Annotated in this window: 54 protein-coding genes (1 of these 54 cut by a window edge); 20 read left to right on the top strand and 34 right to left on the bottom strand. The window is 65.1% G+C overall.

Annotated features, from left to right (window positions below; all coding sequences use genetic code 11):
• Both prfB and NQ204_RS10335 read left to right on the top strand, forming a co-directional pair.
• The gene (gene prfB / locus NQ204_RS10340; RefSeq protein WP_116864737.1) for a peptide chain release factor 2 occupies positions 1–635 on the top strand; it begins 491 nt to the left of the window's first position. Within the gene, positions 1–635 belong to an annotated coding region that runs on past the window's edge; the region does not span the whole gene.
• Positions 636–789: 154 nt separating this feature from the next.
• Positions 790–1,572, top strand: a complete 783-nt coding sequence (locus NQ204_RS10335; RefSeq protein WP_116864736.1) for a helix-turn-helix transcriptional regulator — start codon at positions 790–792, stop codon at positions 1,570–1,572.
• A gap of 690 nt (positions 1,573–2,262) precedes the next feature.
• On the opposite strand, the gene NQ204_RS10330 is transcribed toward NQ204_RS10335, so the two are convergent.
• Together NQ204_RS10330 and NQ204_RS10325 are read right to left on the bottom strand one after the other, a co-directional pair.
• On the bottom strand, positions 2,263–3,270 hold the full coding sequence (locus tag NQ204_RS10330; protein WP_256643817.1) for an aminoglycoside phosphotransferase family protein: 1,008 nt from the start codon (positions 3,268–3,270) through the stop codon (positions 2,263–2,265).
• Between the two features lie 129 nt (positions 3,271–3,399).
• Positions 3,400–4,011, bottom strand: a complete 612-nt coding sequence (locus tag NQ204_RS10325; protein ID WP_256643816.1) for a TetR/AcrR family transcriptional regulator — start codon at positions 4,009–4,011, stop codon at positions 3,400–3,402.
• A gap of 104 nt (positions 4,012–4,115) precedes the next feature.
• On the opposite strand from NQ204_RS10325, the gene NQ204_RS10320 reads away from it, so the two are divergent.
• Positions 4,116–5,189 (top strand): MBL fold metallo-hydrolase, encoded by a 1,074-nt coding sequence (locus tag NQ204_RS10320; RefSeq protein WP_256643815.1) that lies wholly within the window; start codon positions 4,116–4,118, stop codon positions 5,187–5,189.
• A gap of 73 nt (positions 5,190–5,262) precedes the next feature.
• On the opposite strand, the gene NQ204_RS10315 is transcribed toward NQ204_RS10320, so the two are convergent.
• Positions 5,263–6,042 (bottom strand): NAD(P)H-dependent oxidoreductase, encoded by a 780-nt coding sequence (locus tag NQ204_RS10315; RefSeq protein WP_256643814.1) that lies wholly within the window; start codon positions 6,040–6,042, stop codon positions 5,263–5,265.
• An 84-nt stretch (positions 6,043–6,126) separates the two neighbouring features.
• Here NQ204_RS10315 and NQ204_RS10310 point away from each other — a divergent pair, with 84 nt between their 5' ends.
• The gene (locus tag NQ204_RS10310) at positions 6,127–7,020 is read left to right on the top strand and encodes a LysR substrate-binding domain-containing protein (protein WP_256643813.1); all 894 of its coding nucleotides are present in this window, start codon (positions 6,127–6,129) and stop codon (positions 7,018–7,020) included.
• Positions 7,021–7,158: 138 nt separating this feature from the next.
• Here the strand turns inward: NQ204_RS10310 and NQ204_RS10305 are convergent, their stop codons facing one another.
• Positions 7,159–7,659 (bottom strand): hypothetical protein, encoded by a 501-nt coding sequence (locus NQ204_RS10305; RefSeq protein WP_116863267.1) that lies wholly within the window; start codon positions 7,657–7,659, stop codon positions 7,159–7,161.
• A gap of 92 nt (positions 7,660–7,751) precedes the next feature.
• The gene (locus NQ204_RS10300; RefSeq protein ID WP_256643812.1) at positions 7,752–8,339 is read right to left on the bottom strand and encodes a TetR/AcrR family transcriptional regulator; all 588 of its coding nucleotides are present in this window, start codon (positions 8,337–8,339) and stop codon (positions 7,752–7,754) included.
• A gap of 161 nt (positions 8,340–8,500) precedes the next feature.
• Here NQ204_RS10300 and NQ204_RS10295 point away from each other — a divergent pair, with 161 nt between their 5' ends.
• Positions 8,501–8,671 (top strand): CsbD family protein, encoded by a 171-nt coding sequence (locus NQ204_RS10295; RefSeq protein ID WP_116863265.1) that lies wholly within the window; start codon positions 8,501–8,503, stop codon positions 8,669–8,671.
• Positions 8,672–8,794: 123 nt separating this feature from the next.
• The gene (locus NQ204_RS10290) at positions 8,795–9,139 is read left to right on the top strand and encodes a response regulator (protein WP_256643829.1); all 345 of its coding nucleotides are present in this window, start codon (positions 8,795–8,797) and stop codon (positions 9,137–9,139) included.
• Here NQ204_RS10290 and NQ204_RS10285 read toward each other — a convergent pair.
• From NQ204_RS10285 to NQ204_RS10270, 4 genes are all read right to left on the bottom strand, one after another.
• A complete protein-coding gene (locus NQ204_RS10285) occupies positions 9,096–11,861 on the bottom strand; it encodes a hybrid sensor histidine kinase/response regulator (RefSeq protein WP_256643811.1) in 2,766 nt (921 codons plus the stop codon). The two genes, NQ204_RS10290 and NQ204_RS10285, sit on opposite strands and share 44 nt — an antisense overlap.
• Positions 11,862–12,300: 439 nt before the next feature.
• Positions 12,301–12,585, bottom strand: a complete 285-nt coding sequence (locus NQ204_RS10280) for a hypothetical protein (RefSeq protein WP_256643810.1) — start codon at positions 12,583–12,585, stop codon at positions 12,301–12,303.
• 62 nt (positions 12,586–12,647) lie between these two features.
• Positions 12,648–13,079, bottom strand: a complete 432-nt coding sequence (locus NQ204_RS10275) for a BLUF domain-containing protein (protein WP_116863262.1) — start codon at positions 13,077–13,079, stop codon at positions 12,648–12,650.
• A gap of 129 nt (positions 13,080–13,208) precedes the next feature.
• Complete coding sequence (locus tag NQ204_RS10270) at positions 13,209–14,150, bottom strand: AraC family transcriptional regulator (protein WP_243402677.1); 942 nt, start codon at positions 14,148–14,150, stop codon at positions 13,209–13,211.
• A 100-nt stretch (positions 14,151–14,250) separates the two neighbouring features.
• Here NQ204_RS10270 and NQ204_RS10265 point away from each other — a divergent pair, with 100 nt between their 5' ends.
• From NQ204_RS10265 to NQ204_RS10250, 4 genes are all read left to right on the top strand, one after another.
• A complete protein-coding gene (locus NQ204_RS10265) occupies positions 14,251–15,084 on the top strand; it encodes an oxidoreductase (RefSeq protein WP_256643809.1) in 834 nt (277 codons plus the stop codon).
• A gap of 200 nt (positions 15,085–15,284) precedes the next feature.
• On the top strand, positions 15,285–16,877 hold the full coding sequence (locus tag NQ204_RS10260) for a diguanylate cyclase (protein WP_256643808.1): 1,593 nt from the start codon (positions 15,285–15,287) through the stop codon (positions 16,875–16,877).
• A 123-nt stretch (positions 16,878–17,000) separates the two neighbouring features.
• Complete coding sequence (locus NQ204_RS10255; protein WP_256643807.1) at positions 17,001–18,767, top strand: putative bifunctional diguanylate cyclase/phosphodiesterase; 1,767 nt, start codon at positions 17,001–17,003, stop codon at positions 18,765–18,767.
• Positions 18,768–18,881: 114 nt separating this feature from the next.
• Positions 18,882–19,328 (top strand): chemotaxis protein CheW, encoded by a 447-nt coding sequence (locus NQ204_RS10250; protein ID WP_256643806.1) that lies wholly within the window; start codon positions 18,882–18,884, stop codon positions 19,326–19,328.
• An 89-nt stretch (positions 19,329–19,417) separates the two neighbouring features.
• Here NQ204_RS10250 and NQ204_RS10245 read toward each other — a convergent pair whose 3' ends face one another.
• The 8 genes from NQ204_RS10245 to NQ204_RS10210 form a co-directional block, all read right to left on the bottom strand.
• Positions 19,418–20,074 carry a hypothetical protein gene (locus tag NQ204_RS10245; protein ID WP_256643805.1) on the bottom strand — a complete coding sequence of 219 codons (657 nt, stop codon included), beginning with the start codon at positions 20,072–20,074 and terminating at the stop codon, positions 19,418–19,420.
• Between the two features lie 111 nt (positions 20,075–20,185).
• Positions 20,186–21,571, bottom strand: coding sequence for an ATP-binding protein (locus tag NQ204_RS10240; RefSeq protein WP_116863257.1), 1,386 nt, complete (start codon positions 21,569–21,571; stop codon positions 20,186–20,188).
• Between the two features lie 17 nt (positions 21,572–21,588).
• Positions 21,589–22,263, bottom strand: a complete 675-nt coding sequence (locus tag NQ204_RS10235) for a response regulator transcription factor (RefSeq protein WP_116863256.1) — start codon at positions 22,261–22,263, stop codon at positions 21,589–21,591.
• 24 nt (positions 22,264–22,287) lie between these two features.
• Positions 22,288–22,926, bottom strand: coding sequence for a hypothetical protein (locus NQ204_RS10230; RefSeq protein ID WP_488192355.1), 639 nt, complete (start codon positions 22,924–22,926; stop codon positions 22,288–22,290).
• A gap of 4 nt (positions 22,927–22,930) precedes the next feature.
• Positions 22,931–23,791: an SDR family oxidoreductase gene (locus tag NQ204_RS10225; protein WP_256643804.1), complete on the bottom strand. Its 861-nt coding sequence runs from the start codon at positions 23,789–23,791 to the stop codon at positions 22,931–22,933.
• Complete coding sequence (locus NQ204_RS10220; RefSeq protein ID WP_116863254.1) at positions 23,791–24,465, bottom strand: iron-containing redox enzyme family protein; 675 nt, start codon at positions 24,463–24,465, stop codon at positions 23,791–23,793. Before NQ204_RS10220 ends, NQ204_RS10225 begins: the two co-directional genes overlap by 1 nt.
• Entirely contained in the window at positions 24,462–25,949 is a 1,488-nt protein-coding gene (locus NQ204_RS10215; RefSeq protein WP_256643803.1) for an AMP-binding protein, read from the bottom strand. The genes NQ204_RS10220 and NQ204_RS10215 overlap by 4 nt, the downstream gene beginning before the upstream one ends.
• Positions 25,946–26,605 (bottom strand): thermostable hemolysin, encoded by a 660-nt coding sequence (locus NQ204_RS10210; RefSeq protein WP_256643802.1) that lies wholly within the window; start codon positions 26,603–26,605, stop codon positions 25,946–25,948. The genes NQ204_RS10215 and NQ204_RS10210 overlap by 4 nt, the downstream gene beginning before the upstream one ends.
• Before the next feature lie 633 nt (positions 26,606–27,238).
• On the opposite strand from NQ204_RS10210, the gene NQ204_RS10205 reads away from it, so the two are divergent.
• Entirely contained in the window at positions 27,239–27,538 is a 300-nt protein-coding gene (locus NQ204_RS10205) for a hypothetical protein (RefSeq protein ID WP_256643801.1), read from the top strand.
• Between the two features lie 22 nt (positions 27,539–27,560).
• On the opposite strand, the gene NQ204_RS10200 is transcribed toward NQ204_RS10205, so the two are convergent.
• Positions 27,561–28,298 (bottom strand): SDR family NAD(P)-dependent oxidoreductase, encoded by a 738-nt coding sequence (locus NQ204_RS10200; RefSeq protein ID WP_256643800.1) that lies wholly within the window; start codon positions 28,296–28,298, stop codon positions 27,561–27,563.
• Positions 28,299–28,394: 96 nt separating this feature from the next.
• On the opposite strand from NQ204_RS10200, the gene NQ204_RS10195 reads away from it, so the two are divergent.
• Entirely contained in the window at positions 28,395–28,790 is a 396-nt protein-coding gene (locus NQ204_RS10195; RefSeq protein ID WP_116863248.1) for a winged helix-turn-helix transcriptional regulator, read from the top strand.
• Positions 28,791–29,298: 508 nt separating this feature from the next.
• A complete protein-coding gene (locus NQ204_RS10190) occupies positions 29,299–29,748 on the top strand; it encodes a hypothetical protein (protein WP_256643799.1) in 450 nt (149 codons plus the stop codon).
• Between the two features lie 107 nt (positions 29,749–29,855).
• On the opposite strand, the gene NQ204_RS10185 is transcribed toward NQ204_RS10190, so the two are convergent.
• The 3 genes from NQ204_RS10185 to NQ204_RS10175 form a co-directional block, all read right to left on the bottom strand.
• Positions 29,856–30,638, bottom strand: coding sequence for a 3-hydroxybutyrate dehydrogenase (locus NQ204_RS10185; protein WP_256643798.1), 783 nt, complete (start codon positions 30,636–30,638; stop codon positions 29,856–29,858).
• Positions 30,639–30,714: 76 nt separating this feature from the next.
• A complete protein-coding gene (locus NQ204_RS10180; protein ID WP_256643797.1) occupies positions 30,715–31,191 on the bottom strand; it encodes a hypothetical protein in 477 nt (158 codons plus the stop codon).
• A gap of 144 nt (positions 31,192–31,335) precedes the next feature.
• On the bottom strand, positions 31,336–32,175 hold the full coding sequence (locus NQ204_RS10175; protein ID WP_256643796.1) for a type 1 glutamine amidotransferase domain-containing protein: 840 nt from the start codon (positions 32,173–32,175) through the stop codon (positions 31,336–31,338).
• A 96-nt stretch (positions 32,176–32,271) separates the two neighbouring features.
• On the opposite strand from NQ204_RS10175, the gene NQ204_RS10170 reads away from it, so the two are divergent.
• The 4 genes from NQ204_RS10170 to NQ204_RS10155 all read left to right on the top strand — a co-directional run bounded on the left by NQ204_RS10170 (position 32,272) and on the right by NQ204_RS10155 (position 36,357).
• Complete coding sequence (locus NQ204_RS10170) at positions 32,272–33,195, top strand: LysR family transcriptional regulator (RefSeq protein ID WP_256643795.1); 924 nt, start codon at positions 32,272–32,274, stop codon at positions 33,193–33,195.
• 555 nt (positions 33,196–33,750) lie between these two features.
• Entirely contained in the window at positions 33,751–34,107 is a 357-nt protein-coding gene (locus tag NQ204_RS10165) for a hypothetical protein (protein WP_256643794.1), read from the top strand.
• Between the two features lie 346 nt (positions 34,108–34,453).
• A complete protein-coding gene (locus NQ204_RS10160; RefSeq protein WP_256643793.1) occupies positions 34,454–34,996 on the top strand; it encodes an SLATT domain-containing protein in 543 nt (180 codons plus the stop codon).
• On the top strand, positions 34,993–36,357 hold the full coding sequence (locus tag NQ204_RS10155) for a reverse transcriptase domain-containing protein (RefSeq protein ID WP_256643792.1): 1,365 nt from the start codon (positions 34,993–34,995) through the stop codon (positions 36,355–36,357). The genes NQ204_RS10160 and NQ204_RS10155 overlap by 4 nt, the downstream gene beginning before the upstream one ends.
• Positions 36,358–36,423: 66 nt before the next feature.
• On the opposite strand, the gene NQ204_RS10150 is transcribed toward NQ204_RS10155, so the two are convergent.
• The 13 genes from NQ204_RS10150 to ndk form a co-directional block, all read right to left on the bottom strand.
• Complete coding sequence (locus NQ204_RS10150) at positions 36,424–37,329, bottom strand: hypothetical protein (RefSeq protein WP_256643791.1); 906 nt, start codon at positions 37,327–37,329, stop codon at positions 36,424–36,426.
• A gap of 236 nt (positions 37,330–37,565) precedes the next feature.
• Positions 37,566–39,131: a glutamine-hydrolyzing GMP synthase gene (guaA, locus tag NQ204_RS10145; protein WP_005409309.1), complete on the bottom strand. Its 1,566-nt coding sequence runs from the start codon at positions 39,129–39,131 to the stop codon at positions 37,566–37,568.
• 111 nt (positions 39,132–39,242) lie between these two features.
• Positions 39,243–40,700, bottom strand: a complete 1,458-nt coding sequence (gene guaB / locus NQ204_RS10140) for an IMP dehydrogenase (RefSeq protein ID WP_256643790.1) — start codon at positions 40,698–40,700, stop codon at positions 39,243–39,245.
• Positions 40,701–41,010: 310 nt separating this feature from the next.
• Positions 41,011–41,889: a bifunctional methylenetetrahydrofolate dehydrogenase/methenyltetrahydrofolate cyclohydrolase FolD gene (gene folD, locus NQ204_RS10135; RefSeq protein WP_256643789.1), complete on the bottom strand. Its 879-nt coding sequence runs from the start codon at positions 41,887–41,889 to the stop codon at positions 41,011–41,013.
• A 175-nt stretch (positions 41,890–42,064) separates the two neighbouring features.
• Positions 42,065–43,897: a monovalent cation:proton antiporter-2 (CPA2) family protein gene (locus NQ204_RS10130; protein ID WP_256643788.1), complete on the bottom strand. Its 1,833-nt coding sequence runs from the start codon at positions 43,895–43,897 to the stop codon at positions 42,065–42,067.
• A gap of 216 nt (positions 43,898–44,113) precedes the next feature.
• On the bottom strand, positions 44,114–45,286 hold the full coding sequence (moeB, locus tag NQ204_RS10125; RefSeq protein ID WP_256643787.1) for a molybdopterin-synthase adenylyltransferase MoeB: 1,173 nt from the start codon (positions 45,284–45,286) through the stop codon (positions 44,114–44,116).
• A 123-nt stretch (positions 45,287–45,409) separates the two neighbouring features.
• Positions 45,410–46,807: a ribosome biogenesis GTPase Der gene (der, locus tag NQ204_RS10120; RefSeq protein ID WP_108768625.1), complete on the bottom strand. Its 1,398-nt coding sequence runs from the start codon at positions 46,805–46,807 to the stop codon at positions 45,410–45,412.
• A gap of 15 nt (positions 46,808–46,822) precedes the next feature.
• Positions 46,823–48,031: an outer membrane protein assembly factor BamB gene (gene bamB, locus NQ204_RS10115; RefSeq protein ID WP_116865295.1), complete on the bottom strand. Its 1,209-nt coding sequence runs from the start codon at positions 48,029–48,031 to the stop codon at positions 46,823–46,825.
• A complete protein-coding gene (locus NQ204_RS10110; RefSeq protein ID WP_256643786.1) occupies positions 48,031–48,669 on the bottom strand; it encodes a YfgM family protein in 639 nt (212 codons plus the stop codon). Before NQ204_RS10110 ends, bamB begins: the two co-directional genes overlap by 1 nt.
• Positions 48,670–48,733: 64 nt before the next feature.
• Positions 48,734–49,600, bottom strand: a complete 867-nt coding sequence (locus NQ204_RS10105; RefSeq protein WP_256643785.1) for a helix-turn-helix domain-containing protein — start codon at positions 49,598–49,600, stop codon at positions 48,734–48,736.
• A gap of 19 nt (positions 49,601–49,619) precedes the next feature.
• Positions 49,620–50,423, bottom strand: coding sequence for a tetratricopeptide repeat protein (locus tag NQ204_RS10100; RefSeq protein ID WP_305888360.1), 804 nt, complete (start codon positions 50,421–50,423; stop codon positions 49,620–49,622).
• Complete coding sequence (gene rlmN, locus NQ204_RS10095) at positions 50,410–51,615, bottom strand: dual-specificity RNA methyltransferase RlmN (protein WP_116865291.1); 1,206 nt, start codon at positions 51,613–51,615, stop codon at positions 50,410–50,412. Before rlmN ends, NQ204_RS10100 begins: the two co-directional genes overlap by 14 nt.
• Before the next feature lie 10 nt (positions 51,616–51,625).
• Entirely contained in the window at positions 51,626–52,051 is a 426-nt protein-coding gene (gene ndk / locus NQ204_RS10090) for a nucleoside-diphosphate kinase (RefSeq protein WP_008265389.1), read from the bottom strand.
• Positions 52,052–52,395: 344 nt separating this feature from the next.
• On the opposite strand from ndk, the gene NQ204_RS10085 reads away from it, so the two are divergent.
• From NQ204_RS10085 to NQ204_RS10075, 3 genes are all read left to right on the top strand, one after another.
• Entirely contained in the window at positions 52,396–53,049 is a 654-nt protein-coding gene (locus tag NQ204_RS10085) for a TetR/AcrR family transcriptional regulator (RefSeq protein ID WP_079221619.1), read from the top strand.
• 53 nt (positions 53,050–53,102) lie between these two features.
• Positions 53,103–55,475: a 3-hydroxyacyl-CoA dehydrogenase/enoyl-CoA hydratase family protein gene (locus tag NQ204_RS10080; protein WP_116865375.1), complete on the top strand. Its 2,373-nt coding sequence runs from the start codon at positions 53,103–53,105 to the stop codon at positions 55,473–55,475.
• A gap of 91 nt (positions 55,476–55,566) precedes the next feature.
• Positions 55,567–56,775, top strand: a complete 1,209-nt coding sequence (locus NQ204_RS10075; RefSeq protein WP_005416236.1) for an acetyl-CoA C-acyltransferase — start codon at positions 55,567–55,569, stop codon at positions 56,773–56,775.
• Positions 56,776–56,944: the final 169 nt, after the last annotated feature.

The following is a 56,944-nucleotide window of genomic DNA, read 5'->3' as shown; positions in this document are numbered from 1 at the left end:
AGCTGATGGAAGTGTCCGGTGGCGACGTGGCCGGCATCAAGTCGGCGACGCTGCGCGTGGAAGGCGATTACGCCTATGGCTGGCTGAAGACCGAGACCGGCGTGCACCGCCTGGTGCGCAAGTCGCCGTTCGATTCGGACAACCGCCGCCACACCAGCTTCACCTCGGTGTTCGTGTCGCCGGAAATCGATGACAACATCGATATCACCATCAACCCGGCCGATCTGCGTACCGACGTGTACCGCTCTTCCGGTGCCGGTGGCCAGCACGTGAACAAGACCGAGTCGGCGGTGCGTATCACCCACATCCCGACCAACATCGTCGTGGCCTGCCAGACCGGCCGCAGCCAGCACCAGAACCGCGACAACGCGATGAAGATGCTGGCCGCCAAGCTGTACGAGCTGGAGATCCAGAAGCGCAACGCCGAGAAGGACGCGGTGGAAGCCACCAAGTCCGACATCGGCTGGGGCAGCCAGATCCGCAACTACGTGCTCGACCAGAGCCGTATCAAGGACCTGCGCACCGGCATCGAGCGTTCGGACACGCAGAAGGTGCTCGACGGCGACCTGGACGAGTTCGTCGAGGCCAGCCTGAAGGCCGGCCTGGCCGTGGGTTCCAAGCGCATCGATGCCTGATCGACGCGCCTGCGCGGATGTCATCGTCCTCGTGCGCAATGCCGAGGGCGGCTGATCACGCTTCCGGTAGAGCCGAGCCCATGCTCGGCTGCTGTTGGCGCAGTAGCAGATCCGTCGAGCTTGGCTCGACGCTACAACACGTGCGGCGGTAGCGATGATGCGCAGCGAGAGTGAACGCAAGGAACTGGGCGGCTTCCTGAAAGCCTGCCGCGCCCGTGTCGACCCCGCCACGCTTGGCCTGCCGGCCGGGCGTCGGCGCACCCCGGGCCTGAAGCGCGAAGAAGTGGCGCTGGCCATCGGGGTCAGTGTCAGCTGGTACACCTGGATCGAGCAGGGCCGCGAAGTGCGCGCCTCGCCCGAGGTGCTCGAGCGCCTGGCCACGGTGCTGCGCCTGAGCGATGACGAGCGCGCGTATGCCTTCGCGCTGTCCGGTTACGGCGCGCCGCTGGAATCGCCGGACGAAAGCGTGACCGACGGCCTGCGCCAGCTGGTGGAGGCGATGCAGCCGATCCCGGCCTACGTGCGCAACACGCGCTTCGACATCCTGGCCTGGAACGCGGCCATCGCCGATCTGTTCGTGGATTACAGCCAGTTTCCGCCGAACCAGCGCAACACGCTCTGGTTGATGTTCCTGTACGCGCCTTACCGCGAGCGCATCCTCAACTGGGAAGAGATGAGCCGTGGCCTGCTGGCCGGGTTCCGCGCGGCGATGGCGCAGGCGCCGGACAAGGCGCCGTTCCTGGCACTGGCCGAGGACATTTCGGCGAAGAGTGAGCCGTTCCGCCTGTGGTGGCCGGAGCATGACGTCCGTCGTTTCGACGAGGGGGCGAAGAAGCTGATGCATCCCACGCGCGGGTTGCTGGACCTGCAGTACGTGGCGCTGGTGCCGGAGAGCCGGCACGATCTTTCGCTGGTGACCTACCTGCCGCGGAAGTAGGGGGTTTGTTCGGCAGGGCTTGCAGCCCTGCACCTGCCGAAGCGGAAGCAAGATCAAGGGCGGCATTCCGTGGGATGGCGGGGCGGTGTGGGTGGTCAGGACACGCCGTAAACCCGTCCATGGGGGCTCGATGGCGCCATCCATGGCGCCAACGGTCCTGCCGACCCACACCGCCCCGCCTCTGACAGTTGGCCGCTGCTGTTGGTGCCAGCTGCTTTTGGTGGGTGCCGACCGTTGGTCGGCACATCTGTCAGATATCGAATGAATTCATCCACGCATGGCGTGGATCTACTGGGGCGCGGCTGTTGGTAGGTGTCGACCTTGGTCGACACATCTGTCAGACATCGATATCCGAGCCCGTGCCGACCAACGGTCGGCACCCACCAGAGCAGAACGCCGTTCCGACAGATCGCGGAGAACTGTCGAAGGCGGGGTGGGTCCGGTTGAGGGGGTGTGAGCGGCATGGGCCCGAGGCATGCCTCGGGCGGGTTGGGCAGGACGCCCAACCCTGGTCTTGCCGTGTGCGCAGGACAGCGCACACGAGCAAGCCGCGACCAAGCCTACATGGACGTATTTACGGCGTCCCCCTCAACCGGACCCACCCCGCCAACCCACGGAAAGCCCGCTTCTGAAGTTGACGTTGACGTTGCTCTGGCTTCGGCACGTGCAGGGCGCAGCCCTGCCGAACCCCTACACCGCGCGGTAAGCCCGTTCTGCCGCGCAGAACACATTTCCCGGTGCGAACAACTCCCCCAGGTGATGCAGCGCCTGCCGACGCTGCTGCGGCGGCCGGTAACCGCCCGCCACGCCCATCAGCATCTGCTGGAACGCCACCAGATCCTCCAGGATGCGCACATGCCGATACCACGCGATCCACTGCGCATCGCCCAGGTCATCGCCATACCCCTCGGCAAAACCCTGCGGGCGTTCGCGCCCCCAACGACCGCCCACCGCTGCCCCGACGAACATCAGGTCGCGTTCGCGCGGTGCCAGTGACAGGCCATCCCAGTCGATCAGGTGCAGCGCCCCGTCGTGACCCATCAGCACGTTCCCCGCGTGCAGATCGGTATGGCAGGGATGCAGCAGCGGCTCACGCTCCGCCAGCGCCTGCTGAAGCGCCAGCGCACGCCGGTGCAGCGCGGTGATGCGCACGCGCTGTCGCACCCACACCGCGTGGAAGGCACGTCCCCAGCGATCCTGCGCGGCGGGCAACGTCGCCGGTTCCTGCAGCCATTGCCCTACCGTACCCAGTGCCTCGCAGGACAACGATTGCCGCGGCAGTCCTTCGGCCAGCGCCTCGGGCAGTTGAGCCGTGTGCAGGCGGCGGAGTATTTCACCCAGACGCTGCCACTGCACCGCGCTCAACGGCGCTTCGAATCCGGATTGCCCTTCGATATACGGGAACAGGGTGAACTGCAGGCCCCAGCGCTGCACCGACGCACCACCGGTCATGGCCGGCCACGGCGCCACGATTTCCTCGATGCCCAGCGTCCCGCGCAGCCAGTGCAGACCGTCCCACACCTGCGGCGCTACCTGGTAACTGCGGCACTTCAGCCACCATTGGCTGCCGCGCGCATCGATGCGGAACACGCTCGCGTTGGCGTCGGCACCCACGACGCGCGGGACCACCGCGGTGGCAGTGATGCCGTAGGACTGCTGCAGTACTTCATTGATCTGCTGCGCCGACGCAAAGGACATGGGGTGGTCTTGCCGTGGAATCCGAACTCAGTGTCGCAGATGGCCAAGTCGGTTCGATGGCGATCCCGTCACAACATTGCATCAGTGGACAGCGATGCGCTGCCATGTCGAAGTCGCTGGTGCGTGGGCTCAGCGTGCGTAGAACTCCAGGAACATCGCCACCGCCGAATCGGCGACCTTGCGCCGTTCGACCGGGCCCAGCGGCGGCTGGCCCATGGTGACCTGCGGCCAGAACGCGAAGCCCTTCACCAGGCCCTGCAGCTGGTGGTCGGCGAATTCCGGATCGACCTCGCGCAGGCGACCATCGGCGATGGCGGCGCGGATCCATGCGCTCACGCCGCCTTCCTTCTCGCTCATGCGGCAGACAATCGCCTGCGCACGCTCGGGCGAATGGATGATCTCGGCCATCGCCACGCGGGCCAGATCGATGAAGTTGGCATCGCCCAGCAGGTCCAGCTTCTGCCCGATCAGCTGCAGCAGCTGCACGTCCAGCGGCTGGTCGGCGCGGTACGGCAGCACGACGGCAGCCATGCTGCTTTCCCACAGCTCTTCGAGGATGTGGCCGAACAGCGCTTCCTTGCTGGGGAAATGGTTGTAGACCGTGCGCTTGGACACGCCGGCCGCCGCCGCGATGCGGTCCATGCTGGTCGCCTCGTAGCCGGCACTGCGGAACTCCTCCACGGCCGCGCGCACGATGGCTTCGCGTTTGCGGTCGGTCAGGCGTTGCTGGGCACGGGACATGGCAGGAACCAGGAAACTGAACAGTTGCGCACATTTTACACCGGCCGGTGTACTTTTCTGAAACCGGAAACTACACTGTTCAGTGTACCCAGCGGACGTCCCCGATGAAGCGCCTGCTCCTCATCCTCCTGATCGGAACCCTTGCCGTGACCGCCTATACCTTCTGCAAGTCGTGGTCCCTGCCCCGCTTCCCGGACTCGCCTCAATTCCGCGACGGCAAGTTCCGCAATGTTCTACCAAAGCCCGCCACGGGCCTGCGTGATGGTCTGGAGATCTGGTGGGCCTTCATGTTCAACAAGCCCAAGGGCACCGTGCCCACCCAGCCGATTCCGGTGCAGGCGCTGGATCGCGCCGCACTGGATGCCGCACCGGATCGCACCCTGTTCCGGCTTGGCCACTCCACGATCCTGCTGAAGCTGCGCGGCCAGTACTGGCTGACCGATCCGGTGTTCTCCGAGCGTGCCTCGCCAGTGCAGTGGATGGGCCCGGCACGCTTCCACGCACCGCCGATCAGCATTGAAGACCTGCCGCCGATCGCCGGCGTGATCCTCTCGCACAACCATTACGACCATCTGGACCATGCCGCGGTGATGCAGCTGGCCGGCAAAACCGCGCGCTTCATCGCGCCGCTGGGCGTGGGCGACCAGTTGATCGCCTGGGGTGTGGATGCCGCCAAGGTCGAGCAGCTGGACTGGTGGCAGTCGACCGAGGCCAATGGCCTGCGCCTGACCGCCACGCCGGGCCAGCATTTCTCCGGCCGCGGCCTGGGTGACAGCGATCGCAGCCTGTGGGCCTCGTGGGTGATCCAGGACGGCGACTTCCGCATCTTCTTCAGCGGCGATACCGGCTACTTCGACGGCTTCAAGGCCATCGGCGAGAAGTACGGCCCGTTCGACCTGACCATGATCGAGACCGGCGCCTACGACAAGCGCTGGGCCTTCGTGCACATGCAGCCCGAACAGACCCTGCAGGCGCACCTGGACCTGCGCGGCAAATGGCTGCTGCCGATCCACAACGGCACCTTCGACCTGGCTCTGCACGCATGGCAGCAGCCATTCGAGCGGATCACCGCACTGGCGGCGGCGAAGAACGTGCCCGTGGCCACGCCGATCATGGGCCAGGCGCTGGACATGCAGGCGCCTGTGGCGGGTACGCGCTGGTGGGAACCCTCACGCTGAACCCAGGTAGCGGCCAACCTTGGTTGGCGCTCTCCGTCGACCAAGGTCGACGGCTACTAGAGTCCCCGGGCGTTCACCCTTCCTGGTGGATGCCGAGACCCGCAGCCCCTTCGGCCAGACCCGGCCGCAGCTCCAGCGAGGGAATCAGGTAGTCCCCTGCATTCTGCCGGCGGTACGGAATCACCGCGTCACTGGCCAGGCCATCCAATCGCCTGCCCAGCCCTTCCAGCACGTCCGCCACGTTCTGCTCGCCCACCTTGCTGCTGCGGTAGATCACGTGGGGCGGCAGCACATCGAAACCGGGATAGAACAGGATCCCGTGCTGGATCGGGAACAGCAGATCATCGATTGGACCGTTGATCCCGCGCGCGGCGTAGTGCGACTCCCAGCCACCGGTGGTCACCACCAGCATCGCGCGCTTGCCGGCCATCGCGCCCTCGCCATAGCGGTCGCCCCAGTGGTGGTCCGAATGCTGACCCACCCCATAAGCGAAGCCATAGGCATAGACCCGGTCGACCCAGCCCTTGAGGATGGCCGGCATCGAGAACCACCACAGCGGGAACTGCAGGATGACCGCGTCGGCCCAGCGGAGTTTTTCCTGTTCGGCGGCGATGTCGTCACTCTGGCGGCCCTTGGCATAGGCCTCGCGCGAATCCAGCGAGGCATGGAAGGGGCGCTGCGGATCGCGTCCCGGATGATCATCGCCATCGATCGGCGCCTTCCAGCGCATGGCATACAGGTCTGATACCTGCACGGTATGGCCCGCCGCCTGCAGGCGCTGCACGGCGAAGTCCTTCAGCGTGCCATTGAGCGAGGTGGGTTCGGGATGGGCGTAGACAAGCAGAACGTTCATGGGTCACCACAGTGGGGAATGCCGATGACGATAGGCAGCATCGCGCTATAGTTGAAATGAATTCCCGCAATTGCACCCATTGCCATGGACAATGTCCTGCGTCGCATCGACCTCAACCTGCTGGTGACCCTGCAGGCGCTGCTGGAAGAACAGAACGTGACCCGCGCGGCCGGACGCCTGCATCTGGCCCAGCCCACCGTCAGCATCCAGCTGGCGCGGCTGCGCGACCTGTTTGATGACCCGCTGCTGCTGCCGGGTTCGCGTGGCATGCGCCGCACGGCCCGCGCCGAGGCGCTGCGCGAGCCACTGGCCGACGCACTGGATGCGATCCGGCGCACCGTCGCGCCCGTGCAGGCGTTCGATCCGGCCAGCGCGCAGCAGACCTGGCGGATCATGGCGTCGGACTTCGGTGAATCCACCGTGGTGCTGCCTGCACTCCCAGGCATCCGCGATGCCGCACCGGGCACACGCTTGGCGGTGGTCAGCCTGGCGCCGGCGCAGATGGTGGCGCAGGGCGAGCGTGGTGAAATCGACCTTGCCATCCACATCGCGTCGGAAGCGCCGCCGTCACTGCACCAGCGTCCGCTGTTCCAGGAACGCTATGTTCTCGCTGGACGGCGCGACCATCCGAAATTGAAGCGGCGACCGACGCTGAAGCAGTTCTGCGCGTTGCAGCACGCCATCGTGTCCCCCGACGGCGGCGGCTTCCATGGCAACACGGACAGCGCGCTGGCACATGTCGGTGCACGGCGCGAGGTCGTGCTGTCGGTGCCGCACTTCCTGTTCCTGCGCAGTGCCCTGCTACGCACCGACCTGGTTGCGATGGTGCCTTCGCGCCTGGTGGAGGCTGACCCTGCGTTGAAGGCGGTGGAGGCACCGATCGACGTGCCGGGATTCGAGATGATGCTGTTCTGGCACGAGCGCGTGCATCGCGACCCCGCGCATCGATGGCTGCGGGAGCGTTTGGCAGCCCTGTAGAGGCCAGCCTTGGTTGGCGCTGCCCGTCAACCAGGATCGACCGCTACAAAGATGCCACGTGATCGATGCCAAGGGCAGCGAAGAATGGATCACCGCGCATCTCCTCGATGCGTTTCACCCAGCCGCAGCCTCATGGCATCAGGCCCGCGCGTGCTTGTTGCGCGCATGGATGCGCCAGCACTGCGCGGCGAAGCCGATCACGAACACCACCGCGCAGCCCAGCAACACCTGCAGCACCACCGGCGCCAGCGGCGCGGCGGCAATGGGGTGGCCCACCGGCAAGCGGGTCAACGTCTCGTTGGTGCCCGGCACCAGCGACAGCAGGAAGCTGAAGGACAGCGCGAAGGTCGTCAGGTAAGGCGCCAAGCGGCCGAGAAAGCGCAACCGCCCCGCCAGCAAGCCGCCGAAGGCGACCAGCAGCACGATCACCCCGAACGCATGGCCGGGGTTCAATCCGCCCGTGCTCGACACAGTGAACGAACTCGCCACCGACAGTACCAGACCCAGCAGATAGAGCTTGCCCGAGCGCGTGGCCGGGTCGATCGCGCGATTGCGGATGAAGCCGTACAGGCCGGCCAGGACCGGGATCAGGCTGACGGCGGTGTGGATCGCGCCGAAGGTGGACAGGGGGTGTGCCATGGGAAATCTCCGATGATTACTGAACCTACTAGTAGGTAGGCATTAAAGGGTAAAAAGAAGGCCTGCGCTGCCGCAGGCCCATCACACAAATCTCAGGCCGCCGCGCTGACCCGCGCGATGGCCAGGCGCGCCAGCGCCGCGAACGTGTCCGCATCACCCAGACCGCGCGCGGCGAGCATCGCGCCGTGCACCGATGACATGAACGCCTTGGCTTCGTCCGCGGCCGAACCCTGCAGCCGCAGCTGGCCTGTCGCAGCACCCTTCTCCAGGGTCAGCGCCAGCCAGCCGCTCAGATCCTCGAAATGGCCGCGCACTTCATCGGCAATCTCAGCCGGAATCATCGGCGCCTCCGCCGCCAGCATCGCGCAGATGCAGAACGAGGACGTGCCGCCGGCAATGCAGCTGGACCAGTAGTCCACGTAGGCGTTGAGCTCCTGCAGCGGGTCGCCCAGCTGCCGCTCGAGCAGTGCGAGGCCCTCGCGCGCCTCGGCCCGGTACAGCACCACCACCGTCCGCACAAGATCCGCCTTGCTGGGGAAGTGGTGATGGATGCTGGCCTTGCTGATGTTCACCCGTGCCGAGACGTCGGCGTAGCTGAAGCCGTTGTAGCCGCCGGCTTCCAGCAGCGAACGGGCGTGGGCGAGGATCTCGTGGGCTTTGGGAGAGAGCGGTTCTTTCATGGAGTCACCCTACTAGTTGGTAGGCTGACTGTCAAATCCGCCAGGCATGGCCTGGCGCTATCATCGTGAGGATGGCGCTCGCGCTTCTTTCACTGACACGCCACCCACGCGCCCGCAGGATCGAAGCCCCCATCCCGGGCTTTCAATAGAGGTGTTCTGCAATGGACAAGAATCGTACCGAAGGTGCCAAGAACCAGGTCAAGGGCACGGTGAAGGAAGTGGCCGGCAAGGTCACCGGCAACAAGACGCAGGAACTTGAAGGCAAAGCACAGAAGGGCGTTGGAAAGGTGCAGAGCGCTGCCGGCAAGGCCAAGGATGACGCGCGCCACTGAGTCACTGAAATACCGCCGCGCCCCACACGCGGCATCCGGGTGCCCTCAATCGAGGGCATCTGCAGCTCCGCTACATGCATCGAGAACTCCCCCGCTGTGACTCCACCGACCACGCAACGCATCCTGCTTGTAGAGGATGACACGGCCATCCGCGAACTTACCGAGGATGTCCTTTCCGAGAGTGGCTACAACCTCACTGCGGTTGGCGATGCCGAAGCGGCGGTTGCTGCACTATGCAGCGCCGGGTCATTCGATCTTTTGATCTCGGATATCCGGCTGCCAGGCATGAACGGTTGCGAGCTCGCGCGCCACGCGATGACCCGCAACCCCGCCCTGCGCGTCCTGCTGATGACCGGCTACGCCGGCCAGCTTGCGGGCGACCCGGAGAGCCTGCCCCGCCACATTCCCGTGCTGCGCAAGCCCTTTACGCTGCGGGAGCTTCTGGAGTCGGTGCACGCCACGATCTGAATTCCCCTGCCAGCAACCGGTCCACACGCCGCTCGAGTTCGACGGCGGAGAAGGGTTTGGTCAGAATCTCCATGCCAGCCTCAAGGTGCTCACCGCCCACCGCCGCAAATGCTGCGTAGCCGGTGATGAACAGGACGGGCATCGCCGGTCGCGACTGCCGACCCGCGTCGGCAACCTGGCGTCCATTCAATGCTCCCGTCAGGCCCACATCCGTCACCAGCAGGTCGAACGAATGGTCAGTTGCCAAGAGCGAAAGCGCCTCGCTGCCATTCGCCGCTTCGGTCACGTGATGCCCCTGCGTACTCAGGACATCGCGCACCAGCGCCCGGATCGACGCTTCATCCTCAACCAGCAGCACTGAGCGGCCCGAGAGCATTGGCATGGTTGAGGCATCGGCCACGGGCTCGGTGCAGGTTGCCGGCGCGGAGCTGAATTGCGGCAGATACAGGCTGATCGTGGTGCCCTGCCCCGGCGTGGATTCGACGTCCACCTGCCCGCCCGACTGCCGGGTAAACCCGTAGATCATCGAAAGGCCGAGCCCGGTGCCCTGGCCGATCGGCTTGGTGGTGAAGAACGGTTCGAAGACCTTCTCCAGCACGCTGGCATCCATACCGGTCCCGGTATCACACACGGAAAGGCGCACGTACGTCGCTGCGGGCAATCCAAGCTGCTCACCGCGTGCGCTTGTCACCGCCTCGATGTCCGAGGCGATGACCAGCGTTCCGCCCTCGGGCATGGCGTCGCGGGCGTTGATGCAGAGATTGAGCAAGGCATTCTCCAGCTGCGGCGCATCCACCAGTACGTCATCACCGCCATCCTGCAGTCGCGTTTCAATGTCGATCGAAGGCCCGATGGAACGACTGAGAATGTCCAGCATGCCGCTTACCAGCGTGGAAACGCGCACGGATGATGGCGCCAGGGTCTGCCGCCGCGAAAACGCGAGCAGACGTTGGGTCAGTGCCGCAGCCCGGTCGGCGCCACCTCGGGCCATCTCGAGGTAACGCTGCAGATCCTCCACGCGCCCCTGCCCCACCCGCAGTTCCAGCAGCTCCAGACCCATCGAAACAGCGGTCAGCATGTTGTTGAAATCGTGCGCAATGCCGCCGGTCAACTGGCCCAGCGACTCCATCTTCTGGCCTTGGCGCAGACGCTCCTCCATGGCCATCAGTTCGGCCGTTCGTGCCTGCACCCGCTCTTCCAGGGTCAGGGTCAGCTGTTGCAGCCGCTGCTGTGCAATACGGCGGTCAGTGATGTCAGCCGCCGCTCCGAACCACTCCCGTACCTGCCCGTCTTCATCCAGCAGTGGCACCGCACGCATCTGCAACCAGCGAACCTCGCCGTCGGGCATCAGGCTGCGGTGTTCCACCTCCAGCGCCGAACCGGTCTCGCGTGCCTGTTCGATGGCGGCATCTACGGCGCCGCGGTCGGCAGGATGGATCAACTGATCGCGCCATGACCCGCCGCCCTCGTGAAGGTCCGCGGCGCCCCCCTGTCGATAGATCAGGTTTACCCGCTGCCAATCGGCAGAAATGGCGTACAGCGACTGCGTCGCTGCAGCAACCAGCGCCCCCAGTCGTCGCTCGCTCTGTACCAGCGCTTCGGAGGCGTATCTCTCAGCCGTGCGGTCGCGGAACACCAGCACATAGCCAACGGCCTCACCTTCCTGGCCACGCAGGACCGTCATCGAGCCATGCGCCCAGAACCGTCCCCCATCGCGGCGGCGCAGCCAGCGCTCACCGCTCAGACCTCCACTCACCAGCGCCTGCTGCATGGTGTAGCGAAAGCGGCCGGCCAGACGGTCGTCGTCGAGGTAAAGCACCTCTCCATGTCGGCCCAGCACTTCAGACTCATGCCAACCGAGTATCTCCTCCGCGCCGCGGTTCCACAGCGTCACCATACCGTCCATGTCGAAGGCGATGATCGCGTAGTCACGGGCACTGTCCATGATCTGCCGGTGCCGCGCCTCGGTCAGCGAAAGGTGCCGCTCAAGCGCCACCTGCGGCGTCAGGTCCAGGCCCTGCACGAAGATGCCGTTGACCTGCCCCGCCTCGTCCTTGCACGGCTGGAACACCACGTCGACGATATGGCGCGGATCGCTGCCGACCCGCGCGATGCCGCTGTCGTAGGCCACCTTGCGCCCAATGTACGGCTCACCTGTGCGGTAGACCTTATCCAGCAGATGCAGATAGCCCTGGTCCAGCACCTCCGGCAGCGCCTCGACAATGGGGCGGCCGATCACCTCGCGGTGCCCGATCAGGCTCGTATAGCCAGGATTGACCAGCTCGATACGGTGCTCCGGCCCCGTCAGGAACGCCATGAACAGCGGAGATTTCTCGAACAGCGCGATCAGCCGCTCGTTCTCGCGCGCCAGCCGATCCTGCGCTACCACCATGCCGGTCACTTCCTTGGTTACGCAGAAGGCGCCCGCGACCTGTCCGTCTTCCCCGTACAGCGGGGAAATCGAGAACGTCCACCACGTATCTTCGGGCGCGCCATAGCGGTTCATCGCCACCGGCACATTCTCGAAGCGCGACCCCTGCCCGGCAAAGGCCTGCTCGATCGGCTCGCGTACCGCAGGCCACGCATCCGCCCACAGGCTGCGCAGCGGTGCGCCCATCGCATGGTCCAGGCGCGGTCCCAGGATCGGTGCATAGGCATCGTTGAACAGGAAAACCAGCTCGTCGCCCCATACCAGGTACATGCTTTCCGGAGAATTGAGCATCAGTTCCACCGCACAGCGCAGCGCTGCGGGCCACTGCGCCGCAGGCCCAAGCGAGGTGGAGGACCAGTCGTGATGACGGACGCGATCCGCCGCAGCACCTGCAGCGCGGGGAAAAACAGGGACAAGGGGTTGCACTTCAGTTCCTGGTCAATAGCGGGAGTCGCAGCACCCCAGGGGCATCCCGCCCGCTGCAGAAAGTGAGACTGTCGACACCAATCTACGGCATATGGCCCGATGTCGTCGTCAAGACAGATTGCGGGCCAAGCTCGCCCACATAAGGCGTGAGCAAACCCTCACGCCTGGCCGCTACCGCCTCCGTATAGTGACGCGCGTCACACACGGAGTGGCCAGCCCTGGCATGGAGCTGCTTGTCTCGCTGCTGCGCCCGCACTTCCCTGCCTTGGGTGGTGCAGCAGCGTGAGCTAGATTGAGCGCGGCGTCAGGCGGCCTCGCGCCGCCCCAGCGAACCCATCGTGAAGATATAGCCCGCCTCCAGCAGGAAGCCACGCATCCGCTGCTCGGCCGTCCGGGGGCAGGTGATCAGCTCCGGGCCATACAGGGCATAGACCCAGTGGTCTTCGCCCAGCTGCTCGCGGCGCACACCCGAACGCGGCGATTGGCAAGCCCAGGTCCACGCCTCGCGCAACCGTTGCGGGCCGATCGATTGCCCATTGCGCAGCCGGAAACTCAGCCAGCGCACCATACCGCCATTCGATTCTTCCATGCCTCCCCCCTTTGTGAGCAGCCACCGTAACGGCTTACCCCGTCATGCCGGAGTGATCACGCTCACGCGTGGGGCCGCTCCCAGAAATCCACCAGTGCACCCAGTCCCGGTACCGCACGGCGATCGTCGCGCACGGCAGGAAACTGCCGCTTCCATTTGCCTGCGGCGATGGCATGCAGGGCCGAAACGTCCACGCTGCGGCAGACCATCGACCAGTTGCAGAAATAGCGCTCGTTCACCGCTTCATCAAACAGCACCCCCACACGCTCATGTCGGGTATCCCGCTCGATGCGGCCGAAAACCTCGTCGATAGCCACGCGCGGCCCTTCCAGATACTGGAAGAACCGATGCCCATCGAACAGCAGCACGCCGGTCACCGACAGCGCCTGGTTGCGGGCCATGGCGGTGATGAGCAGTTCGTCTATCGAATCGGCAGCCAGAGGGCACGACGCGGTGCTCTGGTAGGCCAGCGCGCGCAAAGGCAGGGCGGACATGTGTACTTCCGGAAGTGAGGGTGACGCGGCGCAGCGCGTCACGGCGAAGGAGCAGACGTGTGCGACACGTTAGCCAGCCGCCCGTGCGGATCGTGTGACTATCAGCCGACATCTGCGTCCGGTCAGTCCTCAATGCGACGACACATACACCGCATCCACCGCTGCTGGCGGCAATGCGAAGCTGCGCCGCATCCGCGCCACCTCGGCCGCCGGCGGCAGCGCGAACAGGCGCTTGAACTCACGATTGAACTGCGACGCGCTGGCGTAGCCCACTCCCAGCGCCGCCGCCTCGGCCGTCATGCCCTGGCGCAGCATCAGCAACCGCGCCTGGTGCAGCCGGGTCGACTTCACGTATTGCATCGGCGAGGTACCGGTAATGGCACGGAAGTGATCGTGGAAGGTCGGCACGCTCATCTCCGCCTCCGCCGCCAGCGCGTCCACATCCAGCGCCGTCGCGTAGGCCGCATGGATATGCCGCAGCACCTTGCCGATGCGGCCGAAGCGCCCGCGCATCGCCAGTGCTGCGCGCATCGCGCCGCCCTGTGCACCGGTCAACACGCGGAAATACAGCTCGCGCACCAGCGCCGGGCCAAGCACCGCCGCCTCCAGCGGATCGCCCAGCGCCTCCAGCAGACGCAGCACGGTGGCCTGCATCGCCGCCTCCATCGGGCTGGCCATCATGCTCTGCGCCGGTGCAGGCACAGCATCAGCGTGCGCCTCCAGCTCCAGCATCAGGTCCGCGGCCAGCTGCAGGTCCAGCTGCAGGTAGATCGCCAGCAGCGGCGCGTCGGCGCTCGCCTCGGTTTCCATGGTAAACGGCACCGGCACCGACACCGCCAGGTAGTGCTGCGCGTCGTACTGGTAGACCTTCGCGCCCATGTAGCCGCGCTTCACGCCTTGGCAGACGATCACGATGCCTGGGTCATACAGCACCGGCGTCCGTGCCAGCGGCCGGTCCGAGCGCAGCAGGCGCACGCCCGGCAGGGCCGTCAGCGTGTAGCCCTCCTGCGTGGCCAGCGCATGCAGCAGGCCGACCATGCGCGCCTGCATCGACGGTTCAACAGCGGGCACGGGACCCTCATAGGAATAGGCAAGAATACCCGAATCCTGGGCCTTGGCCGTCTTCCAGGCAAGCACTAACGTGCAAGTCCCGCAACCGAGACCCGGAACCATGGCGACCTCCCGACTCTTCCTCATCACCGGCGTCAGCAGCGGCTTCGGCCGTGCCCTGGCCCAGCAGGCCCTGCAGGCCGGCCATCGCGTGGTCGGCACCGTGCGCAGCGAAACGGCCCGCCACGACTTCGAAGCCCTCGCACCCGGCAAGGCCTTCGCGCGCCTCTTGGACGTCACCGATGCCGACGCCATCGATGCCCTCGTCCGCCATATCGAAACCGACATCGGCGCCATCGACGTACTGGTCAACAACGCTGGCTACGGTCACGAAGGCGTCCTCGAGGAATCCTCGCTCGCTGATCTGCGCCAGCAGTTCGAGGTGAACGTGTTCGGCCCGGCCGCCCTCATCAAGGCCGTACTCCCGCACATGCGCGCGCGCCGCCGCGGGCACATCCTCAACATCACTTCCATGGGCGGCTTCATCACGATGCCGGGCATCGCCTGGTACTGCGGCAGCAAGTTCGCGCTGGAAGGCATCAGCGAAGTACTGGCCAAGGAAGTGGCCGGCTTCGGCATCCACGTCACTGCCGTCGCGCCCGGTTCGTTCCGCACCGATTGGGCCGGGCGCTCGATGGTGCGTTCGCCACGTGCGATCGAGGATTACGACGCCCTCTTCGACCCCATCCGCAGCGCGCGCGAGGCCAAGAGCGGGCAGCAGCTGGGCGATCCCATGAAGGCTGCGCAGGCCATGCTGCAGCTGATCGACAGCCCCACCCCGCCCACCCACCTGCTGCTGGGCAGTGATGCGGTGCAGCTGGTGCGCGGCAAGCTGCAGGATCTGGCCGCCGGTATCGAGGCGTGGGAAACACTGAGCCGTTCCACCGACGGGTGAGCTGGCCTGGGCGCTGCGCTCGCCGGGCTTGGCCCGGCGCTACCGGGGCATGAACCTGTTGGTCGGTGCCAAGTATGGGTGGGTGCCGACCGTTGGTCGGCATGCTGCCGGGTTCGTGAACCGCGTGAAGGCCACGCGCACGGTTCGCCCTCCCCCCGGTTGTAGCCTGAGCGCCTACCAGCCGCCAGGGAGGCGCAGGGGTGGATGCATCGATCCGGCAGGTGAACCTGCAACGGCTGATCCTCGCGCTTGCCGCGCTCTCTGCCTTGGTGATGCTGGGCAATGCGGTCTGGGCCAGCTACCAGGTGCAGCGCCAGCAGCTGCTTGAAAAGAGCCTGGAAGCCAACCGGGTCTATGCGCACTCGTTGGCGCAGTCCACCCAGCACTTCGTGCTGAATGCCCAGCAGCAACTGGCGGTCGGCGCCGAACGCCTCAGCCGCAACGTCGCCCAGCCCGCCGCGCACGACGAAGAAGTAGAACGGGTCAAGCAACAGACCGATGCCTTCAACAGCGTCATCACGGTCAATGCGCAGGGCGTGGTCGTGGGTGCATCACCGGCCCTGCCCGAACTGCAGGGCAAGGCCCTCACCAGTGCGGCCAACCGGCAGGCGCTGCAGCAGCGGGTGCCGATGGTCAGCGATCCGTTCATCGCCCACACCGGCAACCTGGTCGTCACCCTCTCCCATCCCGTGTTCAACGCCGACGGCAACTACGCCGGCTACATCACCGCCTCCATCCACCTGCGTGACCCCAACGTCCTGCATACCCTGCTCGGCACGCATCCCTACGACGATGGCTCGTACCTGTACGTGGTCAGCCGCGATGGCACCGTGCTCTACCACCCCGAACCCGACCGGGTCGGCCAGCCCGCCACCCGCAACGCCGCCATCGACGCCTTGGCGCAAGGCCGTGCGGGGGCCGTGCACTCGCGCAACCGCCACGGCATGCACATGCTGGCCGGTTTCGCCCACGTGCCCGCCGCCGGCTGGGGCATCGTCGCCCAGCGCCCGGCCGATGCCGCCGTGGCACCGATGGGCACCCTGCTGGCCACGGTCCTGCGCAATGCAGCGCCACTGGGCCTGCTCACCCTGCTGCTGATCTGGCTGTGCTCACGACGCATCGCCTCGCCGTTGCAGGAACTGGCCCAGCACGCACAGGACCGCGATATCGGCGCCGCCATCAGCCAGGTCAAGGCGGTCAATTCCTGGTACTACGAGGCCGCCCAGCTCAAGCAGGCGGTGCTGGTCAGCTTCCGCAACCTCAACGAGCGCATCGGGCTGCTGGACATGGCAGCCCTCACCGATCCCCTGACCCAGCTGCTCAACCGGCGCGGGCTGGAACGCGCGCTCAGCGCGCTCAATGCCTCGGGCGTGCCGTTCGGCGTCATCACCCTGGACGTGGACCACTTCAAGGACGTCAACGACCACCACGGCCACGACACAGGCGACCAGGTACTGGCCGACATCGCCCAGTGCATGCGTGCCAACGCACGCCCGCAGGACGTGCTGTGCCGCCTGGGCGGTGAGGAATTCCTCGCCCTGCTGCCGGAGGTCGGCGCAGACACCGCGCTGCAGGTGGCCGAGCGCCTGCGCAGCGTGATCGAAGCGCATGACTTCCCCACGGTCGGGCACGTCACCATTTCAGCTGGCGTCAGCCATTACCCCGAAACCCAGGCCGATGCAGACCTGGTCATCCGCCAGGCGGACAAGGCGCTGTACCGCGCCAAGCATGCAGGCCGCAACCGCACCGTGCTCTACCGCCGTCGCAGCCATCGGCGCGAGAACCCTCCTTGACGTGATGCTTGCCGTTTCTGCACAACGCCACCGCTCCATACCTGCAACCCTGTCATCACCGCCGTGCCGCCTGCACGGCACTGCTTCGGCTCTATGGCGCCCCTGTTCAACCGGAACACGCACATGGCCCCTACCCGTACCGAAGAACGCATGTCGACGCTGGGCAGTCTGGACGTCCTTGATGACGTTGCCGGCGCCTCGCTGGATCGGCTGACCGACCTGGCCGCGCGCACCTTCCGCGCGCCAGTGGCCTTCGTATCGCTCATCGAAGTCGACCGCCAGCGGCTGATCTCGCGCCAAGGCCTGGCCGTGGCCGAATCGCATATCCGCGACTCCATCTGCGCACACACCATCGGTTCCACCGCGGGCCTGGTCATCAACGACCTCGCCCTGGACCCGCGCTTTTCCAGCCTGCCGCTGGTGGCCGGGCCGCCACACCTGCGCTTCTATGCGGGCACGCCCCTGGTTGCCGCCAACGGTGTGCCCATCGGCGCACTGTGCGTGATGGACAGCGTGCCCCGGCAGTTTTCCGCCGATGACCGGCGCCAGCTGCAGACGCTGGGCATGGCGGTGATGAATGAGCTGGAGCTGCGCACCCTCAGCGGTCGTCGCGATCCGGTGAGTGGCCTGCCCAACCGCCACCAGTTCGCCATCGATTACGCCGCGCGTTCGCTGCGCACACCTGGCCAGCCGTGCTTCGCGGTGATGATCGACATCCTGGATCTGCCGCGTGCCCACGAGGCCGGCCAGGTGCTGGGCATGGCGCCGCTGGAGGCACTGATCCGCCGTGCGGGCGTACGCATCAATCTTGCCCTTGACGGCGTGGCCCAGGTCTACCACGTCGGTGCCACCCGCTTCGCCTTCGTGGTGGAACTGCCCGAGCGCGAGGCCATCGAACGCCTGGTCCACCTGCTGCACGATGACCTCATCCGCCCGTTGATAGCGGCGTCGGTACCGCTGGCACCGCAGTTCCATGCCGGCCTGTGCGGAGGCACCCTGGGGCGCGACAGTGCCGACGACCTGCTGCGCAAGATGATGATCGCGCTCGGCTCGGCCCTTGCCGGCCAGGTCACCTGCTGCTGGTACTCGCCCAGCCGTGATGAACGCCTGCAGCGCAGCTATCGCCTGGCCACCGACGGCCAGCAGGCGCTGCAGCAGAACCAGTTCCACCTGGTGTATCAACCGCGCTTCCGCGCCGGAGATCTTGCCCCGGTCGCAGCCGAAGTCCTGCTGCGCTGGAACCACCCGCAGCTGGGCGCGGTCAGCCCCGCCGAGTTCATTCCCGTGTTCGAGCGCACCACGCTGATGCATGGCGTCACCGCGTGGGTGTTGGAACATGCCTTCAGCCAGCTCGCGCAATGGCGGCGCGAAGGCCTTACCCTTACCCTGTCCATCAACCTGTCCGCGCGCGATGTCGCCCACAAGGGCATGGCCGACGCCTTCATTTCGACCCTGCTGGGCAAGGGCTTGTCCTGCACCGATGTGGAAATCGAGATTACCGAAGGCGAATGGCTGCGCGCCGATTCGCTGCCCGGCGAACAACTGCAGCAACTGGCTGCGGCCGGCGTGCGCGTGGCGATTGATGATTTCGGCAGTGGCTACAGCAATTTCGGCTACCTCACCGAACTGCCCATCCACACCATCAAGCTGGACAAGTCGATGATCGACGACCTGCCCACCGATACCCGAGCGCGGTTGAAGGTGCAGGCCGTCATCGGCCTGGCCCACGGCCTTGGCTACAACACGGTAGGCGAAGGGGCGGAAACAGGCGAACAGGTGGCGCTGCTGCAGGCCTATGGCTGCGATGAAATCCAGGGCTTCGCGCTCTCGCGGCCCATCACTGCGGGCGAACTGGCGGCGCTGCAGACGGTACCGTACGTTCCAGCGTGAGCCCCAGTGCTGGCTGAACAGGATTTTCGACGTTCATCATTTGCGAACACAGTTGAGCTCGCCAAGACGGCATCATGTCGCCGCCGCAGCAGCGCCCCTTCCACTGGAATTCTCTTGCAGCCGTCTTCCCCTCCTGCCGGACAACCGGCCACGTCGTCGCGTCGCTTCTTTGAATACCTGGCCGTACGGGCCGGTGAACAGTGGTTTGCCGTGGATGTGCAGGCCACCGTCGAGATCCGCGGGCCGGAAACGTTCGACCGCCCGATCAAGGAAGGCCGCCCTATCCTCACGGTGCGCGAGAAGCCACTGCGCGTGGCCGACCTGCGCCGCCTCAGTGGGCTGACCCCGTTCACCTACACCTGCCCGGCGATGGCCCTGGTGCGGGCCGGGGTGGATGTTATCGGCCTTGCCGTGGATGAAGTAGGCGACATCGAGAGCGTGCCACGCAAGCAGCTGCGCGCCGACAACCCGTTGGGGTATGTGTTCTGCAGCCAGAGCATCGCCGCGGCCGACAACAGCGAGATACCGGTGATCGACCCGTCGTTGTTGATTGCGGCCTGACCGCGCCGCCGGGCATGGCCCGGTGCTACCCCTCCCCCGCAGCCGCGACGCCCTCCGGTAGCGCCGGGCCATGCCCGGCGGACGTTTGCCTACGTCACAATCGCAAACCCCAGCGCCAACACCAGCGCCGAGGTCAGCAGGAACGACACCAGCACGAACCCCGCCGCCGGCAGATAACCCACGTCATTCAACGCCACGAACGTGCGCGTTCGCGCCCACAGGTACCAGACCACCGCTGCAAGCCCGATTGCCGCGCCCCAGCCTCTCGCTTCCACGCCCACCGCCTGCGACACCGCAAGCAGCAACACAAAGGGGCACGCCAGGAACGCCTGGATGGAGAACGGCTCACGCAAGGTATCGCGGTCAATCGGCAGGCGTTGCCGCCACAACGTGCTCAGCGCCGCGCCCAGCGCAAAAATGCAGAACACCGCCGAGCGCGTCAGCAGCAGGCCCTGCTCGCTGGAAAACAGCAGCTTGCCCAGCGGCCCGGATACCGACAGCGGCGCCTGACGCATGGTCATCTCCAGCGCGTGCGCCAGCACCACCGACAGGATCAACATCAGCACCGGACTGATGGCATCGGCAAAGCGGTGCTCCGGGTCCTTGGCGAACTCGCGCCGCGTGTAGATCGCCACCTCGCCCGGTCGCACCAGTACCCGCCACAGCGTACGCGGATAGAAAACCAGCCAGCCCACCAGTTCGTAGAGAAACTCCTCAAGCGATCTAAGCAGTCGGATCAGGTCCATGGGATCAGGAGCACCGTCAGGGGTGGGGCCAGCTTACAGCCAGCGCGCCCCGCCCCTGTAGTGCCAGCCCACGGCTGGCAGCATGTGCCGCAGCCGAGCATAGGCTCGGGTTTACAGCAAACCCGCTGCGTCCGGCGCATGCGGCGGCCAGGCCACCACAACCCGCAGTCCTCCCAACCGTGCAGAGCGCTGCAACGTGACCGCCGCCCCATGTGCCTCAGCCACACCACGGACAATGGCCAGGCCCAATCCGCTGCCCTCTACGCCGCTGCCAAGAATCCGGTAGAAACGATCGAATACACGTTCGCGCTCTTCTTCGGCAATGCCCGGGCCACTGTCGTCCACGCTGAACCAGGCGGCTCCATTCTCCTGGCCTGCCTCTACCAGGATCTGGCCACCGCTGGGCGTATAGCGGATGGCATTCTCAAGCAGATTGCGCACCAGCGCACCCAACCCTGCCTCATCCCCTCTCAGCTCCACCGGCGACAGGGCCAGCGACAGTCGCAACGATTGCAGATCCAGCAGCGCCCGGAGGGCATCGACTTCAGTGGCCACCAGCGCTTCCAGGCTCAACCGTGCCGTAGCGGACCGCGAGGTCGCCTCGGTCCGGCTGAGCGTCAGCAGCTGCGCCACCAGTCGCTCCAACCGCCCTACTGAATCCTGCAGCAGGTCCTGCGCCTTGAATCGGTCGGACGCATCGGCAACCAGGCGCGCGTTGTCCGCGTGCACCTTCAGCGCGCTGATGGGAGTGCGCAGTTCGTGGGCGGCGTCGGCCACGAAGCGCCGCTCGCGCGCCAGCGCTGCGTGCAGCCGCTGCAGCAGGCCATTCACCGCCTGCACCAGCCCGTGCACCTCACGGGGCACATGCTCCAGCTCCAGCGGCGACATCCGCTCCGGATCGCGCTCGCCAATCTGGTCCGAGACCCGCTGCAACGACCGTGTCACGTGGCTCACGCCCCACCAGATCACCAGCGCCATCAGGGGCAGCGCCAGCAGCAGCGGCAACAGCGTGCCGCCGGCAATGTCCTCGGCCAGCTCCTCGCGAATGTCCGAGCGCTCGCCCGACTGGAACCAGCGCCCCTCGCCGGTGCGCAGCGTAAAGGTGCGCCACTGCTCGCCATTGATCACAGGGCTCGCAAAGCCGGCCACCAGTGCGGCCATCGGCGCGACCGGGGCACTGTCCGAACGAAGCAACAGCCGTGATTGCCGATCCCATACCTGGAAGGCCAGCTTGCTCTCATAGGCGTGGCCGTCGGTGAACGCCAGCGCATCGCCCACGCCTTCGGCGCGGCCGTGCCAACCACGCAGCACGATCGGGTCGCCAGGAAACGCGCTGAGATCACCCAGCGGTTCATCCACCAGCCCCACCAGCACCCGCGTCGACTGCACCAGCCGGGCATCGAACATCTCCCCGGCCTCCTGCAGGCCGGCGCGATAGCTGAAGAACCCAGCCACGGCCATCAGCACAGCCAACGTGCCCAGCAGCGTGATCAGCAATGTCCGGCGCATGGATGTCATGCGTCAGCATCCGATGCGTGGCCCAGCGCATAGCCGATGCCGCGCACCGTGCGGACGATGCCGGGGTCGACCTTGCGCCGCAGCTGGTGCACGTGCACGTCCACCGCATTGCTGGCCACGTCCTCATCCCAACCGTACAGGTGCTTCTGGATGGTTTCCCGTGCCATCGGTCGCCCGTTCTGTTCCATCAGCAGCCGCAGCAATGAGAATTCCCGCCGGGTCAGGTCCAGCATCCGGCCCTTCCACCGCGCCTCCAGCGTGGCCGGGTCCAGATGCAGGTTGCCGGCATCCAGCGTGGGTTGCGCCCTGCCGCTGCTGCGCCTGACCAAAGCGCGCACGCGCGCCAGAAGCTCGGCGGTGTCGAACGGCTTGCCCAGGTAATCATCCGCGCCGACATCCAATCCCAGGGTACGGTCGGTGGCCCGCTCGCGGGCGCTCAGCACCAGGATCGGCACCGGGTTGGCCGCCGCGCGCAGGCGGCGGATCACTTCAATGCCATCCACCCGCGGCAGCCCCAGGTCCAGCACGACAAGGTCGAAGTCGCCATCCTTGGCCGCCAGCAGAGCCGCCGTGCCATCCTCTACCCAGTCCACGGCGAAGGCTCCGCGGCGCAGGGCCGTCCGGATGCCTTCGCCCAGGGAGCGGTCATCTTCTACAAGGAGAATGCGCATGGCGGCAGTGTCCGGTTGCCGGTCCTACTTTGCAAGATGGCCCATGACATCCTTCAACTTGGCCTCGGCCTCGTGGCGACGGCCTGCGTCAGCCACCTCCCGCCCGGGTCGGGCCGGCGCCGTCACGGCCTTCTGCAGCGCCGCCTGCGCCGGCGCCCACTCCTTCTGGTCGCGGAGGAAGTCGCCGTAGAAGTAGTTCGCATCAATGCCGTTGGGGTCGATGTCCAGGCCCTTCTTCAGCATCCGGCGTGCCTGGTCGTCATCACCAAAGCCCAGCGGCCAACCGGGCACCTGGTAGTACAGCGCGCCCAGGCTGGTATACGCCGCGCCATCCAATGCCTGCGGGTCCAGCTTCAGCGCCGCCTCGAAGTCGGCGCGCGCCTGCTTGACCAGGCTGAGCGCGCCCATCCCGCCCTTCTCGCCCGCAAGGCTGGACAGCACGATGCCTTCCCAGATCAGTGCACCTGCATCCCTGGGCGCAGCCTGCCGTACCTGCGCGGCCTGTTTTGACAAGGCAGCAAACGCGGCCTCGCGCTGGGCTTTGGGCGTCTGGTAATTGATCTGTGCCCAACGGTCGCGTACCTGCGCCACCGTGGTCGACGGCTCTGCCGCTACGGCCACCCCGACCAGCACGACGGCGGCGATGAGGATGAGATAGAACATGGTCTTAGCCTGCGTGCGCTTCATGGGAAGTGTCCTGGTCGGGATGAAGTGGGGAGGGTTGTGTGATCGCCGAGGGGGTACTGGCATGGCGCCTGACGATCGGCAGCTGCCTGCGCAGGCTGCGGTCCACCAGTTCCGGCAGCAGCCCGTTCAAGCGTGCAAACAGTCGCTCCGGCCAGCCCAGCTGCAGCCGCGGGTTTCCCGAGCGCAGCGCCGCAAGCAGCGCCGCCGCCACGCGCTCGGCCGGGTCGTGGGTCACGCCAAGTTCGGCGTTCATGGCATCGACGGCCGCACTGTTGAAATCCGTGCGCGTTGCGCGCGGCGAGAGGTACTGGAACGTGACCGTGCTGCCCGCGTACTCGCGGCCCAGTGCCTCCACCAAGCCACGCAGACCGAACTTGCTGGCGCTGTAGGCGGCAAATCCCGGGAATGCCAGGCTGCCGAAGGTCGAGCCGAGCACCGCCACACTGGCCTTCGGCTGGCGCTCCAGCAACGGCAGCAGCGCATGGATGAGCAGCATCGATCCCACCAGGTTGGCCTGCATCAGCTGCTCAAGCGACTGGGCCGATTGCCCCGCAAACAGACCGAAGGCAGCGCTCGCATGGCCCACCACCAGCATTGAAGGCGCTGTCGGCAGGACCTCGGCCCGGGCGAGCAACGTGCTGCGGCCCTCGGCCGTACCGATATCGGCCGCCACGGTCACCACCTTGCCTGGCGGCAGCGTCGACGCCAGCGCCTGCAGGCGCAGCCCATCACGGCCTACCGCCACCACCGTTGCGCCCTCGCCCACCAGCCCTGCGCACAGCAGGCGACCGATGCCACCGCTTGCCCCGGTCAGTATCACTGTCCGTCCGCGCAGTTCCATCACGCGGCCTCCGCCAGTCGCGCGCCACCGTTGCGCAGCGTGCGGAAGATATCGCCATACAGCACGTAGAAGCGACGTGCCGCGTGGATGACGGCCGCCTGGTCGGCCGGGTCGTCCAGCTTGTCCACCAACGACTTGAAGAAGCCCACATGCTCGATATCCAGATCGCCGTGCGAGAGCAGGTAGCTGAAGGCATTGCGAGGCAGATCCAGCGCAGCCTGCAGGCTGTTGGCGGCCTGGGTGGCCAGCGCCACGCTGGTACCCTCCAGCACCAGCACCATGCCGAAGAAGCCGACCGGGTTGCCGCGCTGGATGGTGTCATAGGCATAGCTGACCATCAGCTCGGTGGCCAACGCCGGCTCGGAAGCTGCCGCTGCAGCGCGGTCGCCGCCCGCCGCGGCAATATCGTCCAGCACCCACTCCTGGTGGCCCATCTCCTCTTCGATGTACTCGCCAATGGCGGTGCGCAGCCATTCCAGCCGTGCCGGCAGGCGCGCGCCGCAGGCCATCAGCAGCGGCACGGTGTGCCGCACGTGGTGGTAGGCCTGCTGCAGGAACGCCAGGTAATCGCCGCGGTCGATCCGGCCGGCCAGTGCATCGCCGATGATCGGAATCTGCAGCAGCGTCTGCCGCTCGTACGTGGTTTCGGCCAGAAGATGGTCGTGGAAGCTCATGCGTGGTCTCCAGTGGAACTGAAAGCGGGTTGGCCGTAGGCGGCATCGATCCCGGTCTGGTAGTGGGCGAGGATGGCCTCGCGGCGCGGCCTGCCATTGGCCGTCAGCAGGCCCGCCTGCGCGGTGAAGGGCGTTGCCAGCACGTAGCGGGCAATCCGCGCGTAATCGGGCAGCCCCGCGTTGATGGCGGCCAGGGCGGCTTCAAGGGCCGGAGTGCCCTGCTGCGGGAACCGCGGCACCAGCACCGCCACGTTGTCGGCCCGGGCCTCGCCCCATACCAGCGCCTGTGCGATGGCCGGATGCGAAAGCAGCTCGCTCTCCACCCACTCGGGTGAGACATTGCGGCCGAAGGCCGTAATGAACACGTTCTTGCGGCGGCCGGTGACGTGTACGTAGCCGTCCGCATCGATGTGGCCCAGATCGCCCGTGTGGATGGGGCCAGGGGGCATCGGTTCTCCGCCCAGGTAACCCAGTGCCCGCGAACCGTCCACAACGATCTCGCCGTCCACGATCTGCACCTGTGCGTGCGGCAGGGGCTGGCCAACGGAGCCATCGCGCTGTGCCCCGGGGCGGTTCAGACACACCACCGAACCGCATTCGGTCAGGCCATAGCCCTCGAACACCGGCAGGTTGAGCTGCCGCGCCCGCGCGAGCAGCTGTGGCGCGACACGGCCACCGCCAACTGCGAGGTATCGCAGCGACGCCGGCAGCGCGGCCCCCTGCTCGGCGGCCATCACCAGCGCCAGCAGCAGCTGAGGCACCAGAATGACGCTCTCGGGCTGGTAGCGGTGCAGGCAGCGCAGCAAGGTAGGTAGATCCAACCCGGCAGCGCCCGTGTAGCCGATTTCCTGAAGTGACGGCAGCGCGATCTCCGCACCCGACAACACCGCCGCGTAGAGGCCAGCCACGTTTTCCAGCAGCGTGGACAACGGCATCAGGCACAGGTGCCGCTTCGGCGCGATCGCCGCGGCGGCGTCGGCCAGCGAGCCGGCCACCGTCAGCAACGTTTCCGCCGAAAGGCAAACGCCGCGCGGGTGGCCGGTGCTGCCGGAGGTGTAGGTCACGCACGCCGTGCCCGCCGGCAGAGCCGCGCTGGCGGGGGCACGCAGCCGCGCCGCATGTGCACGCAGCCCAGGCAGGGCGCCTGCGTCGGCTTCGCCGTGCGCCGGCAAAGCATTGGCGGCGGTCACCAGCAACTGCGCCGCGCTGCTGTGCAGGGCGTGCTGCACCTGCTCCTGCGAAAAGAACGTCGGTAACGGGACGTGGGCCACGTCGGCGATGCGCAGTGCAAGGTCAAGGACCATCCAGTCCGGCCCGTTGTCCAACCGGCTGGCAACACACCGCACCCCGGATCGTTGCAGCCACTGTGCAAGCTCCAGTACGCGCGATTGCAGCGCCGAAGCAGCCAGCGTTTCCTGGCTGGCAAGCACAGGTTGCCGGTGCGCCTGCAGCAGACGCAGAAACTCCTGCGCCGACGCGCTCATGCCGACGCTCCCACTGTGCAGGCGGCATCGGTCGGGGCTACCGCACAGGCCTGGCCACCAAGAAAGGCAATGCCTTCGCGGATGTTGCCGCACATCAGCCGCGGCTGCGTCTCATAGTAGCGCCCCCAGTCTGCCGCGCCGCTGCCCATGCGCTCGGCACGCGCGGCCACCAGATCAATGGGGGCCAGGTGCAGGCGCACAAAGGCGTTGCGCAACTGCTGCGTGGCCACGAACAGCACCCAGTCCACCTGGGCGGCATTCAGCACCCAGGCCAGTTGCACGATCAGCTCGCGTGCCACACCGGGGGTCGAGGCAGCAAAATGGCCAACCTCCGCAATCTGGTCGCGGCGTGGTGCGCTGTGCAGCCGCTGCCCGAGCACCTCTTCCACCGGGTCATCCAGATAGTGCTCCACGAACAGGACAGCGCTGGCCGCGTTGCGCAGGCCCACCGCAGCCACCAGCTGCCCGCGCGTATCACGGTAAGCCAGCAACTGCGGCATGAAGCTGCGCACGTCGGCGCCGAAGCGCTGGCGGTAGGTAGCGGCAATGAAAGCCTCCACTTCGCCGCGCTGGGGATGGTCGGGGGTGATGAGGGCCGCTTCGGCAAACCTGCCCGGATGCGGGGCCAAGGGAATCGGCAGTGGGATCGTGTCCATGGGACAGGATCGTGATGGCCGCCGATTAAGGCTCGATTAGCCGGTTGTTAGTCGATTGTTAGCGCTTCGCTGCCATTTCGTTGAGCTGTGCCGAGCCATCCATTCCGGCAGCACCTCCGCTGGCATCGGCCGCCCAAACAGAGACCCTTGGAAGAGCTCGCAGCCCAGCCCAAGCAGCAGCTCGTGCTGCGCTGGCGTCTCCACGCCCTCCGCCAGTGCGGTCGTTTCGACTCGGTCAACTCGAGCTCCAGCAAGGCAGCGTCAATCCCCGTCTGCTGGATGAGCGCGGCTGCAGCATCGACGAAGGCCGGATCCTGCAGCTGCACCGGGCTTGCGCGCAGAAAAGCAAAGCGGGCCGTGACGATGGGTGGGCGATCACCCACGTGCACGGCTACACGCAGCGATATCGGCGTGGGCACGACACGGTCTGCGGCCGCCGGCCGGCGCGGCACCAGCGGGACGCGATGCCCCCAATCCCCGCAGCAAAAGCTCCCGCTAACGGCAGCAACGCCCGCTGAGCAGCGAAGATCACGTGAGCATGCTTAACGATTCATGCTGTATGGTTGAAGTCATCTGGCTCCTCTGCGGCGCGAATTCTTCGCCCCCGTGTCTAGCCCCTTACCGGCACGACACATGACCCCGTCCTCCGCGTTCCGGATCCTCAGGATTCGTCCCTTGCTGCGCCTCAATGGGATGATCGACCGTCTGGAGGCACTGCACTGCAAGTGCCTGCAGTGCGGAGACGAAGCGCGCTATTCGGAACCAGGGGGCCTTCGACACGTTGAATCGGGTATCGAGTTGACCTGCCCCGCCTGCGGTACCAGCGGCACGCTCACCACCGCCCAGCTGTTTGCCACGTGGGTACAGCAGGTGCGGCGCGACCGCGTGCTGGCCCTGGCCGGGATAGACCCCGAAACGCTCTACGGGCCCTAGTCCAGCCAGGCGCCGCGCAAACTCATACCTGCGCCATGCCCCCATCCACCGCCAGTTCGGCGCCGGTGGTGAAGCTGCTCTCGCTGCTGGCCAGGAACAGCGCGGCCGCGGCCACTTCCTCGGCCCGGCCCAACCGCCCCATCGGCACCAGACCGGTAATCGCTTCGCGCACCTCGTCGCTCACCGCATCGAACATCGCGGTATCCACCGGGCCGGGGCTGACGACATTCACGCGGATGCCCTTCGGCGCCAGCTCATTCGCCCAGGTGCGCGCAAACGCGCGCAGTGCTGCTTTGCTCGCGCCATAAACGCCGTAGCCCCGGGTACCGATTGCACCGGCAATGGACCCGATCAGTACGATGCAGCCCCCCGCCGGCATCAGATCAAGCGCACCCTGCGCCGCAAACAGTGCCGCACGCACGTTCAGCGCGAAGGTGCGGTCGAACAGATCCTCGCTGACATCATCCAGCATTGCGAACTCGGAAATACCGGCGTTGATGGCCACCACATCGATGCGCCCTGCATCCGCACGGATGTGATCGAACACCTGTGCAAGCCCAGCCGTCGTGCCCGCATCAGCGCGCAGCGGGTGGATCCGCCCTGTTCCCGTTTCCGCCAAGGGCTGCGGCGCTGCTTTCCCGGCCGAGCGGCTGGTGGCGTACACCGTTGCGCCCTCGGCGGCGAAGCGCTGCGCGATCGCGCCCCCAATGCCCGAGCCACCACCGGTTACAAGGGCGACTTTGTCCTGCAATCTGTTCATCACGACCTCGCATGGTTAAGTGCGGCCGATGATATACAGCTTATACTTACGGCAAAATACGCACTTAAGCTAGCGTAGATATCGTGGAGTAAACCGATGCCCCGCTCTACCCAACCGCACACCCGTACCGACTGCGTTGCCGAAGACGCGCTGATCGACGTGCACCGTTCGCGCCCGATCCTCGAACAGATCGCCAGCAAGTGGTCGATCCTCATCCTCACCGTGCTGTGTTCGCGCCCGTCACGATTCAACGAGATCATGCGTCGGCTGGACGGTATCACCCACAAGGCGCTGGCCGATGCGTTGAAGCGGCTGGAACGCAACGGCTTGATTCAACGGCATGTACTGCCCACCACGCCCGTAGGCGTGGAGTACACGATCACCGCGTTGGGGCGTTCGCTGCAGCAGCCGTTCACCGCGCTGTACGACTGGGCCTTGCACTACGGGCCGGAGATGGAACGCGCCCAGGCCGCGTACGACCAGGCCAGGTAGCGCCGGGCCATGCCCGGCGAGCGCAGCGGCGCCGCCGTCCATCAGCTGTCGCATCTGGCTCGCCAACAGCGCCGCTCAGGTCGCTTCAAGGCACACTTCACGCCTTCAACGCGCTCGACAAGGCCGCTTCATACAACAACTAGGAAGCGGGAAGCGTCACACGCGTCGGCACCTGCCGCGCACTTTGCGTCATTCCCAGTCGTGAACGGCGTAAGCAAAGCCCGATGACGTCATTCACTGTCGCGTGCGTCCGGGATGAAGCATGCGACACTCGCCCCGGCCTCTCCGCTGCGCTCATGATCTTCGGATTTTTCTCATTGCATCGAACAAGCAGGCGTAAACACCATGGCGTGCCACTGACAACGAGTGGCCGGGTCTGCAAACCCGTGTAATAGATACGCCTGTTGTTTGCGCTTGCCCGCCGGTACCGCCCGGAAACCGGTACCGGCGGGCAATCCGTCGGCCTGTATGGCGGGCGGTGCGTGGGGGTCTTCGTACCCACCGGTCTATGGCGTTTCTTTACCCGGTTTGCAGCCACGCACCGTCCGCCACCCGCTTCCGCGCGGTGGCACTGTTAAGTACAGCCACGGAAGCCGACGCCATGACCATACGCAAGAACCCGCCCTTCCCCGTCGATGATTCCACCAACGACGACGACAATCCCTCCTCCGATCTCAGCACCTTCCAGGGCTGCCTCAAGCGCATCCGCGATGGCGAAGGCTCGGATGGAATGCTGTGGCCGGAAGAGAACCTTTCCGAGGGCCGCAGGCAGTCGCTGGCCCGGATTGATCGTGCCGCCGTGGCCATGCTGACCGCGGTGGAGATGCTGCATGCAGCAAGCCGTTGCGAATCGTTCGCCACGCCCAGCCGACACTTGGACGAAGGCGTGGTTGAGGGGTTGTTCTTCGCCTGCCGGGAGCTGGCCGAAATGGTGTGCAGGGAAATCAGGCCCGCCTGACGTCGCCGCGCTGCGCGCTCGCGGGGCATGGCCCCGTGCTACCACCCCCCTGCACCGGTAGCGCCGGGCCACCCCGGCGAAAAACCGAACGCGCCGCGCAACCACGCTTAGCGCGCGGTCCAACCACCATCCATCGGGAGCGCCGTGCCCGTCATCTGCGCCGCGGCATCCGACGCCAGGAATACCACCATCTGCCCAAGCTGCTCCGGCGTCACGAACTGCAACGAAGGCTGCTTCTCGGCCAGCAGTTCACGCGCGGCCGATTCCTGGTCGGTTCCGTCCCGCTCCGCCAGCGCAGTAATCTGCTTTTCAACCAGCGGGGTCCGCACCCAGCCCGGGCAGATGGCATTGGCCGTGATGCCCGTGCCCGCGTTCTCCAACCCGGTGACCTTGGTAAACCCGACCACGCCATGCTTGGCCGCCACATAGGCCGACTTGTTCACCGAGCCCACCAAGCCGTGCGCCGACGCGATGTTGATGATGCGGCCCCATCCCTGCTGCTTCATGTGTGGCAACGCCGCTGCCGTTGCGTGGAACACCGCAGAGAGATTCAGCGCCAGAATCGCATCCCATTTCTCAACGGGGAATTCCTCGATGGGCGCGGTGTGCTGGATACCCGCGTTGTTCACCAGAATGTCGATGCGGCCCATGGTGGCAACGGTACGAGCGATCATTTCGCGCACCGCGTCGCCACGGGAAAGGTCGGCGCCATCATGCGTCACCCGCACGCCGAACTCGCCTTCCAGGCTGGAGCGGATGCGCTCGATGTCCTGCGCGTCTCCGAAGCCATTCAGCACGATGTCGGCGCCTTGCCTCGCCAGGGCCGTGGCAATGCCAAGACCGATACCGCTGGTGGAGCCGGTAACTACCGCGACCTTTCCACTGAACATGGGCAAGCTTCCTTGGGACGGAGGCCCAAGTGTAAATCCACGCCACGCGTGGATGCTCGCCCGCGTCGACCCGCAGCTAGAACCGCACGCCCGCCCGATCAACGGTCGCGAGCGGATTGGCCTTCCGCACCGCCTCCAGGAAGAGCAGGAAGTCGCGGTTGAACAGCGTCAAGTTGTTGGTGAACGTGACGCACCTTCTGCCCGCCGCCTTGCTGAAGCACACCTGCCAGACATAGCGCCCGTAGATCCTGTCGGACGTTCGTGTGACTGAGGTGATCTGCGAAAGCGGAACCGCCGTGGGCACCGGTCCCCGCCGCAGGTAAAAAGCTTTCGTATCGAAGAAGTAGTGCTCGCGGTCCTCTTTCCCATCCACCAACACCAAGGTCATGGAGGTACCGGAGATCCGGCGAGGCGTGTTCAGACGCAGCCCTGATCCCAACGCAGAACGGGCTTTCAATGACGCACGCCGATGGATCAACCAGATGGTCACCAACGGAAGTGCTGCAAGGGCAGCGGCGGCCACGGTTTTCACAACTACCAGTGTGCTCGGCACACAGAACTCCTGGATCAACGTTCAGCATTGGCGACCGCTTGCCCGCTTGGGCCGGTTCAACCTTGCCAAGCGTGCCGCGTCGTACATGTGGACGCCGCCGGCCCGCCATGGTGCCACGGGGGCGCACGCAATGGAAAAGCCGCCTTACTTCAACCGCTCCACCAACCGCTGCCCCACCTCCAGAGCCGACGCTGGGTTCTGCCCGGTAATCAGCTCACGGTCCACCACCACATGCCCGGTCCAAGGCGTGGCGTTGCTGCTGAATCGCGCACCCGCTCGCTGCAACGCGGTCTGCGGATAGAACTTCATCTCACCGCCGCCCAGCATCGGCTTGGCCTGCGCTTCTTCCTGGTTACTTATCACCGTCATCTGGTAACCGCTGTAGATCCACTTCGGCGTGGCCGGCATCGCGCCCGCCTCCAGCTTTGCCACGAAACCACCCGCATCCGGCAACGTGGACAGCAGCGCGATCGGCCCGTGGCAGACCAGCGCGGTGGTCTTGTTGCGCTGGTGGAAGTCAGCCAGCAGCCGGCCCAGCGCCGGGCTCTTCAGCAGGTCCTGCATCGGCGCATGGCCACCGGGAATGTAGACCGCATCGAAGTGGGCGTAACCCTGCTGCTCGATGCGCGCCAGGCTCACCACCGGCGAGGCCGTCGGCGAGGTCAGCGCCAGTTTCTCCAGCAACTCCTTGTGCAGCGTCAGCTGCGCCGCATCGTTGCCGAAGTACGCCGGCGTCACCGAGGACGCATCCACCGTTGGCGCCCGCCCCTGCGGCGTGGCGAAGATCACCTCGTGGCCCGCGTCCAGCAGCAGCTTGACCGGCTGCATCAGCTCGTTGAGATAGAAGCCGGTGGACAGCACCTTGCCGTCCTTCAAGTCCAGGTGGTTTTCGTCGGACAGCACCACCAGCACGTTGGCGGCATGGGCGCCGGTAGCCGCCAGGGTCAGAGCCAGCGCTGCCGCCAGCCGGGTCATCAGGTTCATGAGGAGCTCCTATCGGGGAATGACCGCCACTTTATTCATCGCTCCAGCGGCGATAAATTGGCGCCATCGCAAAACATCTGTTCCCCGGAGAGCCAAATGAGCCGCAAGTTCGACTATCTGGGCGATGTGGAGGTGTTCCTGGCGGTGGTCGAGCACGGCTCGTTCACCGCCGGCGCGGTGGCGCTGTCCACCACGCCCTCGGTGCTGAGCCGCGCGGTCACCCGCTTGGAAGCGCGGCTGGGCCGGCAGCTGCTGCAGCGGACCACCCGCCGCGTGGGCCTGACCGACGCCGGGCGGCTCTATCTGGAACAGGTGCGCACCGCCTTCGGCCTGCTGGACGACGCCGAGCGCGACGTACTGGCCCAGGACGGTGCGCTGGCCGGCCGCGTGCGCCTGAGCGTGCCCACCACCTATGGCCACTACCGACTGCCGCCCGTGCTGGCGCGCTTTGCGCAGCAGTACCCGCAGGTGCAGGTGGAACTGAACATCACCAACCGCAACGTGGACCTGGTGGCCGAAGGCTTCGACCTGGCCATCCGCCTGGGCCAGCTGCCGGACAGCGGGCTGGTGGGGCGGAAGCTGGAAGACGCGCCGCTGCTGCTGGTGGCCGCGCCGGAGTACCTGCAGCGCCGCGGCACGCCGCAGACGCTGGACGACCTGCAGCAGCACCTGTGCCTGCCCTTCGTGATGCCGCGTACCGGGCGGCTGGCGCCGTGGATCATCCGCGACGGCGGGCGCGACGTGGACTGGCTGCCGCGTTCGTCCATCGAGACCTCCGACGATGTGCTGGGCGTGGTGTCGCTGGCCGAACAGGGCATCGGCATCTGCCAGAGCTATGCATTCATCGTGCGCGAGCGGTTGCAGCGTGGGCAGCTGGTGGAAGTGCTGCCGCAGCTGCGAGGGAGATCGCGGCCGTTCTCGGTGATCTATGCGCCACATCGGCGGCAGTCCGCGGCGGCGCGGGCGATGATTGAGTTGCTGGTGGGGAATGCGGCTGGGTTTGGGGATGGTGCTGGTTGAGGTTGTGATGCTTGCTGGCGGTGTCGCGTTTGAACCGGCTTTCTGGCCGTACGGCTGATTGAGCGCTGTTGAAGCCAGGGGCTGACTAAGAACTGTTGTAAAGAAGACTGTCGCGCTATGCGCTTGCGGCATGGGTGATTACGCCACTTTTATTCGTAATCCGCAGGGCATCTGCGCGAATGCGTCTTGTGGAGTCGCGTGTTGCACGAATGCTGCGTGCAACAATGGATCTTCGCTCTCGAATCCCGCGATTTCTTCGCGAATTTCAATTTGCATTCGGAGAGACGGCGTAAACACCATGGCGCGCCACCGACAACGGGTGGCATCGGGTCTGCAAACCCGAGACGTTAGAAGTGCCTGTTGTTTACGCTTGCCCGTCGGCACCGTCCTTAACCGGTGCCGGCGGGTGATGCGTCGGCCTTTATGGCGGGCGGTGCGTGGGAGTCTTCGGACTCACCGGTCATGGCACTACTTCGTCCCGGTTTGCAGCCACGCATCGTCCGCCACCCCGCTTACGCGGTGGCGCTGTTAAGCATAGCCACGGAAGCCGACGCCATGAACGATTCCGACACCTTCTCTTCGTACACCGTTGTTGAGCCCATCAACGACGACACTCCCCTGCCCGACCTGAACTCCCTGCTCGGCATCCTTAAGCGCATGCGCGGCTGCGAGGGTGCAGATGGGCATCCCTGGCCAGAAACCGATGTGTCACCCGGCCGCCGCGTGAGCTTGGCGAGGACCGAGCGCGCGATGGTGGGGGCGCTGACGGTGCTCGAGCTGCTACACGCGGCAGACCGCTACCGGGTGGCAGCGGATCCAGAGCGGCATTTGGATGAGGGGGTTGTTGATGGGTTGTTTCTAGCTTGTCGGGGGTTGGTTGAGTGGGGTTGTCGGGAGATTAGGCCGGAGTAGGTGTGGCGCTCATCTGCCCCATGCCACGATTACCGACGATATGAGGTTCACTTCATTTGCAATAGCTGTAGGAGTAGGCAAGCGTCCTAGATGCCCCCGACTATGGCAGCTTAGGCCGAGTGATCGCACCATATGCCTGCCCCACTTTGGCTTGGGCACCCAGCTTCCTATTCAGAAGGTTTAACCGTAAGATCGGCCTCGGGGGCAGGCATTTCCTCTCGCCTAGGCGAGGGCGGCACTAATAAGTAACAGCTTCGGCTGTTGGGCTCCGGCCTACTGATCCTTTGGGATGTTCAACGGTAACCAAGACTCCCTGCCCCCTCTTTTCTTTTTCTTGGAGAGGGTCGTGAGGGACAAGATCTGGTTCACCTACAAGGCTCGAATAAAAGCTCACGAACGATTGGAGCGAATGGATTTCCATTCGCAACTCCTTTTGGTCTGGTACGCAATTCTGAGCTCGATCCTAGCCATTCTGAGCATCAGATATCCAACTATACTTGGCGATAACACCGACATATTGGGCGCCATACTTTCAATTGGCCTGCTAGCAATCTCACTATCTGTAACGAACAGGGATTTCAGAGGCCGTGCCATGCTGATGCGAGGGAACTACTTGCATTTGCAGAAACTTTACAACGACATCCAGCCAACCGGTCCAACTCTCGCAGAGCAAGATTTGTACGCCGGACTGCTCAGGGACAGCGAGAATCATACATCAATGGATGACATCTTGGCGCGGGTGTTATCCACTGGTCTGACAAGCAGAATTCCCACTAAAATTGAGTACGCAAGAGGCATCGCATCAATAATACTTAGGTACATATTGATAATCACCCTCTATGCCACCCCTTTAATTGCAGCGTACTGCGCAATGGATACTTGCCGATGAAGGCCCCTGAGAGTTTCAGAGCCAGGTTCTCGAAGGATCACTTGATCGAGATATACGCGGAGCGCATATCAAAGTCTTCAGCCATCGGAATCGACCGAGTAAAGCCTTCGACCCTAGGAGAAAGACTCGGGGATGAAATTTCGTTAATTCATTCAAAGATCATCCAAGGTAAGTACAAATTTACGGCCTATAAAGAGAAGCTCATATCAAAAGGCTACAACTCAAAGCCGCGACAAATTTCAATTCCAACCGTCCGAGACCGTATAACATTGCGCGCACTTTGCGAATGCTTGGGCGACGTCTATCCCGAATCCAAGCTTAAATTGCCCCACATCGCAATCGAGACACTCAAGGGGAAACTATCATCCGGCGAATTCTCCGAGTTCGCGAAGATAGACCTTCAAGGATTTTATCCATCCATTCCGCACAAGCTAATTCTTGGAAGCACTTGGAAGAGAATCAGGAAAATCGAAATTCGATCTCTAATCCGAAGTGCCATCACGACACCGACAGTGCCAGAATCAAAAACATCGAAGGGCCTAAAGCCTACCACAATAGGCGTGCCCCAAGGCCTCGCAGTTTCCAATCTACTGGCCGAGATATCAATGATTGAAGTAGATAAACACTTCAATTCGATTGAAGGAATCTGGTATTGCAGATACGTCGACGACATACTAATTCTGACGTCAAATGATCAGGCAGCGCCGACCGCCAGTGAGATCATCACTAGGCTTAAGAAAATGGGCCTCAAGGCCCATGAGCCAGGAGGAGACTCAAAAACAAAGATAGATAAACTAAGCCAAGAGTTCAGCTTTTTAGGCTACCTCATCAGCAGCAATCGAATTCGAATTCGACGCGAGAGCATACTGAGATTTGAATCTTCAATTGCAAAAATTCTTACAGCCTACAAGCACAAGGCCTCAGCAGCCCGGAGCGATGCCGAGAGATCCAGAGCCCTCGCATACTGCAAGTGGAAAATAAACCTAAGAATTACGGGATGCACCTTCAACAACAAAAGACTCGGATGGGTTTGCTATTTTTCACAGATCACAGAAACATCACAGTTACGCACCGTAAACTGGACAATCTCCAAGCTAATGAATCGCTTTGGGCTAAAGGATAAATTCAAACCCAAGTCCCTTATCAAGACATACTATGAGCTCAGCGGAAAGAGCCTGGAGGCTGGGAGCTACATCCCAAACTTCGACAATCTTAGCGCCGCACAGAAGCGCGAGCGCCTATCAATGTGGCTTGGAGAGCGCGTAGCCGCAATGTCAGACGAGAAAGTAGACCGACTCCTCACTTTAAAAATTACAAAGGCAGTGAGAGACTTGGAGTCCGACATCGTGCACACGTACTAGAATTCCTAAAATCTCATGTAATTGATAATTAATTATCAATTGCTCCTTCAGTCCCTAGACACTAAATCACGCGCGATGAAACCTTGAAACCGCAGAATAAAAGTCATCAAAATGCGCTCCATGCACAAGATAGGAAAAAACCTGACGAAGAATAGATCTTAGATGAATCGCATCACCCCAGATCGCCGGAGGGAATGGACAGTCCCCAAAGCGACTGGCCGGATGTATTGCAGATATCCTGCTCTCATAGAACTCACCAAGATATTTCTCAAAATCACCAGGTGCATCAAAGCCATAGGGTTCGTCAAAAACTCTGTGCAACCATCTAGCGGCGTCGTTCGCGGAGGGATTTGGGTTCCCTGCCTTGATTAGCTCCCTCTGGATCAGGGAGAACGAAGCATCCATCGCGATATAAATGGAGAGGACGGACTCCTCGCCAAACTCCTGATGGCACCCAAGCATGTCAGACTTCACCAGCGCCTGAATGCCGCGCATAAGAACGAGATTTCTCGGATCGATACTACGATATGAGCTTGGAAATCTGCTCATCGCTACGGATTCCGAGCTCAGCAGATCATATCTCGCACAACCAATGGATGCGGGAGTACCTGCAGTTCCGTTCGGATTCAATAGGAAATCCGAAGAATTCAAAATACGAGATCTGATCAACTGGACGACATTAACGTCCGCCAGATCGAGTTCGTCCGGCTCCAAAACCAAATGCCGACCAATTACCGGGTACAGCCGCACCCAGGCTTCGTCAATCACCTGACAGAATAGTAATGACCCCAATATTCGAACTTGCGCGGGAGATGCCCATGCAAATTCAGAAAATGGCAATTTATCGGCAACCGACCTCCATCCGCCGCACTTTACGACAGAAAACGCGATATCTTCATCCGCATGAAAGAAGCCGTTCTCACAGAAAAAAGTACCGAACGGATATGCCCCTCCTTCCGCACGGAAGATCATCAATCGAGCCTTTTTCTGAACGCCTCCTCGAGAATTTGCGATCGCCAATGATAATTCGTGGGGATGCTGCATCCTAAACCCCTTTCTCCTAGCTCGTGTTCGATCCGCAATCCCCGCCAGGACTTGCCCGAAGTTCTGGATCGCCCAAGTCCTTTCCACTTTAGAACATTTTCGAAATGTATCCACGAAGCCATGTAAACAACAAGGGCGCCTCTCGGCGCCCTCGTTCTTTCAACTCATTCCCACTCAATAGTAGCCGGCGGCTTCCCCGAGATGTCATAAACCACCCGCGACACCCCTCGCAACTCATTGATGATCCGGTTGCTCACCGTACCCAGGAACTCATACGGCAGATGCGCCCAATGCGCCGTCATGAAGTCAATCGTCTCCACGGCCCGCAGCGCAATCACCCACTCATAAGCCCGCGCATCGCCCACCACGCCCACCGACTTCACCGGCAGGAACACGGCAAACGCCTGGCTGGTCTTGTCGTACAGGTCCGCCTTGCGCAGCTCATCAATGAAGATGGCATCGGCCTTGGCCAGCAGTTCGGCGTATTCGCGCTTCACTTCGCCCAGGATACGCACGCCCAGGCCCGGGCCCGGGAACGGATGGCGGTAGACCATGGTGCGCGGCAGGCCCAGCTCGACGCCCAGGCGGCGCACTTCGTCCTTGAACAGCTCGCGCAGCGGCTCCACCAGGCCCAGCTTCATGTGCTCCGGCAGGCCGCCCACGTTGTGGTGGCTCTTGATCACATGCGCCTTGCCGGTCTTGCTGCCGGCCGACTCGATCACGTCCGGGTAGATGGTGCCCTGCGCCAGCCACTTGGCGTTCTTCAGCTTGTTCGACTCTTCGTCGAAGATCTCAACGAACAGGTTGCCGATGATCTTGCGCTTGGCTTCCGGGTCGCTCACGCCTTCCAGCGCGGCGAAGTAACGGTCGGCGGCATTCACGCGCACCACCTTTACGCCCATGTGCTCGGCAAACATCGCCATCACCTGGTCGCCTTCCTGCCAGCGCAGCAGGCCGGTATCCACGAACACGCAGGTCAGCTTCTCGCCGATGGCCTTGTGCAGCAGCGCAGCCACCACGGACGAATCGACGCCACCGGACAGGCCCAGGATCACTTCGTCATCGCCCACCTGTTCGCGCACGCGGGCAATCTGGTCGTCGATGATGTTGGCGGCGGTCCACAGGGTCTGGCAGCCGCACACGTCCACCACGAAGCGGCGCAGCAGCGCCTGGCCCTGCAGGGTGTGGGTCACTTCCGGGTGGAACTGCACGCCGTACCAGCGCTTTTCTTCGTTGGCCATGGCGGCCACCGGAATGCGGTCGGTGGTGGCAGTGATGGTGAAGCCCGGCGGTGCAACGGAGACATGGTCGCCGTGGCTCATCCAGACATTCAGCTTCGGCTCGCCGCCGTGGTCGCTCAGGCCCTTGAACAGCGCATCGGGGTTGATCACGTTCACTTCGGCGTGGCCGAACTCGCGCTGGTCAGCGGCTTCGGTGGCACCGCCCAGCTGGGCAGCCAAGGTCTGCATGCCGTAGCAGATGCCGAAAATCGGCAGGCCGCTGTCGAACACTTCCTGCGGCGCGGCCGGGGCGCCCGGCAGCGTGGTCGATTCCGGGCCACCGGACAGGATGATGCCCTTGGCGCCAAACGCCGCGATGTCGGCCGGGTTGTGGTCCCACGCCCAGATTTCGCAGTAGACGCCCAGCTCGCGGATGCGGCGGGCAATCAGCTGCGTGTACTGCGCGCCGAAATCGAGGATGAGGATCTTGTCGTTATGGATGTTGGTCATGGCGCCCTGGCAATGCAGTAGGGAAAACGAAAACTTCGAATACTTTTTCAACAGCGCATAGAGAAAGAGGAACGGGAATCAGCTTCCTCGTTCCTCTTTGCCCGGCCCGCGTCAGGCGCGGTAGTTCGGCGGCTCTTTGGTGATCGTCACGTCGTGGACGTGGCTCTCACGCTGGCCGGCGCCGCTGATCTTGACGAATTTGGGCTTGGTGCGCATGTCGTCGATGGTGGCGCAGCCCACGTAGCCCATGGTGGCGCGCAGGCCGCCCATCAGCTGGTGGATGATGCCACCCACCGGGCCGCGGTACGGCACGCGGCCTTCAATGCCTTCCGGCACCAGCTTGTCGGCGGTGGCGGCGTCCTGGAAGTAGCGGTCCTTGGACCCCTTTTCCATGGCGGCCAGCGAACCCATACCGCGGTAGCTCTTGTACGAACGGCCTTGGTACAGCTCCGTCTCGCCCGGCGATTCCTCGGTACCGGCCAGCAGGCCGCCGACCATGATGGTCGAGGCACCGGCGGCCAGCGCCTTGCCGATATCACCCGAGTAACGGATGCCACCGTCGGCGATGAGCGGGATGCGGTCCTGCAGGGCTTCGGCCACCAGATCGATGGCGGTGACCTGCGGCACGCCGACGCCAGCGACGACGCGGGTGGTGCAGATCGAGCCCGGACCGATGCCGACCTTCACGGCGTCCGCGCCGCTGTCCAGCAGCGCCAGTGCGGCTTCGCCGGTGCAGATGTTGCCACCGATGACCTGCACGTGCGGGAAATTCTTCTTCACCCAAGCAACGCGGTCCAGCACGCCCTGCGAGTGGCCGTGCGCGGTATCGACCACGATCACGTCCACGCCGGCGGCAACCAGCGCTTCCACGCGGCGGTCGGTGTCACCGCCCACGCCGACGGCAGCGCCGACCAGCAGGCGGGTCGACAGATCCTTGGCGGCGTTGGGGAAGTCGGTGTTCTTCTGGATGTCCTTGACGGTGATCAGGCCACGCAGTTCGAACGAATCATTGACCACCAGCACCTTTTCGATGCGGTTGCGGTGCAGCAGCTGCAGCACTTCATCAGACGCGGCGCCTTCCTTGACCGTGATCAGGCGATCCTTCTTGGTCATGATGTGGCGGACCGGATCGTCCAGCTCGGTCTCGAAGCGCATGTCGCGATGGGTCACGATGCCGGCCAGCAGGCCGTCGCTGCCCACCACCGGCACGCCGGAGATGTTGTGCGCCTGGGTCAGGGCCAGCACGTCGCGGATGGTGGTTTCCGGGCCGACGGTGATCGGGTCGCGGATGACACCGGCCTCGAACTTCTTGACCTTGGCCACTTCCGCGGCCTGCTGTTCCAGGCTGAGATTCTTGTGGATGATGCCCATGCCACCCAGCTGTGCCATGGCGATGGCCAGGCGGGCTTCGGTGACGGTATCCATGGCCGCAGACAGGATCGGAAGCTTGAGCTTCAGGTCTCGGGTCAACCGCGTTTCGAGGTTGACGTCCTTGGGCAGGATGGTCGAGTGGGCGGGGACGAGCGAGACGTCGTCGTAAGTGAGTGCTTCAGCCTGGATGCGCAGCATCGGCATACCCGAGATGTGGGGAAGCGCGACATTTTACCCCTTTTCAGGAGCCAAGAACAGCATTTTTGGTAGCCAGAATTGGAACTTCGCGCGACACAGTGTCGCACCCGCTCACCTGTAGAGCCGAGCCCACGCTCGGCTGCTTTCCGCCAGACCGCGATGAGCCGAGCATGGGCTCGGCTCTACAGGTGGCCCGAGGCCCGGTACCACCAAGCGGTGCCGCAGCGTCGCGCGGGGCGGTGATTCATTCAGGGGGGCGGCCCCCGTCCCCGCCAGGTGCCAACCGAGGTTGGCACCCACCAACGGCGGGTCAGCTCAGCGCTTCCGCCGCTTCCAGCGTGTTCTGCATCAACGTGGCCACGGTCATCGGGCCGACGCCACCCGGCACCGGGGTGATCCAGCTCGCCCGCTCAGCCGCAGCCTCGAACCCGACGTCGCCCACCAGGCGGCCGTCTTCCAGCCGGTTGATGCCGACGTCGATCACCACCGCGCCCGGCTTCACCCACTCGCCCGGCACGATGCCCGGACGACCCACCGCCACCACCAGGATGTCGGCGTTGCGCACGGCCTGTTCCAGCACGTCCTTCGGGGTGAACTTGTGGCAGCTGGTGACGGTGCAGCCGGCAATCAGCAGCTCCAGGCCCATCGGCCGGCCGACGTGGTTGCTGACGCCCACGATGGTGGCGTTGCGGCCGCGCACCGGCTGGTCGGTATGGCCCAGCAGCGTGGTGATGCCGCGCGGGGTGCACGGGCGCAGGCCGAATTCACGCAGGGCCAGGTGGCCGACGTTTTCCGGGTGGAAGCCGTCCACGTCCTTGCGCGGGTCGATGCGCTGGATCAGCCGGCGCGCGTCGGGAATGCCCGGCAGCGGCAGCTGGATCAGGATGCCGTTGATCTTCGGGTCTGCATTGAGCTGGTCGATCAGGGCCAGCAGTTCGGCTTCGCTGGTGCCGGCCGGCAGATCGTAGTCGTGCGCTTCGATACCGACCTTTTCGGCCGCGCGGCGCTTGTTGCGCACGTACACGGTGGAGGCCGGGTCGCCACCGACCAGCACCACGGCCAGGCCGGGGCGGCTGCCACCGGCGGCCACGCGGGCGTCGACGCGCACCTTCAGGCTGTCGAGCAGGTCCTCGGCAATACGGCGGCCATCGAGGATGCGGGCAGGAGGCTGGGAGGCGGAGTCAGTCATCGAATGCGGGGGCGGGCGGCGGCGGGGACGCTATTGTCCCTGATTCAGGCCCCCTCGCCCACCGCCACGGCACCGGTCCGCCCGCCCTTGTAGAGCCGAGCCTAATGTCGGCTCACGCGCGCAGCGCGGCTTTATCGCAACCTGACCGAAGAGCAAGCCGAGCATGGGCTCGGCTCTACTCTTCCTCTTCCGGCACCTGGTCCGCGTTCAACGTGCGGGCCTTGCGCTTGGGCGCGGTGAACGGGGTCGGGGTCGGCACGCCCGGCAGCGCGCTGCCGAACACCATGTGCGCGCCGGCACGCAGGCTGCCGCCGGCCATTTCCAGTTCGAAGCGCTCGGCATCACGCTCGCGGATCTGCTCGGCGATCTCCTGCGCATCCTCCTCGTCCGCACCCAGCTCCATCAGCGCGGCCTGGCCGAACATCAGCGCCGATTCAAACGTCTCGCGGATCTGGAAATCGACGCCCGCATGGATCAGGCGCAGCGAGTGCTCGCGGTCGAACGAGCGCACCAGCAGCTTGGCCTGCGGGAACTCGTGCGCGACCAGCTCGACGATGCGGTCGGCATCCTCGGCATTGTTCACGCACACCGCGATCGCCCGCGCGGTACCGGCGCCGGAGGCATGCAGCACGTCAAGACGCGTGCCATCGCCGTAATAGATCTTGAAACCGAAGCGCTCGGCGTTGTGGATCATCTCGACGTCGTTGTCGATGATGGTCACGTCCACGTCGCGGGCCAGCAGCGACTGGCTGGCCACCTGGCCGAAGCGGCCGAAGCCGATCATCAGCACGCTGCCGGACAGGCCGTCGGCGGTGTCCACGCCTTCCAGGCTGACCTCGGGCTTCGGCGCCACGCGCTTGTAGACCAGCACCACCAGCGGGGTCAGCGCCATCGACAGCACCACCACGGCGGTGAAGTTGGCATTGATGTCCATGTTGATGACGCCGGCGCTGGCCGCGGCGGAGAACAGCACGAAGGCGAATTCGCCGCCCTGCGCCATCAGCACGCCACGGTCCATCGCCTGCGCGTGGTCGCTGCCCATCACCCGCGCTACCACGTAGATGCACAACGCCTTGGCCGCCATCAGCGCCAGCACCAGGCCGACGATCATCGGCCAGTTGCCGGCCACCACGCCCAGGTCCAGCGCCATGCCCACGCTGAGGAAGAACAGGCCCAGCAGGATGCCGCGGAACGGCTCGATGTCCGCCTCGATCTGGTGGCGGAAGGTGGATTCGCTCAGCAGCACGCCGGCGAGGAACGCGCCCATCGCCATCGACAGGCCGGACAGCTGCATCAGCAGCGCCGCACCCAGCACGACGAGCAGCGCGGCAGCGGTCATCACTTCGCGTGCTTTCGATTCGGCAAGCAGGCGGAACAGCGGATTGAGCAGGAAGCGGCCGACCAGCACCAGGCCGACGATGGCACCCACGCCGATCGCCACCGACAACCAGCGCGAGCCCTCGCCATCGGCATTGCCGGCGCTCGGCGCCATCCACGCGACCAGGGCCAGCAGCGGCACGATCAGCAGGTCTTCAAACAGCAGGATCGAGACGATCTTCTGCCCCGACGGCAGCGCGATGTCACCGCGCTCGGCCAGCAGCTGCATCACCACCGCTGTGGAGGTGAGCACGAAGCCGGTGGCGCCGATGAAGGCGACCTGCCACGGCAGGCCGAACAGTTTGGCGATGCTGGTCAGCACCAGCGCACAGGTGACGATCTGCAGCGTGCCCAGCCCGAAGATCTCCTTGCGCAGGCTCCACAGGTGCGAGGGGCGCATTTCCAGGCCGATGACGAACAGGAACATCACCACGCCAAGCTCGGCCGTATGCAGGATCGCCTGCGGGTCGGAGAACCAGCCCAGGCCGAACGGTCCGATCGCCAGGCCCGCGGCGAAGTAACCCAGCACCGAACCCAGGCCGAGCCTGCGGAACAGGGGCACCATCACCACTGCCGCGCCCAACAGGGCGACGACCTTGACCAGTTCGCTGGTCGCTGCTTCTACCGCCATGCGGTGTATCCCCGAAAACCGAAATCGGCCTCAACGATAGAGCAAGTTTTCTGACGGCAATAGCATCGACGTTGCGTTTGCTTGTGCCGGAAATGGAACGATGGTGCAATTGATACCCAGCATCGTTCCGAAATCGCGCCCTGTAGAGTCGAGCCATGCTCGACTGCCTTTGGCCAACCGCGCAGGGCAGTCGAGCATGGCTCGACTCTACAGAGATCAGCCCCGGCAGAACGCGGCGTAATCGATATACCCCGGGAACGGCACCCCAGGCGCACACACCGGGCACTGGTGATCAGGCTGGATGCGGGTTTCGCGGAAGCGCATGCCCAGCGCATCGAAGCGCAGCAGACGGCCGACCAGCGGCTCGCCGATGCCCAGCAGCAGCTTCAGCACCTCGGTGGCCTGCAGCACCCCGGCCAGGCCGGGCAGGACGCCCAGCACGCCCGCCTCGGAGCAGTTGGGCGCGAACTCGGGCGCCGGCGGCTCAGGGAACAGGCAGCGGTAGCACGGGGCCACGCCACGCTGGCGGCCGGCATCAAACACGCTTACCTGCCCATCAAAGCGCTCGATGGCGGCATAGACCATGGGCTTGGCGTGCTTGATGCAGGCGTCGTTGAGCAGGTAGCGCAGCGGGAAGTTGTCCGAGCCGTCCAGCACGACGTCCACCCCCTCCAGCACGCGATCGACGTTCTCCGAGGTCACCCGCTCGGACACGGCCTCGACCTCGATGGACGGGTTCAACGCCAGCAGCCGTTCGCGCGCCGAATCCACCTTCAGCTGGCCGACGCTGGCCTCGGTATGCACGATCTGCCGGTGCAGGTTGCTGCGCTCGACCCGGTCATGGTCGGCAAAGCGCAGGTGCCCTACGCCGGCCGCAGCCAGATAGAAGCCAGCCGGTGCACCCAGGCCACCGGCTCCAAGCACCAGCACGCGCGACTGCTGCAGGCGGCGCTGGCCAGCCTCGCCTACCTGCGGCAGCAGCAGATGGCGTGAGTAGCGGTCGTAGAAGTCGCGGTCAGCGGCATCCAGCATCGGCTGCACCAGCGGCAGCCCCTGCTCGCGCCAAGCCACGGTGCCGCCGGCCACGGACGCCACGTTTGAATAGCCTGCGGCCAGCAGCGCCTGCGCGGCGTCGGCGGAGCGCTTGCCACTCTGGCAGATCAGCAGGATGTCCTGGCCCTGGACCGGCAGGTGCGCGGTCGGATCGGCCAGCAGATCATCCTTGGCCACGCCACGCGCGCCCTCGGCCATGCCACCGGCGCGCTCGTGCGCCTGGCGCACATCGATCAGCACCGCACCGCGGGCCACACGCGCCCGCGCCTGCTGCGGGGAAAGCTCTGGAATGCTCATGCGCCCATTGTAGAGCCGACCCCATGCTGAGCCGAGCATGGGCTCGGCTCTACACGGTAGCGCCGGGCCATGCCCGGCGAGCGCAGCGGCACGCAGGGATCCGCCGGGCATGGCCCGGCGCCACCAACGAAAAAGACGGCCCTGCGGCCGCCTTCTTGTGAATCACTTGCCCTTGACGTGCTTCATCAAGCGCCGCTTGGCCTTGACCTGCCGCTCGGTGAGGACGTTCTTCTTGCCCTCGTACGGGTTGGTACCCTCGCGGAAGATGAAGCTCACCGGCGTGCCGATCAGCTTGAAGCGCTTGCGGAAGAAGTTCTCCAGGTAGCGCTTGTACGATTCCTGCAGTTCCTTCAGGCGCGTGCCGTGCACGATGAACGTCGGCGGGTTGGCACCGGCCGGGTGCACGTAACGCAGCTTGGAGACGTGGCCGCGGATGGTCGGCGGCGGGTTGGTCTCGTAAGCCATTTCCAGCGCCTTGTTCACTTCGCTGGTGGTGAAGGTCTTGTTCGCCGATTCGTGCGCGCGGTGCACCGCACGGAACAGCTCACGCAGGCCCGAACCATGCTTGGCCGAAATGCGCACCGACTCGGCCCACGGCACGAAGCCCAGGCGCAGCGACAGCATCGTTTCCGCCTGCTCGCGCTGGTACTCGGTCAGGCCATCCCACTTGTTGATGGCGATGACCAGCGCACGGCCGGCATCCAGCACCGCGCCCAGCACGGTGGCATCCTGGTCGGTCACGCCTTCTGTGGCGTCCAGCATCAGAACGGCCACTTGGCACTGCTCGATGGACTGCATGGTCTTGACCACCGAGAACTTCTCGACGACCTCATCCACGCGCGAACGACGGCGCAGGCCGGCGGTATCGATCAGGCGGTATTCGCGACCGTCACGCTCCAGGTCCACGGCGATCGAGTCGCGCGTGGTGCCCGGCACGTCCGAGGCGATCATGCGCTCTTCGCCGAGGATGCGATTGACCAGCGTCGACTTGCCCACGTTGGGGCGGCCGACGAAGGCGATGCGGATGCGGTTCGGATCGTTGTCCAGCTCTTCGCCGCTGCCTTCTTCGGGCAGGCGCTGGATCACCTCGTCCATCAGGTCATCCAGACCCTGGCGATGGGCGGCAGACACGGTCAGCATTTCGCTGAAGCCGTAACGGGCGAATTCCGAGCGGACGGTGTCCTCGTCGGTGCCGTCGATCTTGTTGATCAGCAGCAGCGTCGGGCGCGACAGCTTGCGCAGCCACGCCAGGATCTCGTCATCCATCGCCGAGGTGCCCTCGCGGGCATCAACGACGAACAGGATCAGATCGGCTTCGGCCGCAGCGGCGCGAGCCTGGCGCGTGGTAGCGCCCGCCAGGCCTTCCTCTTCCTCGGCAATACCGCCGGTGTCCACGACGAGGAAATGGTTGTCCTCGTCCAGACGGCAGACGCCGTAGTTGCGATCACGGGTGACGCCGGGCTGGTCATGGACCAGGGCGTCACGCGTGCGGGTCAACGCATTGAAAATGGTCGACTTGCCGACATTCGGCCGTCCAACCAGGGCGACCAAAGGCAGCATCGCGGTTACTCCGTATTAATTTGCCAACCGGAACGCGGTCAGCTTGCCGTCAACATTCTGCACCAGCAGCACCCCGTCGACGACGATTGGCTGGGCCAGCAGGGCGTCACCGCCGCTCTTGGCCCGCGCCGCCATCGCGCCGTCGGAGGCCTGCAGCCAATGCAGGTATCCCTTGTAGTCACCGACCACCACGTAATCACCCTGCAGCGCAGGGCCGGTCAGCGAACGACGCGCCAGACCGGTCTGCGACCACATCGCGGTGCCGCTGGCCTTGTCCAGGCCGAACACGCCGCCCTTGGGGTCGGTAACGAACACATTGCCCGAAGACACCGCCACGCCGCCGGCACCGCCATGGTCGCGCGCCCACAGCGGGCGACCGGTCGGGCCTTCGATGGCCATGGTCTGGTTCTTGAAGCTGCTCACGAACAGCGTATTGCCTTCCAGCACCGGAGCGCCGTCGACGTCGGCCATGCGGTCCAGCTCGGTACGGCCTTCGGGGCTGCCCACGGTCTGGTCCCACAGGGTGCGGCCGTCCTGCATGGCCAGGGCGGCGACAGCGCCGTCATCCTTGCCGATGAACAGCACGCCCGGACCGGTGACCACCGGCGCGTTGCCACGCACGGTCAGCGCCGGCAGCTCGCTGGGGTTGAACCACTTCTGGGTGCCGTTGGAGGCTTCGAACGCGGTGACGCGGCCATCATTGCTGCGCACGAACACCAGGCCCTGCGACACAGCCGGGGCCGAGATCACTTCGCCCGGCACGCGGGCGCGCCACTTCTCGCTGCCATCGTTGATGTCCAGCGCGATCACCTGGCCATCGAGGGTACCGATGACCACCAGGTTCTCGCCGACACCCGGGCCGCCGGACAGGCGCAGCTTGGCCTTCTTCTTTTCTTTCTGCGGCTCCCAGGTCCAGACCTTCTTGCCGGTCTGCAGGTCGATGGCGTGCACGCCACCGGTGATCGCCGCAGCGAACACGTGGCCGTTGGCCACGGCCGGGCCCTGGCGCACGCCGATGCGGCGCTCACCCTTGCCCAGGTTGACCGACCAGGCCTTGTTGACCTTCAGGGTCGGCTCGAACTTGACCAGTTCGGCCGGCTCCTGTGCCTTCTTGGCGGCGGCATCCTTACCAGCGAACCAGCCCTTCATGGTGCTGCAGCCGGTCAATGCCATGCCCAGCAGCAGGACGGAGGCGACGCGCGTAATCATGACCTTCTGACTCATCAAACCGACTCCGCAGGGGCGGCGACGGTGCCGCCAGCGTCCATAACCTTGGTTTCCAGCACGCGCCGCTGCGGTGCTGCCACGTCCAGCGTCTTAAGCGCCTTCTCATACTGCTCACGGGCCGCGTCACGCTTGCCCTGCGCCAGCAGCGCATCGCCCTGGATTTCCAGGCTGCCGCTGTCGGTGGCGCTGCCAAGCAGCTTGATCGCTTCGTCGCTCTTGCCGGTGGCCACCAGCAGGCGGGCCACGCGCTGGTCGACCACGCGCTGCAGGTCGCCTTCGACCTTCACGGCGCGCAGGGTGGCCAGTGCTTCTTCATTCTTGCCGGCGTCGACCTGGGCCTTGGCCAGCTGCAGGGCCGCCAGATCGCCGTAGATGCTGGACGGACCAGCCTCCAGCGCCTTGACTGCCTTTGCCGCGTCATCCAGCTTGTTGCCCTGCAGGCCAACCAGTGCCTTCTGGTACTCGACATTGGCCGAGGCCAGCTTGCCGCCCTGTTGGGTCTGGTACCACTGCCAGCCGGCAATGGCGCCGATGGCGATCGCTACGCCACCGAGGATGCTGGCGCCATTCTTCCGCAGCCAGCTGCGGACACGTTCACTTTGTTCGTGCTCGTCGAGCAGATCGTCGATCGCCATGCGTACTCTCGCCCCGCCCGTAGGGAGGGACCATTGGGATTATCGAAGGTGGTGAAACCGCGTCTCAGTGCGAAACCGGGACAACGGAGCCTTCAGAGGATACCTGAAAGCGGGCCACGTTGGCTCGCTGGTAGGGGGTCAGATCGACGATAGCGCCGTTCTGCTGAACCTGGACCGCCGAGGCGTTGCCCAAGGTCACGCGGCTCACCTGGCCGGGGGTGAAGCTGCGGGTTTCGCCGGCCTTGATCAGCGCCTTCTCGACCGAGCCGCCATCGGGGCCTGCAATATCGACCCAGCTGTCGCCACTGAACTGCATGTCCAGGTTGGCGGTGGCCGGGGCGGCCGGGGCCGGACGCGGCACCGGGGCCAGCGAGGCCACGTAGGGGGTGGCTGCCGGTTTGGCGGCGGCAACCGCCGGCTCGGCACTGGCGGCCGACGGCTCGTTGCCGACCGAGGACGGGGCCACCGGCACGGCGGCCGGCACCACGTCCAGCGAGGCCGTGTTCGGGGTCGTCGGGGTGTTGTCGAAGTGGCCGCGGGTGGCAAACCACACCGGCACCGCCAGCACTGCGGTGATACCGACATAGAGCATGCGCCTGCCGAGGTTCTCGGCGATGCGGCGGGCACGCGGGGTATGGGTATGGCTGACCAGGGTGGGCGGAACGACCGCACCGACCTGGGCCTGCTCCAACAGCTGGCTGATATCCACGTTCAGCAGGCGCGCATAGCTGCGCAGCTGGCCACGGACGAATACCGGGGCGCCGAGCTTCTGCCACTGTTCCTCTTCAAGCGACTTGACCACCTGGACCGGCATGCGCAGGCGCTGGCCGACATCGTCAAGGGTCAGTCCGGCCGCCTCGCGGGCCTGGCGCAGGCGGGTGCCGCAGCCGGCCGCAGTATCGAGAGCGCTCACAGTCTGGTCATCAATCACAATGCATCAACCCTGGAGGTTAGGAGCCCGCGTCCTGCGGAAATTCCTGTCGAATCCGCTGCAGATAACGATCGGATGCCGCCTGATCGCCCAGTCGCGCCTCGATTTCAGACGCAAGTTGTAACACGGAACGTGTGGCCGGTGCAGCCGCAATCCTACGTTCGGCGAAGGCGCGCGCCTCGAAGAACCGGCCACGCCGGACGTTGAGCTGCGCCATCGCCTCGAGCGCGACCGGGTTGGCCGGCACCGTGACCAGGGCCGCACGCAGGTCGCGCTCGGCGCGTTCCACCTGCCCCGCATCCAGCGCACAGCTGCCGGCATTGGCCAGCGTGCCGCCTGCCGAAGCACTGCCCGGCAGCTGCAGCGCACGGTCGAACCACACCAGCGATTCGGCGGCATTGCCGTGCTGGCACAGCCAGGCACCGTAATTGTTGAGCACGTCACCGCGCTGCGGCGCCAGTTCGGCGGCGCGGCGGAAACCCTCGCCTGCCTGCTGCGTGCGGCCGCGACGGTCGTCGATGCCGGCCAGCAGCATCACCCCGTCCACGCCCTTGGGCTTGAGCTTGATGGCCTGGCGCACCTTGCGCTCGGCCTCGTCCAGGTTGCCCACCTGCATGTCGCGGGCTGCCAGCGCGAGCTGGTCCTGGTAACGGAATTCCTCGCGGACGCCCGGCGCATCGCGCACGTGGCGCTCCGGGGCGATGTCACCACCGCGGCTGTATTCCTCGGGGAGGTGCGACTTGGTGGTCTTGCTGCAGCCACTGGCCGAAACGGCCAGCACCCCTGCGATCAGGACTGGCCAGAGACGGTCACGCGGCCGCATCGCTCCCCTTCCCTGCCTGCAACGTCTTGTTGAATTCCGCCTGGCGGCGGGTGCGGTCCATCACCTGGCCCTTGAGCTGGCCACAGGCGGCGTCGATGTCGTCGCCACGGGTGCGGCGGACCATCGTCAGCACGTTGCTGTCGAGCAGTATCTTCTGGAAGGCGCGGATGTGCGCTTCTTCCGAACGCTCGTAGCGGGTGCCCGGGAACGGGTTGAACGGGATCAGGTTGACCTTGCCCGAATCCTTGGCCTGCACCGCATTGTCGAACTGGCGCATCAGGCGGGCCAGTTCACGGGCATGCTCGGGTTTGTCGTTGATGCCCTTCATCAGGGTGTATTCGAAGGTCACCGATTCGCGGCGCTTGTTGGCGCGCAGGTAGCGTGCGCACGAAGCCATCAGCTCGGCGATCGGATACTTCTTGTTGAGCGGCACCAGCGTTTCGCGCAGCGCATCGTTCGGCGCGTGCAGCGACACCGCCAGCGACACGTCGCTTTCGGTGGACAGGCGGTCGATCTGCGGCACCAGGCCAGAGGTCGACAGGGTCACGCGCTTGTTGGCCAGGCCGTAGCCCAGGTCGTCGCGCATCACGCTCATGGCGCGCACGACGTTGTCGAAATTCATCAGCGGCTCGCCCATGCCCATCATCACCACGTTGGTGAGGCGGCGCATCTGGTGCGGCACGTTGCCCAGGTGGCGTGCGGCAACCCACACCTGCCCGATGATCTCGGCGGTGGTCAGGTTGCGGTTGAAGCCCTGGGTGGCGGTGGAGCAGAACGTGCAGTTCAGGCCGCAACCGACCTGCGAGGACACGCACAGCGTGCCGCGGGTCTTGTCGGGGATGTACACGGTCTCGATGGCGTTCTTGCCATCCACGCCCATCGCCAGCAGCCACTTGTGGGTGCCGTCGGCGGAGGGCTTGTCGAACACGATGTTCGGAACCAGCACCTCGGCATGGGCCTGCAGCTTGGCGCGCAGGACCTTGCCGAGGTCGGTCATTTCATCGAAATCGGTGACGTAGCGATGATGGATCCACTTCATCACCTGATGGGCACGGAACTTCTTTTCGCCGAGAACCTCGACGAAGAACTTCTCCAGGCCCGCGCGATCGAGGTCGAGCAGGTTCTGCTTGCCAGCCGCGGGTGCCGACTTCGGCAGCGGCTGGATGGCGGGGGACTGTACGACCTCGTTCACGGCATTACTCTCAGCGCGAGACGACTTCGGTGGCGGCGAAGAAGTAGGCGATTTCAATCGCTGCATTCTCGACCGAGTCCGAGCCGTGGGCGGCATTGGCATCGATGGATTCAGCGAAGTCGGCGCGGATGGTGCCTGCGGCGGCTTCCTTCGGGTTGGTGGCGCCCAGCAGATCGCGGTGGGCCAGGACGGCGTTCTCGCCTTCCAGGGCCTGGATCATCACCGGGCCGGAGATCATGAACTCGACCAGCGCGTTGAAGAACGGACGCTCGCGGTGCACGGCGTAGAAGCCTTCGGCTTCACGACGCGACAGCTGCTTGTACTTAGCAGCCACGACCTTCAGGCCGGCCTTCTCGAAGCGTGCGTAGATTTCGCCGATGACGTTCTTGGCAACGGCGTCCGGCTTGATGATCGAAAGGGTGCGCTCCAGCGCCATGGGATGTCTCCAATGGAATCGGGCCGCTGATGGCCCGAAGGGTAACATGAAAAAAACCCGCGTCGGGACGCGGGCTTAGCCTGATAAACGTAGGCGAATTGTAAGAGATAACGCGGCCGGGTGGTAGAGGGCCTGCGGCCCTCGTGTAGAGCCGAGCCCATGCTCGGCTGGCCTTTGGGCCGAGAAGCAGCCGAGCGCGGGCTCGGCTCTACAGGTTCACGCCCACCTATTCACCCACCTGAGCGGATTCTGACCGCCGCCGCCATTTTGCTGCACTGCAAAATGCCATACGCCCCCGTCTGGTCCTAGTATCAAACAATCGTTTGATTAAGGTCCGCCACCCCATGGCCAAGCCCGCCCACTTCTCGACCAAGGACCGGATCCTCGGCGCCGCCGAGGAGCTGTTCGCCCTGCATGGCTTCGCTGGCACGTCCCTGCGCCAGGTCACCAGCCAGGCCGACGTCAACATCGCGGCGGTCAACTACCACTTCGGCTCCAAGGAAAACCTGGTCAACGAGGTCTTCCGCCGGCGCATGGACGAGATGACCAGCGTGCGCCTGGCCCAGCTCGAGCGCGCCCGCAGCGAACACCCCGGCCAGCTGCGCCCGGTGCTGGCGGCCTTCGTCGAGCCTGCCCTGGCCATGGCCCAGGACCGGCAGAGCGGCGGCGCCTTCGTGCGGGTGATCGCCCGCGCCTACGCCGAGAAGAACGACAACCTGCGCAAGTTCCTGTCCGACCACTACGGCCACGTGCTGCGCGCGTTCGGCAAGGCCATTGCCGAGTGCGTGCCGGGACTGAGCAAAGAAGAGCTGTACTGGCGCTTGGATTTCCTGGCCGGTTCGCTCACCTACGCCATGGCAGATTTCGGCCTGATCAAGCGACCCGCAGGCGTCACCGAAGCGGCGCATCGTGCCCATGCCGCCCATGAACTGATCCATTTCGCCGAAGCCGGGTTCCGCGCCGCCGCACGCGGCAGCGCCCTGCCCGCTTCCCCGTGATTCCACCGGGTGTGACCCACCCAGTAACTGCTGACCAACAAAGGCCCTACACCATGTCCAATTCCCTGCTAGTCCGCCGCGCCGCCGTGCTGGGTGCCGGCGTCATGGGTGCCCAGATCGCCGCCCACCTCACCAACGCTGGCGTCGACACCGTGCTGTTCGACCTGCCTGCCAAGGAAGGTCCGGCCGACGGCATCGTGCTGAAGGCGATCGCCAACCTGGGCAAGCTGAGCCCGGCGCCGCTGGCCAGCAAGTCGCTGGCTGAAGCCATCACCCCGGCCAACTACGAGTCGGGCCTGGACCAGCTGAAGGGCTGCGACCTGATCATCGAGGCCATCGCCGAGCGCATGGACTGGAAGCAGGACCTGTACAAGAAGATCGCCCCGTTCGTGGCCGACCACGCGGTGCTGGCTTCCAACACCTCGGGCCTGGGCATCAACAAGCTAGCCGACGTGCTGCCGGAGCAGCTGCGCCACCGCTTCTGCGGCGTGCATTTCTTCAACCCGCCGCGTTACATGCACCTGGCCGAGCTGATCCCGGCCACCACCACCGACGCCGCCGTACTGGAAGGCCTGGAAGCATTCCTGGTCACCACCCTGGGCAAGGGCGTGGTGTACGCCAAGGACACCCCGAACTTCATCGGCAACCGCATTGGCGTGTTCTCGATCCTGTCCACCATCCACCACACCCAGGAATTCGGCCTGGGCTTCGATGAAGTGGACGGCCTGACCGGCCCGCTGGTCGGCCGCCCGAAGTCGGCCACCTACCGCACCTCCGACGTGGTCGGCCTGGACACCATGGCCCACGTCATCAAGACCATGGGCGACACCCTGCCGAATGACCCGTGGCATGAGTACTTCAAGTCGCCGAAGTGGCTGGACGCGCTGATTTCCAAGGGCGCGCTGGGCCAGAAGACCGGCGCCGGCATCTTCCGCAAGGTCGGCAAGGACATCGTGGTTCTCGACCTGGAAAAGCAGGACTACCGCCCGGCCGACCGCACCGCCGCACCGGAAGTGGTCGAGATCCTGAAGATCAAGAACCCGGCCGAGAAGTTCGCCAAGCTGCGCGAAAGCCAGCACCCGCAGGCGCAGTTCCTGTGGGCGACCTTCCGCGACCTGTTCCACTACAGCGCCTACCACCTGGCGGACATCGCCGAGACCGCGCGCGATGTCGACCTGGCCATCCGCTGGGGCTACGGCTGGTCGCTGGGACCGTTCGAAACCTGGCAGGCCGCCGGCTGGAAGCAGGTCGCACAGTGGATCGCCGATGACATCGTCGCCGGCAAGAGCATGAGCAGCGCCCCGCTGCCGGACTGGGTGTTCGATGGCCGCGACGGCGTGCACGCTGCCGAAGGCAGCTACAGCCCGTCGCGCAACGCCAAGCTGCCGCGTTCGGCGCTGCCGGTGTACCAGCGCCAGCGCTTCCCGGATCCGTTGCTGGGCGAGAAGTTCGCGCCGGGCGAGACCGTGTTCGAGAACGACGGCCTGCGCATGTGGCACGACGGCGACGGCATCGCCGTGGTCAGCTTCAAGACCAAGATGAACACCGTCTCCGACCAGGTGCTCGATGGCCTGCAGGAATGCGTCAGCCGCGCCGAGAAGGATTTCCAGGGACTGGTGATCTGGCAGCAGAAGGAACCCTTCTCCGCCGGTGCCGACCTGGCCGGTGCGCTCGGCCTGCTGCAGGCCGGCAAGGTCGACCAGTTCGAAGAGATGGTCGCCAACTTCCAGCGCACCAGCCAACGCATCAAGTACTCGCTGGTGCCGGTGGTGGCCGCTGTGCGTGGCCTGGCCCTGGGTGGCGGCTGCGAGTTCCAGATGCACAGCGCCAAGACCGTGGCCTTCCTGGAAAGCTACATCGGCCTGGTCGAGGCCGGCGTTGGCCTGCTGCCGGCTGGTGGCGGCCTGAAGGAACTGGCCGTGCGTGCCTCGCAGGCGGCCGGCCCGGGCGGTGACGTGTTCGCCGAACTGAAGAAGACCTTCGAGACCGTGGCGATGGCCAAGGTGTCCAACTCGGCGGTCAACGCCCAGGAACTGGGCCTGCTGCGCAGCACCGACAAGGTGGTGTTCAACAGCTACGAGGCGCTGTACATCGCCAAGGCCGAAGCACGTGCACTGGCCGAAGCCGGTTACCGCCCGCCGCTGCCGGCACGCCGCATCCAGGTGGCCGGTGACGTGGGCATCGCCACTTTCAAGATGATGCTGGTCAACATGCTGGAAGGCCGTTTCATCAGCCCGTACGACTACGAGATCGCCGAGCGCATCGCCACCGTGCTGTGCGGCGGCAAGGTCGACCGCGGCACCCTGGTGGACGAAGAGTGGCTGCTGACCCTGGAGCGCAAGCACTTCGTCGAACTGGCCCAGCAGGAAAAGACCCAGGCCCGCATCGCGCACATGCTGAAGACCGGCAAGCCGCTGCGTAACTGATTGATGGCGGGTGCCGGCTGCGGCCGGCACCACCTGCTGTGGCAGTCGAGCATGGCTCGACTCTACAAAACCTATTCGAGAGATCACCGCAATGACCAAGCAAATCCAGGACGCCTACATCGTCGCCGCCACCCGCACCCCGGTTGGCAAGGCGCCCAAGGGCATGTTCCGCAACACCCGCCCCGACGACATGCTTGCGCACGTGCTGCGCAGCGTCGTCGCCCAGGCCCCGGGCGTGGACGTCAACCGCATCGATGACGCGATCATCGGCTGCGCCATGCCGGAAGCCGAGCAGGGCATGAACGTGGCGCGCATCGGCGTGCTGCTGGCCGGCCTGCCGAACACGATTGCCGCGCAGACCGTGAACCGCTTCTGCTCCTCCGGCCTGCAGGCCGTGGCGCAGGCCGCCGACGCGATCCGCCTGGGTAACGCCGACCTGATGCTGGCCGGCGGCACCGAATCGATGTCGATGGTGCCGATGATGGGCAACAAGATCGCGATGGCACCGAGCGTGTTCGACAACGACCACGTGGCCATCGCCTACGGCATGGGCATCACCGCCGAGAAGGTGGCCGAAGAGTGGAAGGTCTCGCGCGAAGACCAGGACGCCTTTGCACTCGCCTCGCACCAGAAGGCCATGGCCGCCATCCAGAACGGCGAGTTCAAGGATGAGATCAGCCCGTACGAGATCGTCTCGCACCTGCCGGACCTGGCCGACGGCCAGCGCATCATCACCCGCAACAAGGTTGCCGACACCGACGAAGGCCCGCGTCCGGACTCCTCGGCCGAAGGCCTGGCCAAGCTGCGCCCCGTGTTCCGCAACGGCCAGTTCGGCGGCACGGTTACCGCCGGCAACTCCTCGCAGATGAGCGACGGCGCCGGCGCGGTGCTGCTGGCCTCGGAACAGGCGATCAAGGATTACGGCCTGACCCCGCTGGCCCGTTTCGTCAGCTTCTCGGTGGCCGGCGTGCGCCCGGAAGTGATGGGCATCGGCCCGATCGCCGCGATCCCGAAGGCACTGAAGCAGGCCGGCCTGACCCAGGACCAGCTGGACTGGATCGAGCTCAACGAAGCGTTCGCCGCGCAGTCGCTGGCGGTGATCCGCGATTGCGGCCTGGACCCGAGCAAGGTCAACCCGCTGGGCGGCGCGATCGCCCTGGGTCATCCACTGGGTGCGACCGGCGCGATCCGTACCGCGACCCTGCTGCACGGCCTGCGTCGTCGCCAGCAGAAGTACGGCATGGTGACGATGTGCATCGGCACGGGCATGGGCGCGGCGGGTATTTTCGAGGCGCTGTAAGGTTCAAAGCGTTGCCGGTCGGTATGTCGGTGTGCTGCAGCGCACGGGCGGGTGAGGCTGCCCGGGACACGCCGTAAACCCCTTCCCTGGGGGCTCGATGGCGCCTTGCTCGTGTGCGCTGTCCTGCGCACACGGCAAGACCGGGGTTGGGCGTCCTGCCCAACCCGCC

Origin of the sequence: Stenotrophomonas testudinis (assembly GCF_024499815.1) — a bacterium.
In the GTDB taxonomy this organism is placed as follows: domain Bacteria; phylum Pseudomonadota; class Gammaproteobacteria; order Xanthomonadales; family Xanthomonadaceae; genus Stenotrophomonas.
The sequence above is the reverse complement of the archived record's forward strand: the minus strand, read 5'-3'. Positions and strand labels throughout refer to the sequence as shown.

Coding starts and splice junctions, on each gene's coding strand:
- NQ204_RS10110 (WP_256643786.1), bottom strand. CDS start 48,669: ATGGCGATCGACGATCTGCTCGACGAGCACGAACAAAGTGAACGTGTC.
- NQ204_RS10130 (WP_256643788.1), bottom strand. CDS start 43,897: ATGGCGGTAGAAGCAGCGACCAGCGAACTGGTCAAGGTCGTCGCCCTG.
- NQ204_RS10200 (WP_256643800.1), bottom strand. CDS start 28,298: ATGAACAGATTGCAGGACAAAGTCGCCCTTGTAACCGGTGGTGGCTCG.
- NQ204_RS10235 (WP_116863256.1), bottom strand. CDS start 22,263: ATGCGCATTCTCCTTGTAGAAGATGACCGCTCCCTGGGCGAAGGCATC.
- NQ204_RS10230 (WP_488192355.1), bottom strand. CDS start 22,926: ATGTTCTATCTCATCCTCATCGCCGCCGTCGTGCTGGTCGGGGTGGCC.
- NQ204_RS10150 (WP_256643791.1), bottom strand. CDS start 37,329: ATGATCTTCCGTGCGGAAGGAGGGGCATATCCGTTCGGTACTTTTTTC.
- NQ204_RS10330 (WP_256643817.1), bottom strand. CDS start 3,270: ATGTCCTTTGCGTCGGCGCAGCAGATCAATGAAGTACTGCAGCAGTCC.
- NQ204_RS10185 (WP_256643798.1), bottom strand. CDS start 30,638: ATGTTCAGTGGAAAGGTCGCGGTAGTTACCGGCTCCACCAGCGGTATC.
- moeB (WP_256643787.1), bottom strand. CDS start 45,286: ATGCTCGGCTCAGCATGGGGTCGGCTCTACAATGGGCGCATGAGCATT.
- NQ204_RS10285 (WP_256643811.1), bottom strand. CDS start 11,861: ATGCTCAATTCTCCGGAAAGCATGTACCTGGTATGGGGCGACGAGCTG.
- NQ204_RS10310 (WP_256643813.1), top strand. CDS start 6,127: ATGGACAATGTCCTGCGTCGCATCGACCTCAACCTGCTGGTGACCCTG.
- guaA (WP_005409309.1), bottom strand. CDS start 39,131: ATGACCAACATCCATAACGACAAGATCCTCATCCTCGATTTCGGCGCG.
- NQ204_RS10275 (WP_116863262.1), bottom strand. CDS start 13,079: ATGTCCGCCCTGCCTTTGCGCGCGCTGGCCTACCAGAGCACCGCGTCG.
- NQ204_RS10155 (WP_256643792.1), top strand. CDS start 34,993: ATGAAGGCCCCTGAGAGTTTCAGAGCCAGGTTCTCGAAGGATCACTTG.
- NQ204_RS10075 (WP_005416236.1), top strand. CDS start 55,567: ATGACCAAGCAAATCCAGGACGCCTACATCGTCGCCGCCACCCGCACC.
- NQ204_RS10265 (WP_256643809.1), top strand. CDS start 14,251: ATGGCGACCTCCCGACTCTTCCTCATCACCGGCGTCAGCAGCGGCTTC.
- NQ204_RS10325 (WP_256643816.1), bottom strand. CDS start 4,011: ATGTCCCGTGCCCAGCAACGCCTGACCGACCGCAAACGCGAAGCCATC.
- NQ204_RS10085 (WP_079221619.1), top strand. CDS start 52,396: ATGGCCAAGCCCGCCCACTTCTCGACCAAGGACCGGATCCTCGGCGCC.
- NQ204_RS10335 (WP_116864736.1), top strand. CDS start 790: ATGATGCGCAGCGAGAGTGAACGCAAGGAACTGGGCGGCTTCCTGAAA.
- NQ204_RS10255 (WP_256643807.1), top strand. CDS start 17,001: ATGGCCCCTACCCGTACCGAAGAACGCATGTCGACGCTGGGCAGTCTG.
- NQ204_RS10220 (WP_116863254.1), bottom strand. CDS start 24,465: ATGAGCTTCCACGACCATCTTCTGGCCGAAACCACGTACGAGCGGCAG.
- NQ204_RS10315 (WP_256643814.1), bottom strand. CDS start 6,042: ATGAACGTTCTGCTTGTCTACGCCCATCCCGAACCCACCTCGCTCAAT.
- guaB (WP_256643790.1), bottom strand. CDS start 40,700: ATGCTGCGCATCCAGGCTGAAGCACTCACTTACGACGACGTCTCGCTC.
- NQ204_RS10245 (WP_256643805.1), bottom strand. CDS start 20,074: ATGGACCTGATCCGACTGCTTAGATCGCTTGAGGAGTTTCTCTACGAA.
- NQ204_RS10080 (WP_116865375.1), top strand. CDS start 53,103: ATGTCCAATTCCCTGCTAGTCCGCCGCGCCGCCGTGCTGGGTGCCGGC.
- NQ204_RS10295 (WP_116863265.1), top strand. CDS start 8,501: ATGGACAAGAATCGTACCGAAGGTGCCAAGAACCAGGTCAAGGGCACG.
- NQ204_RS10165 (WP_256643794.1), top strand. CDS start 33,751: ATGAACGATTCCGACACCTTCTCTTCGTACACCGTTGTTGAGCCCATC.
- bamB (WP_116865295.1), bottom strand. CDS start 48,031: ATGAGTCAGAAGGTCATGATTACGCGCGTCGCCTCCGTCCTGCTGCTG.
- NQ204_RS10205 (WP_256643801.1), top strand. CDS start 27,239: ATGACCCCGTCCTCCGCGTTCCGGATCCTCAGGATTCGTCCCTTGCTG.
- der (WP_108768625.1), bottom strand. CDS start 46,807: ATGCTGCCTTTGGTCGCCCTGGTTGGACGGCCGAATGTCGGCAAGTCG.
- NQ204_RS10195 (WP_116863248.1), top strand. CDS start 28,395: ATGCCCCGCTCTACCCAACCGCACACCCGTACCGACTGCGTTGCCGAA.
- NQ204_RS10300 (WP_256643812.1), bottom strand. CDS start 8,339: ATGAAAGAACCGCTCTCTCCCAAAGCCCACGAGATCCTCGCCCACGCC.
- NQ204_RS10170 (WP_256643795.1), top strand. CDS start 32,272: ATGAGCCGCAAGTTCGACTATCTGGGCGATGTGGAGGTGTTCCTGGCG.
- NQ204_RS10320 (WP_256643815.1), top strand. CDS start 4,116: ATGAAGCGCCTGCTCCTCATCCTCCTGATCGGAACCCTTGCCGTGACC.
- ndk (WP_008265389.1), bottom strand. CDS start 52,051: ATGGCGCTGGAGCGCACCCTTTCGATCATCAAGCCGGACGCCGTTGCC.
- NQ204_RS10280 (WP_256643810.1), bottom strand. CDS start 12,585: ATGGAAGAATCGAATGGCGGTATGGTGCGCTGGCTGAGTTTCCGGCTG.
- NQ204_RS10210 (WP_256643802.1), bottom strand. CDS start 26,605: ATGGACACGATCCCACTGCCGATTCCCTTGGCCCCGCATCCGGGCAGG.
- NQ204_RS10225 (WP_256643804.1), bottom strand. CDS start 23,791: ATGGAACTGCGCGGACGGACAGTGATACTGACCGGGGCAAGCGGTGGC.
- NQ204_RS10215 (WP_256643803.1), bottom strand. CDS start 25,949: ATGAGCGCGTCGGCGCAGGAGTTTCTGCGTCTGCTGCAGGCGCACCGG.
- NQ204_RS10190 (WP_256643799.1), top strand. CDS start 29,299: ATGGCGTTTCTTTACCCGGTTTGCAGCCACGCACCGTCCGCCACCCGC.
- NQ204_RS10175 (WP_256643796.1), bottom strand. CDS start 32,175: ATGAACCTGATGACCCGGCTGGCGGCAGCGCTGGCTCTGACCCTGGCG.
- folD (WP_256643789.1), bottom strand. CDS start 41,889: ATGACTGACTCCGCCTCCCAGCCTCCTGCCCGCATCCTCGATGGCCGC.
- NQ204_RS10100 (WP_305888360.1), bottom strand. CDS start 50,423: ATGCGGCCGCGTGACCGTCTCTGGCCAGTCCTGATCGCAGGGGTGCTG.
- NQ204_RS10305 (WP_116863267.1), bottom strand. CDS start 7,659: ATGGCACACCCCCTGTCCACCTTCGGCGCGATCCACACCGCCGTCAGC.